Origin of the sequence: Duganella sp. Root1480D1 (assembly GCF_001427305.1) — a bacterium.
In the GTDB taxonomy this organism is placed as follows: domain Bacteria; phylum Pseudomonadota; class Gammaproteobacteria; order Burkholderiales; family Burkholderiaceae_D; genus Rugamonas.
In genome coordinates this window covers 1-57,671 of sequence record NZ_LMFZ01000002.1, presented here as the reverse complement: position 1 = coordinate 57,671, position 57,671 = coordinate 1, and the positions used below count along the sequence as shown (strand labels likewise).

The 57,671-nt window shown below is 62.1% G+C and carries 44 protein-coding genes (1 of these 44 running past the window's edge); 18 read left to right on the top strand and 26 right to left on the bottom strand.

Going from position 1 to position 57,671, the window contains the following annotated elements:
- The 5 genes from ASD58_RS03675 to ASD58_RS03655 all read right to left on the bottom strand — a co-directional run.
- Nucleotides 1-299, bottom strand: the 5' portion of a protein-coding gene (locus ASD58_RS03675; RefSeq protein WP_057259756.1) for a hypothetical protein. It extends 262 nt beyond the left edge of the window; 299 of the gene's 561 nt are visible here — the first part of the coding sequence; it begins with the start codon at nt 297-299; the stop codon falls past the left edge of the window.
- Nucleotides 300-313: 14 nt separating this feature from the next.
- Nucleotides 314-751, bottom strand: coding sequence for a hypothetical protein (locus ASD58_RS03670; protein ID WP_057259755.1), 438 nt, complete (start codon nt 749-751; stop codon nt 314-316).
- Nucleotides 748-1,077: a hypothetical protein gene (locus ASD58_RS03665; protein WP_156401139.1), complete on the bottom strand. Its 330-nt coding sequence runs from the start codon at nt 1,075-1,077 to the stop codon at nt 748-750. The genes ASD58_RS03670 and ASD58_RS03665 overlap by 4 nt, the downstream gene beginning before the upstream one ends.
- Nucleotides 1,078-1,241: 164 nt before the next feature.
- Complete coding sequence (locus ASD58_RS03660) at nt 1,242-2,060, bottom strand: sugar phosphate isomerase/epimerase (RefSeq protein WP_057259753.1); 819 nt, start codon at nt 2,058-2,060, stop codon at nt 1,242-1,244.
- The gene (locus ASD58_RS03655; RefSeq protein ID WP_057259921.1) at nt 2,057-2,896 is read right to left on the bottom strand and encodes a phytanoyl-CoA dioxygenase family protein; all 840 of its coding nucleotides are present in this window, start codon (nt 2,894-2,896) and stop codon (nt 2,057-2,059) included. Before ASD58_RS03655 ends, ASD58_RS03660 begins: the two co-directional genes overlap by 4 nt.
- Nucleotides 2,897-2,982: 86 nt before the next feature.
- On the opposite strand from ASD58_RS03655, the gene ASD58_RS03650 reads away from it, so the two are divergent.
- Both ASD58_RS03650 and ASD58_RS03645 read left to right on the top strand, forming a co-directional pair.
- The gene (locus tag ASD58_RS03650) at nt 2,983-3,936 is read left to right on the top strand and encodes a LysR family transcriptional regulator (protein WP_229209886.1); all 954 of its coding nucleotides are present in this window, start codon (nt 2,983-2,985) and stop codon (nt 3,934-3,936) included.
- A 7-nt stretch (nt 3,937-3,943) separates the two neighbouring features.
- Nucleotides 3,944-5,119: a DUF418 domain-containing protein gene (locus tag ASD58_RS03645; RefSeq protein WP_057259752.1), complete on the top strand. Its 1,176-nt coding sequence runs from the start codon at nt 3,944-3,946 to the stop codon at nt 5,117-5,119.
- Here ASD58_RS03645 and ASD58_RS03640 read toward each other — a convergent pair.
- A complete protein-coding gene (locus ASD58_RS03640) occupies nt 5,086-6,114 on the bottom strand; it encodes a hypothetical protein (protein ID WP_229209885.1) in 1,029 nt (342 codons plus the stop codon). The two genes, ASD58_RS03645 and ASD58_RS03640, sit on opposite strands and share 34 nt — an antisense overlap.
- 109 nt (nt 6,115-6,223) lie before the next feature.
- Between ASD58_RS03640 and ASD58_RS03635 the strand changes: the two genes are divergently transcribed.
- Entirely contained in the window at nt 6,224-6,679 is a 456-nt protein-coding gene (locus tag ASD58_RS03635) for a hypothetical protein (protein WP_057259750.1), read from the top strand.
- Between the two features lie 44 nt (nt 6,680-6,723).
- Nucleotides 6,724-7,005, top strand: a complete 282-nt coding sequence (locus ASD58_RS03630; protein ID WP_057259749.1) for a hypothetical protein — start codon at nt 6,724-6,726, stop codon at nt 7,003-7,005.
- On the opposite strand, the gene ASD58_RS03625 is transcribed toward ASD58_RS03630, so the two are convergent.
- On the bottom strand, nt 6,989-7,627 hold the full coding sequence (locus ASD58_RS03625; protein ID WP_057259748.1) for a hypothetical protein: 639 nt from the start codon (nt 7,625-7,627) through the stop codon (nt 6,989-6,991). The genes ASD58_RS03630 and ASD58_RS03625 overlap by 17 nt on opposite strands.
- A 51-nt stretch (nt 7,628-7,678) precedes the next feature.
- Here ASD58_RS03625 and ASD58_RS03620 point away from each other — a divergent pair, with 51 nt between their 5' ends.
- Entirely contained in the window at nt 7,679-8,002 is a 324-nt protein-coding gene (locus ASD58_RS03620; RefSeq protein WP_057259747.1) for a hypothetical protein, read from the top strand.
- Here ASD58_RS03620 and ASD58_RS03615 read toward each other — a convergent pair.
- A complete protein-coding gene (locus ASD58_RS03615; RefSeq protein WP_229209884.1) occupies nt 7,999-10,071 on the bottom strand; it encodes a GGDEF domain-containing protein in 2,073 nt (690 codons plus the stop codon). The two genes, ASD58_RS03620 and ASD58_RS03615, sit on opposite strands and share 4 nt — an antisense overlap.
- Before the next feature lie 278 nt (nt 10,072-10,349).
- Here ASD58_RS03615 and ASD58_RS03610 point away from each other — a divergent pair, with 278 nt between their 5' ends.
- Both ASD58_RS03610 and ASD58_RS03605 read left to right on the top strand, forming a co-directional pair.
- Nucleotides 10,350-11,225, top strand: coding sequence for an ABC transporter ATP-binding protein (locus ASD58_RS03610; protein ID WP_057259746.1), 876 nt, complete (start codon nt 10,350-10,352; stop codon nt 11,223-11,225).
- On the top strand, nt 11,222-12,769 hold the full coding sequence (locus ASD58_RS03605) for a hypothetical protein (RefSeq protein WP_057259745.1): 1,548 nt from the start codon (nt 11,222-11,224) through the stop codon (nt 12,767-12,769). Before ASD58_RS03610 ends, ASD58_RS03605 begins: the two co-directional genes overlap by 4 nt.
- On the opposite strand, the gene ASD58_RS03600 is transcribed toward ASD58_RS03605, so the two are convergent.
- The 4 genes from ASD58_RS03600 to phaP form a co-directional block, all read right to left on the bottom strand.
- Nucleotides 12,766-14,730, bottom strand: coding sequence for a methyl-accepting chemotaxis protein (locus ASD58_RS03600; RefSeq protein ID WP_082565200.1), 1,965 nt, complete (start codon nt 14,728-14,730; stop codon nt 12,766-12,768). The two genes, ASD58_RS03605 and ASD58_RS03600, sit on opposite strands and share 4 nt — an antisense overlap.
- A 77-nt stretch (nt 14,731-14,807) precedes the next feature.
- Nucleotides 14,808-16,466, bottom strand: a complete 1,659-nt coding sequence (locus ASD58_RS03595) for an ABC transporter transmembrane domain-containing protein (protein ID WP_229209893.1) — start codon at nt 16,464-16,466, stop codon at nt 14,808-14,810.
- 115 nt (nt 16,467-16,581) lie between these two features.
- Entirely contained in the window at nt 16,582-18,333 is a 1,752-nt protein-coding gene (locus ASD58_RS03590; RefSeq protein ID WP_057259743.1) for an ABC transporter ATP-binding protein, read from the bottom strand.
- 172 nt (nt 18,334-18,505) lie between these two features.
- The gene (phaP, locus tag ASD58_RS31770) at nt 18,506-19,120 is read right to left on the bottom strand and encodes a TIGR01841 family phasin (RefSeq protein ID WP_057259742.1); all 615 of its coding nucleotides are present in this window, start codon (nt 19,118-19,120) and stop codon (nt 18,506-18,508) included.
- 174 nt (nt 19,121-19,294) lie between these two features.
- Between phaP and ASD58_RS03580 the strand changes: the two genes are divergently transcribed.
- The 4 genes from ASD58_RS03580 to ASD58_RS03565 all read left to right on the top strand — a co-directional run bounded on the left by ASD58_RS03580 (nt 19,295) and on the right by ASD58_RS03565 (nt 23,394).
- Nucleotides 19,295-20,596, top strand: a complete 1,302-nt coding sequence (locus ASD58_RS03580) for an amidohydrolase family protein (protein WP_057259918.1) — start codon at nt 19,295-19,297, stop codon at nt 20,594-20,596.
- A 34-nt stretch (nt 20,597-20,630) separates the two neighbouring features.
- Nucleotides 20,631-21,152: a GNAT family N-acetyltransferase gene (locus ASD58_RS03575; RefSeq protein WP_057259917.1), complete on the top strand. Its 522-nt coding sequence runs from the start codon at nt 20,631-20,633 to the stop codon at nt 21,150-21,152.
- Complete coding sequence (locus ASD58_RS03570; protein WP_057259741.1) at nt 21,149-21,655, top strand: GNAT family N-acetyltransferase; 507 nt, start codon at nt 21,149-21,151, stop codon at nt 21,653-21,655. The genes ASD58_RS03575 and ASD58_RS03570 overlap by 4 nt, the downstream gene beginning before the upstream one ends.
- A 104-nt stretch (nt 21,656-21,759) precedes the next feature.
- Nucleotides 21,760-23,394: a methyl-accepting chemotaxis protein gene (locus ASD58_RS03565; protein ID WP_057259740.1), complete on the top strand. Its 1,635-nt coding sequence runs from the start codon at nt 21,760-21,762 to the stop codon at nt 23,392-23,394.
- Here ASD58_RS03565 and ASD58_RS03560 read toward each other — a convergent pair.
- The gene (locus ASD58_RS03560) at nt 23,391-26,597 is read right to left on the bottom strand and encodes an alpha/beta hydrolase-fold protein (RefSeq protein ID WP_057259739.1); all 3,207 of its coding nucleotides are present in this window, start codon (nt 26,595-26,597) and stop codon (nt 23,391-23,393) included. The genes ASD58_RS03565 and ASD58_RS03560 overlap by 4 nt on opposite strands.
- Entirely contained in the window at nt 26,597-28,420 is a 1,824-nt protein-coding gene (locus ASD58_RS03555; RefSeq protein WP_057259738.1) for a glycoside hydrolase family 13 protein, read from the bottom strand. The genes ASD58_RS03560 and ASD58_RS03555 overlap by 1 nt, the downstream gene beginning before the upstream one ends.
- A 315-nt stretch (nt 28,421-28,735) precedes the next feature.
- On the opposite strand from ASD58_RS03555, the gene ASD58_RS03550 reads away from it, so the two are divergent.
- Nucleotides 28,736-31,465 (top strand): TonB-dependent receptor, encoded by a 2,730-nt coding sequence (locus ASD58_RS03550; protein WP_082565198.1) that lies wholly within the window; start codon nt 28,736-28,738, stop codon nt 31,463-31,465.
- Nucleotides 31,466-31,514: 49 nt separating this feature from the next.
- On the opposite strand, the gene ASD58_RS03545 is transcribed toward ASD58_RS03550, so the two are convergent.
- A complete protein-coding gene (locus ASD58_RS03545) occupies nt 31,515-33,335 on the bottom strand; it encodes a M2 family metallopeptidase (RefSeq protein WP_229209883.1) in 1,821 nt (606 codons plus the stop codon).
- A 92-nt stretch (nt 33,336-33,427) separates the two neighbouring features.
- Here ASD58_RS03545 and ASD58_RS03540 point away from each other — a divergent pair, with 92 nt between their 5' ends.
- The 4 genes from ASD58_RS03540 to ASD58_RS03525 all read left to right on the top strand — a co-directional run bounded on the left by ASD58_RS03540 (nt 33,428) and on the right by ASD58_RS03525 (nt 40,536).
- On the top strand, nt 33,428-35,761 hold the full coding sequence (locus tag ASD58_RS03540) for a TIM-barrel domain-containing protein (protein ID WP_229209882.1): 2,334 nt from the start codon (nt 33,428-33,430) through the stop codon (nt 35,759-35,761).
- A gap of 104 nt (nt 35,762-35,865) precedes the next feature.
- Nucleotides 35,866-37,197 (top strand): MFS transporter, encoded by a 1,332-nt coding sequence (locus tag ASD58_RS03535; RefSeq protein ID WP_057259735.1) that lies wholly within the window; start codon nt 35,866-35,868, stop codon nt 37,195-37,197.
- Nucleotides 37,198-37,271: 74 nt separating this feature from the next.
- Entirely contained in the window at nt 37,272-38,906 is a 1,635-nt protein-coding gene (locus ASD58_RS03530) for an alpha-D-glucose phosphate-specific phosphoglucomutase (RefSeq protein ID WP_057259734.1), read from the top strand.
- 10 nt (nt 38,907-38,916) lie between these two features.
- Entirely contained in the window at nt 38,917-40,536 is a 1,620-nt protein-coding gene (locus tag ASD58_RS03525) for an alpha-amylase family glycosyl hydrolase (protein WP_057259733.1), read from the top strand.
- Between the two features lie 18 nt (nt 40,537-40,554).
- Here ASD58_RS03525 and ASD58_RS03520 read toward each other — a convergent pair whose 3' ends face one another.
- The 11 genes from ASD58_RS03520 to ASD58_RS03470 all read right to left on the bottom strand — a co-directional run bounded on the left by ASD58_RS03520 (nt 40,555) and on the right by ASD58_RS03470 (nt 53,855).
- The gene (locus tag ASD58_RS03520; RefSeq protein WP_057259732.1) at nt 40,555-41,481 is read right to left on the bottom strand and encodes a tetratricopeptide repeat protein; all 927 of its coding nucleotides are present in this window, start codon (nt 41,479-41,481) and stop codon (nt 40,555-40,557) included.
- Between the two features lie 50 nt (nt 41,482-41,531).
- Complete coding sequence (locus tag ASD58_RS03515; RefSeq protein WP_057259915.1) at nt 41,532-42,074, bottom strand: DUF488 family protein; 543 nt, start codon at nt 42,072-42,074, stop codon at nt 41,532-41,534.
- 59 nt (nt 42,075-42,133) lie between these two features.
- Nucleotides 42,134-42,571 (bottom strand): GNAT family N-acetyltransferase, encoded by a 438-nt coding sequence (locus tag ASD58_RS03510; protein WP_057259731.1) that lies wholly within the window; start codon nt 42,569-42,571, stop codon nt 42,134-42,136.
- A complete protein-coding gene (locus ASD58_RS03505; protein WP_057259730.1) occupies nt 42,568-43,077 on the bottom strand; it encodes an O-acetyl-ADP-ribose deacetylase in 510 nt (169 codons plus the stop codon). The genes ASD58_RS03510 and ASD58_RS03505 overlap by 4 nt, the downstream gene beginning before the upstream one ends.
- Nucleotides 43,078-43,103: 26 nt before the next feature.
- Complete coding sequence (locus ASD58_RS03500) at nt 43,104-45,839, bottom strand: alpha-1,6-glucosidase domain-containing protein (RefSeq protein ID WP_082565197.1); 2,736 nt, start codon at nt 45,837-45,839, stop codon at nt 43,104-43,106.
- Nucleotides 45,840-45,901: 62 nt separating this feature from the next.
- Nucleotides 45,902-47,461, bottom strand: coding sequence for a sigma-54 dependent transcriptional regulator (locus tag ASD58_RS03495; RefSeq protein ID WP_082565196.1), 1,560 nt, complete (start codon nt 47,459-47,461; stop codon nt 45,902-45,904).
- Nucleotides 47,458-49,149 carry an ATP-binding protein gene (locus tag ASD58_RS03490; protein WP_057259729.1) on the bottom strand — a complete coding sequence of 564 codons (1,692 nt, stop codon included), beginning with the start codon at nt 49,147-49,149 and terminating at the stop codon, nt 47,458-47,460. Before ASD58_RS03490 ends, ASD58_RS03495 begins: the two co-directional genes overlap by 4 nt.
- Nucleotides 49,150-49,159: 10 nt before the next feature.
- Complete coding sequence (locus ASD58_RS03485; protein WP_057259728.1) at nt 49,160-49,957, bottom strand: ABC transporter ATP-binding protein; 798 nt, start codon at nt 49,955-49,957, stop codon at nt 49,160-49,162.
- A 1-nt stretch (nt 49,958) separates the two neighbouring features.
- A complete protein-coding gene (locus ASD58_RS03480) occupies nt 49,959-50,780 on the bottom strand; it encodes an ABC transporter permease (protein WP_057259727.1) in 822 nt (273 codons plus the stop codon).
- 13 nt (nt 50,781-50,793) lie between these two features.
- Nucleotides 50,794-51,762: an ABC transporter substrate-binding protein gene (locus ASD58_RS03475; RefSeq protein WP_057259726.1), complete on the bottom strand. Its 969-nt coding sequence runs from the start codon at nt 51,760-51,762 to the stop codon at nt 50,794-50,796.
- A gap of 464 nt (nt 51,763-52,226) precedes the next feature.
- Entirely contained in the window at nt 52,227-53,855 is a 1,629-nt protein-coding gene (locus ASD58_RS03470) for an oligopeptide:H+ symporter (protein WP_057259725.1), read from the bottom strand.
- 195 nt (nt 53,856-54,050) lie between these two features.
- Here ASD58_RS03470 and ASD58_RS03465 point away from each other — a divergent pair, with 195 nt between their 5' ends.
- Together ASD58_RS03465 and ASD58_RS03460 are read left to right on the top strand one after the other, a co-directional pair.
- Nucleotides 54,051-55,658 (top strand): alpha-amylase family glycosyl hydrolase, encoded by a 1,608-nt coding sequence (locus tag ASD58_RS03465; protein WP_229209881.1) that lies wholly within the window; start codon nt 54,051-54,053, stop codon nt 55,656-55,658.
- Nucleotides 55,659-55,742: 84 nt separating this feature from the next.
- Nucleotides 55,743-57,617 carry a glucokinase gene (locus ASD58_RS03460; RefSeq protein ID WP_057259723.1) on the top strand — a complete coding sequence of 625 codons (1,875 nt, stop codon included), beginning with the start codon at nt 55,743-55,745 and terminating at the stop codon, nt 57,615-57,617.
- The last annotated feature ends 54 nt before the right edge of the window (nt 57,618-57,671 follow it).

The window sequence follows — 57,671 nt, the reverse complement described above, 5'->3', positions numbered from 1 at the left end:
GTTGGTGGCAGCGCGCCGAATTGCTTTCCAATTGCGGATGCAGCAGTTTGTCCGCGCTCCGCGTCAACATGGAACAGGCTGACCGCGACATTGCTGGAATGCGGCGTCCCTTCGTCAGCGGGATTCGCGACCTGGAAAGCTGCAACCGATACTGGCGGCTTGGTTTGCATGGACAGCACTGCCCACTGGTCCGGCACGGTGAACCGTACATAGCCTTTTCCGGTAACGATGGTGAATTCAGCGGCGAATGCCAGCGAAGTCATTGCGAGGAAAGCGAAGGTGGCGAGGAGCTTGAACATAAAGTGATGAATGGTCAGAAGCCGAAGCCCGCGCCGAGGCTAAGCCTGGGATGATGGCCGTCGCCTTTAGGGAACATGAGGCCGGCCCTGAAAATGATCACCTGGGCTTCGACGCCATAGTATTCGGTGTGGCCGTCGGCCAGCCATGGGTTCGAGCGCGTTTTCCAGCGTGCCAGGTCGACTCCGCCCCAGAATACGCCATGACCTTTGGCTGCAACGCGGTAGCCGACAAACTGCTTGCTTCCGTAAAGCCCGAATTCATTACCGACCGTGACGGCAGAATCATTGCCGGTCGGGATGGCGAGGCCGACGCGCGCCGAAACGCCGAGCGGGGTGTTGGCCCAGACGCCGAGCGTGGCGTAGTCGAGTGGGGCAAACTCTTTTCCCTCCGCGTGTGCGCAGGCGCTCGAAAACAGGAAAATAAGGACGGCGGAAATCTTACGGACGTTCATGAGGCTTGTTGTTGGGGTGGAAGGGCGTGCGTGAAATATCCTGGTATTTGCCATTGATCGCGTAGTCGCCTGGCGAATAGAGCGGATTCCAGGCGCCATCCAGGAAGGGCGTCGAGCACATCGGCCAACAATTCTTCGGGCGATTCATGGCGCGGGTACGCAAAGTTCAAGGTGCAGTAAATGAACTGCAACCATGCCTCCGGCCGGCCGTCGAGTTCCAGCGTCGCGCACAATTCCAGGTCGGATTCCTCCGGCAACTCCGCGTAGGCAGCCTGCACCTCGTGAATCATTGGCGATATTTCTGCGATCTGGTCAGCCCCCATCACGCGAGCCTCCTCGGCAGGTGGCATTCCATCCCATTTATCGCTTCTCCAGCATTTGCAGTGTCAAAATAAATATTGCGAATTTGCAATTAGCAGTATGACACTGAACCGGGAAAAGAAAAAGGGCATGAATTCATGCCCTTTTTTCTGTGCAGCGGAGATCCGAATTACTTGCAATAGCGCTGGCGCAGCAAGTCCAGCATCGCCACGTTCTGGTCCCACGCATTGCTGACGGGCTGGCCGGTGTAAGGCAAGGTGAAAGTGTAAGGCGCCGGGCCGAATTCCGGGGTAAGCGTCATGCGTTCGGCGCCGTCGTTGCGGCGCAGCTCAATGATGCGGTCCCACCAGGACAGGTGGGCTTTCAGTGCGTCGGCATTTTCCGGCGCGCGGAAGTCGGCGACCTGCGGGCCTTGCTGGTGGCCGATGCGGGCGTGGATATGGCGCACGCGCGGCAGCACTTTGGCCAGCGTCAGTTCCTGGTCTTCCAACAGCGATTCGCAGGCCACGCACCAGTGCGAAAGGTCGGCGTTCAGCTGGAGCTGCGGCAGGCGATCGAGATAAGGCAGCAGCAGCATAGGGTGGCCGCTGAAGCGGCTGCGGTGGATCTCGTGCACCACCGGCACGCCATACTCCTTCGAGATGCCGGCGGCGAGCGCGATCAGTTCTTCGTTCTGCTTTGGCGTGTACCAATCCTTGCCGGTGTGCGAGTTGACCAGCACCGGCTGCACCTCGCAGGCGTTGCGCAGCAGCTCTCCAAGCGCCTGTTTGTGCGCATCGAAATCGGCGTGGAACACTGTCTCCCATTGGGCGACAATCAAATCCAGCCCTGCGTTGGCGATCTTGTAGGCCCAGTTATCGCGCTGGGCGCGGTCCAGCGGCAGCGACATTTCGATGCCGTCGAAGCCCGCTTCTTTTACCTTGGCGATGAAGACGTCCGGCGGCAGCTCATTGCTGCCCCAGTGCGGTGCGAAGATGCTGATTTTCACAGGAAGCCTCGCACAGGGAAGGAAGCGTCACGCTGGATCCAGTTGCGCTTGGAATATTCGGTGCGGCCGTCGGTCACGTGCAGCGTGTAGGCATGGCGCGAAACCGGCGAGCGGTTCGGCGCACTGTAATGCGGCAGAAGGCCGTGGAAGCAGACCAGCGAGCCGGCCTTGCATTCGAGCGGCACGGCGGTGGCGTCGGTTGGCCAAGGCGTGTTGTCCAGCTTTTCCACGCTCACCTGGTCGCCTTCGCGGATGAAGCGTTCGCGCAGCGGTGAGCGATGGCCGCCCGGTTCCGCCCACATGCAGCCATTTTCCAGCGTGGCGTCTTCCAGCGCGAACCAGAATGTGGTGACGCTGATCGGAGTGGTGTCGAAATAGGTGGCGTCCTGGTGCCAGCGCACTTCGCCACCGATGCCAGGCTGCTTGAAGATGTACATCGATTGCCAGACCTGCGGTTCGGCCAGGCCGATATCGCGGGCGATCTGCTCCAGGCGCGCGTCGGCGGTGAAGGCGCGGAAGGCCGGGTCCAGGTCGTGCATGGCGTGGCCGATCTTGTTGATCGACAGTTCCTTGGCCTGTTTCAGTTGGCCGTCCGGACCAAAGGCTTCTTCCTCAAAGAAGCAGCGCATGGTGTTATCCGAGCCCAGGAAGTAGTCGTCGGCCTTCTTTTCCTGCTCCTTGGTGGTGAAGATGCCTTGCGCGACAGCCGGGTCGAAGTCGTTCACGACTTGCGCGGCGCGGGCGCGCAGGGCGGCGATTTCTTCTGCGCTCTTGAAACCTGGGATGACGATGAAGCCGTCCTTGGCGTATTGGGCTTTTTGGGCGTCGGTCAGCATGTGGTGCTCCTTTTCTTGATGCAGGTCATTGTAGGCATGCGATTGGATGCGAACAACGCACAAACGGTTGACACATTGTCTTCAAAATGGAGACAATCGATGCCATGGACCAGCTCAAGGCAATGGAAATCTTCGTCGAGGTAGCGCGCCAGCGCAGCTTCAGCGGCGCCGCGCGCCGGCTGGGCATGACGCGCGCCATGGTGAGCAAGCATGTGATCGCGCTGGAGGAACGCCTGAATGCGCGCCTGCTGCACCGCTCCACGCGCGACGTGAGCCTGACCGACGCGGGACAGGCTTACCTTGAACCCTGCGCCCTGGCGGTGCTGCAGGCGCAGGAAGCGGCGCGGGTGGTGACGCACGCCGGCATCGAACTGGCGGGGCCGCTGCGGATCCAGGCGCCCTCCAGTTTCGGCAGCGAATGGCTGGCCGATGCGGTGGCGCGATTCAGCTTGCCGCATCCGCAGTTGGCGCCGCTGTTGCACGTCGACGATGCGCTGCTGGACCCGATCGAGCATGGCTTTGACCTGACGATCCGCGTAGGCGGGATTCCGGACAGCCGCGCGCTGGCGATACGCCCCCTGGCGCCGTGCCGTGGCGTATTGTGTGCATCGCCAGCCTACCTGGCGCGTGCCGGGCGGCCCGAGGTTCCGGAAGACCTGCATCGCCACCAATGCCTGCATTTCAGCCACCTGACCGGCGGCATCGCATGGCACTTTGCGCGCGGCGAAGAGCGGACTACGGTGCGGGTGACGCCGGCCTTCACCGCCAATAACGGGATGGTGTTGCAGCATGCAGCCTTGCGCGGTCTGGGCATCGTGTACACGACGACCTTCCTGGCCTGGCGCGACATGATCGAGGGGCGGCTGGTGCCGGTGCTGGCGGATTGGGACTTGCCCTTGAACCATTTGAGCGCCCTGTACCCGGCCACGCGCCAGCTATCGCCGAAGGTGAGGGCGTTGATCGATTTCCTGGTGGCGGAGTACCAGCCTGCACCGCCCTGGGACAAGGCCCTGGCAGAGGCGGGGTTGCTAAATATATAATCAAGGGATGGACCAGTCCCGCCTCCTCAATGTCGATGCCCTGCGCGGCTTCGCCCTGCTCGGAATTCTGAGCGTCAATATCTGGCTGTTTGCCGATCCTTATTTTGCATCCGGCGTGAACAACCCGCGCTATGGCGGCGGGCTGGATATCGCAGTGCGCTTTGTGGTGGCGCTGCTGTTCGAGACCAAGTTCTACCTGCTGTTTTCCTTCCTGTTTGGTTACAGCTTTACGCTACAGATGGCGGCGGCCGAACGAGCCGGCGCTGCGTTCCGCCCGCGCATGCTGCGCCGTTCGGCGGGGCTGGCAGTGCTGGGCGTGCTGCATGGCTGCCTGCTGTTTTATGGCGACATCCTGCATTTATATGGCTTGCTGTGCTTCCTGCTCCTGGCCCTGTACGGCCGGCAGCGCCGCGCGATCGAAGTGGCGGCGGCCCTGCTGCTGTTGGCGGCTTTGATGCTGGCGGCGCTTGGAGTTGTGCTCCTGCTCGGGGGAGAGGGAGCGCCGGACCTGAAGCCCGTGTTTGCCAAGCTTGCAGCCTTCCATGGCGAGGCACGCAGCACGCAGGCTTACATCACGGGTGAATTCCCATCGACAGTGGCGCTGCTGCTGTTCGGCCAGGGACCGAGCGCGTTCGCCATGTTCCTGATTGGGATGGCGGCGGGGCGCGAGCAACTGTTTGCCAGGGCAGATGCGCTGCGGGCCTGGCTTCCGCGCGTCCTGCGCCTCGGATTGTTGGGCGCAGGCGGCGCTGTGTTGTACGCACTGGCCTCGGAGCTGGCTCCCGGCGGCGCGATGGTCATCTTCGCCACCGCGCTGAGCGTGCTGACCGCGCCTTTCCTGACGGCGGCTTATGTTGCAGCACTTTTGATGTTGTTCGACAGCCGCCATGGCGCGCACGTGATTGCGGCGCTGGCGCCAATGGGCAAGCTCGCCTTAAGCAATTACCTGATGCAATCGCTGGTCATGGCCGTGCTGTTCACCGGCTACGGCATGCGACTGTGCGACGCACTCCCGCCAATCGCCGTGCTGGCGCTGGTGCCAGCGATCTACCTCGCACAAATGGCCCTCAGCGCTTGGTGGCTCAAGCACCGCACCTACGGCCCCGCTGAATGGCTGCTGCGCGCAATAACGAATTGGCAGTGGCTGCCTCAGGAAGCGGGCGCCCAGCCGCCGTCGCGGTAGACCTGTTCGTCGTCGAGGTAGACCGCGTCGGTCTGGACGAAGACGTCGACGTGGAAGCGGGCGTCTTTGCGCTTGAACTGGGGCTTCTGGTATTGGCCGTGCTTGGCGCCCAGCGAAAGGTGGATGCCGCACATGCGCTCGTAGGTGCCGATGTCGTCCACCGTGCGCTCGCGCGAAAAGGCTCGGTTCATGCCGAAGCCAAGTTCACGCACCCACACTTCGCCTTCATGCGCGCGAATGATCGCCAGCATATTGTCGAACTCGGGAGTGCTGTTTTCGGCGCCGACCACGCGGCCTTTTTCCACGATCATGGTGATCGGGGTGACAGGGCGGTTGACGTGGAAGGTGGTGTCGCCGAACACGAACACCTTGGCGCGGCCGTTGACCGCTTCCAGGTCCTGCGCCTCGGTGAATACTTCGCCGATCGGGAACAGGCCGCCGACATTCTTCATGGCGCTGTAGTCGCCGATATTCAGCTTGGCTTCTTCAAACGCAGAAGCGAACACCAGCCGCTCGCCGCCACTTTCCACCACGCCCGACTGCGCGCGTTCGATGCGCGCCTTCAAGGCATGGCCTACGCCACGGTAGTACGCCGGGTCATAAGCCAGTGCGTCAATATAGACAAGACCTTGTTCACCCGGCATGCGTGACAGATGCATATGCTCGATCACCTTCAGGCCGCGCTTGAACAGTTCCATGCGGATGCGGTATTCATTCAGGCGGAAGCTGGTGGTCTGCACCAGCACCACCAGGTCGCCCGCCTGCAGTTGCTCGAAAGCCGCAAGTACCTCTTCTGGCTGCAACGTGTCAAAGTCGATGAAGCGGCCTGCAGGCAGGGCTGCGCGGTAGGCGTCAGCCAGCACCTGGGACAAGGGGCTGCGGTGGTCGAATACCACTAAAGCCTGCTGTGGCGCGGCGTGTTCGATGGCGTGGGCAAGCAGGTCGCGCACATTGCGCGCTGCCGAATCGCGGGCGGCAGGTGGAAAAGCTGTCATTATCAGGCTATAAAGAAGATGAGGCATGCGCATTATACGGCGCGCCGCCGCTTGAACCGGGAAAGGGCGCGAGGTAGAATCGGATGCATATAGCCGGGGAGAAACATTGATGGGTGTACAGTTTGGCCAGGACCTGCCGCTACAGCGGCCCGATGAAACGGATAGCCGTGCGGCCATCTTCGTCCCGACGTCCAATATCAAGGAAGATATCCTGAGCGCGATCCGCAAGGGGGCGGCAGTAGTCGGTTATGGCAATCACGACCACACACTGACCATCTATTACGAAAGCAACCGCTTTAATGAGCCGACGCTGGCCAAGTGGGAGCAGAAGGCACGCAAGGCTTACGACCGACTGCGCGACAACCTGCCGACCACGTCCAAGATGGTTTGCAAGCTGGATAACTTCGAACAGATCGGTTACATCAGCAACAAGGGCATCACCATCCGCCGCCGCAGCAGCCTGGATCGCTGGCTCGAGGAGTCGGATGCCAAGGATTCCGCGCCGGAAGGCGATAACGTCGCCTTCGCTCCGCCGCCGCCGCCCAAAAAGATCGTCGCCGATTAAGACTCGGTGCTACCATCTGCCCAAAGCCAAATATTGGAGCGCAGATGCAGGTAAGCCTTTTAGCTGCAGGTGGCGTTTTCCTGTTGGTGTTGCTGGCATCCAACGCCGTTCGGCGCGCCTTCATGCGCCATGTTCAGGAGCGCGGAACCGATATCTCGGCCGCGGACACGGCCGGCTGGCTGCTGTTCTTCGGATTGGCCTTCCTGGCCGCTGCCGTGCTGGGGGTGCTGAACCCTTCCAAATTCCTCAACCTGGCTTTCTGCAGCACCTTGCTGGTGTTCGGCGTGGCAGCGCTGGTCGGCGCCTTCGTCATCGGTCGCCGTTAGCATCCTCTTGCCATGCCACCGGGATATTGCGGATCTCGTTGCCATTCCATGCAGTGACCAGTCCTTCCACGCGCTTGCCTTCGACCTTCAGCGCTGCCACGTGGTAGCGGTAATCCGGCCCGAATTGGCGTTCGGCCGCACGCAGCGCGCGCTCCGCCGCATCGCCATGCAGCATGAGCGCCAGCGTGCTGCACACCATCAGCGACAGCGTGGCGCCGCAGGCAGCGGCCAATCCCATGTGGCGCGGTTTATGGCCGGCAGCGCGGCGCGCGGCCAGTACCGCCGGGGCGCCGAGGGTGCGATAGAGCCAGTGCAGCAGCAACATCCAGGTCGCGCTGGTGACAAGGGACGGGAGGATGCGCGGTTGCAGCTTGAGTTGGGTCAGGGTCAGGTCGACCGGCTGCATCAGGGGCCAGGCCAGCATCATCACGCCAAGGGCGCACAGCGCGAAGGCGGCAATCCAACGCACCAGCGAGGCCATGTGCAGACTGCCGAACAGCAAGCCTACTCCGGCTGCTGCGCCGAGCAGGAAAAGGCCGGACCGAATGGCCAGCAAGTCGCAGGTGCCCAGCACCACCAGCACCATGCCCGCCCGCTTAAGGATGGGAATGTGCGCGTCCATTGGAGTATTCTAGCGTAACATTTTCGATATGCCGGTTGGAAAGGAGACACCATGAAAAGCATGATTGCCGTGCTGTTTGCAACGCTCACGCTGGCCCTGGGCGGTTGCCAGAAACCTGAGGACAAGCGTATCGGCCCGGCAGAACAGGCCGGCCGTGAAATCGACAAAGCTGCCAGCGTGGCCGGCGAGAAGCTGGACCGGGCTGCCAACCAGGCTGGCGAAAAACTGGACCAGGCTGGCCAGAAACTGGACCAGGCGGCCCAGCAAGCCGGCGAAAAGTTGAACAAGGCGACTGAAAAGCTGGGCGAGAAAGTCGAGCAGGCCGGCAAGGAAATGCAGGAGTCGGCCCGCGAAGCGCGCAAGGAAAAGAACTAGTTTCCGGACTTGCTTTTGAGCGGTACGACGTTGGATGGCGGCGGCTCGTCGGGCATGCCGCCCAACACCAGTGTCAGGTCGACAAAGCCGGCGCGCCAGGCCTGCTCCAGGTTCTGCTCGATGGCTTCCATCGAGGTCTGCTCGAAGTTGGAGAAGCCGCGCACGCCGTAGGCGCGGTTGCGCCCGTGGGCCTTGGCCAGGTACAGCGCCATGTCCACCAGGTTGACCGCGCGCTCCCAAGGTAGCGGCAAGCCGCCCGGCGCCAGCGGGAACGGTGCAAAGCCGACCGAGACGTTTACATGAATCATATGGGCCTGGAACGGCACCGGCTGCGACGACACGCAGTTCAGGATGCGGCGCGCAATTTCATCCACGCCGTTGCGCGGGATGGCCGGCAGGAAGGCCAGGAATTCTTCGCCGCCCCAGCGCACGATCATGTCGGTCTCGCGCAGTGCAATGCGCAGGCTTTCCGCAATCATCTTCAGCACCGCATCGCCGGCCGCGTGGCCGTAGGTGTCGTTGACGTGCTTGAAGTGGTCGACGTCCAGCAGGAATAGCGCGCCCACGATGTCTTCGCCATTGGCGCCGCGCCGCTCCACCTGGTTATGCGTGCGCATGTAGTCCTGGAAGTGGCGGCGGTTGTACAGTGCCGTGAGCGGATCGAGCGAGCTTTGCGCCTTCAACTCCAGGTTCTTCACCTCAAGCTGGGCATTGGCCTGGCGCACCTTGCGATACAGCAGGCCGACAATCACCGCAGCCAGCGCGAACACGACTGCCAACAGCCACCAGATGCGTTGCTGCAGCCGGCGCGCAGTCAGCTCTGCGCCCTTGGCCTGGTTTTCATGCGATAGCTGTTCGATCTGGCGCTTTTTCTTTTCGGTGTCGTACTTTTCCTGCAGCTCCCACATGGTTTTCTTGCGCTGCGACTCGAACAGTTCGTTCGAAATCTGGCGCTCACGATGGTAGGCTTCCACCGCACCCTGATAGTCGCCCGCGCGCTCCAGCGCTTCGCCGTATTCGGTCAACAGGGCTTGCAGCTCCGGCTTGTCGCCGGTCTTTTCGTAATAGGCCATGCCCAGCGCGAAGGACTTCTTTCCTTCTGCAACCTTGTTGGTGCCCATGTAGGCCTGGCCGGCATTGATGCGCGCCGTGGCTTCGTTGGCATCGTCGCTCGCATCACGCGCGGCAGCCGAGGCTTCATTGGCAAAGCGCAGCGCGGTCGGGAAGTCGTGCAGCTTCAGGTTGATATCGGACAGGTTCACCAGCGTAGTGGCGATCATGCGCTTGGCGCCAATCTTGCGGGTCAGGTCCAGGTTGGCCAGCAGGGCGCGCATGCCGCGCTTGTACTGTTGCGTATCGACGGCCAGGCCGTATTCGGTGTTGTTGGCAATCGCCATGCGGCCCGGTGAATTCAGGGTTTCCGACACTTCGAAGGTTTCGCCCAGTGTTTCCCATGCCTTTTCGTACTCGCGCACCTGGGTATAGAACAGGGTCAGCGCGTTGAGCGCGCTGGCCAGCGGCACCTTGTCGTTCTCGACCTTTTGCGCCAGTTCCACCGCTGATTGCAGGCGGATCAGGGCCACCGGATAGTTGCCTTGTTCGGCGTAGCTCTGGCCGGCGGTGATGGTGGACTGCACACGCAGCACCATATCGGTGGTGGCGCTGGCCACCTTTTCCGCTTCGAAGGCCAGTTCGTGCGAGACCTGGCGTTCGTTCATGGCCGAACGCACATAGGCTTTCGTCAGCAAGCCTTTGGCGATGATGATCTTGTTGTCCTGCGCGCGCCCGAAGTCGTACAGTTCTTCGGCCAGGGCGAGCGCGACGTCATGCTTGCCAAGGCTGCGGTGGGTCAGGCTGAGTTGGGCCAGGAATTCGGCGCGGGTCAGGGGCGGGGCGGAACGGGCCACCGGTTCCATCTGCTGCAACTCGACCAGGGCTTTTTCGGGAACGAAGCGCACCAGTTCGCGGATCTGGGCAATTTCGCTGTCGAGCGGCGACTGGGCGAATGCAAGACAGGGCGCAAGCAGACAGGCGCCGGCCAGCGTTCGGAGGCGCTTGGAAATCGTCAAAACCGGAAAGCCTGGCAACTTGGGTCCTTGGGGTCGCATGAGCAGCGTGTGCGGTTCATTATATGCCTGTTGCAAGCGGGAAATCCGCTAGCGCCTCACTATTTGCATGATAGACGCCTTAACTGTGGGGAAAATACAAGTGGATTTTCCACTTGTGTAACTACTTGCACAATATTTCCACCCGGCCCTTCAATTCAACCGTTCGTCGCATGCCCTGCGCGCACTCGGCCGGGGCCGGATACAGTCCACCTCACTAACATTCTTGAGGCGAAAACAATATGCTCGAACTGCGCAATGTCAGCAAAGCGTTCCGCGACCTGAAAGCGGTGGACGACGTTTCCATGAAACTTGGTACCGGCGTGATTGGCCTTGTCGGTCACAACGGTGCCGGCAAGACCACCTTGATGCAGTTGCTTGCCACATTGTCGCGGCCGACTGCCGGCAGCATCCTGTTCGATGGCATAGACATTGTGCGCAAACCGGATGCGATGCGGCGCCGTCTTGGTTTCCTGCCGCAGGAATTCGGCGTCTATCCGAACCTGACCGCACTGGAATGCTTGCAGTATTTCGCGGCGCTGAAAGGCGTGCGCGATCCGGCCCGCATCCGCCACCTGCTGGAATTGGTGAACCTGTCCGAACATGCGCGGCGGCCGGCGGCGTCGTTCTCGGGCGGCATGCGGCGCCGCTTGGGAATCGCGCAGGCGCTGCTGAACGATCCCGATATCCTGATCGTGGACGAACCGACTGCGGGCCTCGATCCGGAGGAGCGCTTGCGCTTCCGCCGTTTGCTGTCCGAACTGGGCTTTGGCAAGCTGGTGATCGTGTCGACCCATATCGTGCCGGATGTGGAGAGCATTGCCGGCCAGTTGGCCATCATGCGCAAGGGCCGCTTGCTGGCGCTGGAAACGCCGGACGCCATCCTGCAACGGGCGCGTGGCCAGGTGTGGCAGGCCAGTGTCGATGCGGCCGACTACGATGCGCTGCGCAGCCGTTTTCACGTGCTGCAGGCGCAGCGCCAGGGCGCGCAGGTGCAGTTGCGCGTGGCCCATCCCGGTCAGCCGCTGGCGGGCGCGCAGGCAGTTGAACCCAGCCTGGAGGAGGCGTTGATGGCGCAACGTTATGCGCTGTCGGAGCCGGTTGCGGAGGCCGCATGAGTCCAATCGGAATCACGGCGCTCAATGAAGTGCGGTTGCGCCTGCGCCGCATGTCGACGCTGGCAGCGCTGCTGGCAGTGGTCGCGCTGTGCTGGATTGCCATTGCCGATCCTGCCGATGGCGTCACCATGATGGTGATCGACAAGAAGCGCGTGCTGTACACCAGCCAGGCGCTGGCGTTTGGCAGCGCGCATATCGCCGGCATGCTGCTTGGGCTGGCGGGCTTTTACCTGCTGCGCGGACGCGTGGCGGACGACCTGCAAAGCGGCATGGGCGCGGTGATCGGCGCCACAGGCGCCAGCAACGCCTTGCTGGTCTTCGGGCGCTGGCTGGGTGGCGCTGGGTACCTGATGCTGTTTGTATTCGCGTACCTCGGTTCCACGCTGGTGCTGCATGCCTTGCGCGGCGAAGGGGCGATCGAGTTGCCGGTTTATTTGCAGACCTATGCGTTGCTGCTGCTGCCGATTATCAGCTACGCAGCCGCCTGCGCGGTCCTGTTCGACAACATCGGGCCGCTGGTCGGCAAGCGTGGCGACGTGCTGTTCTTCTTCCTGTGGTGTATGCAGTTTGGCGCCCTGGTTGGCGTTACCGAGAGTCCCGGCGCGGTGTGGCCGATGTTGCTGGACTTCTCCGGACTGTCGGTAGCCGTGACGACATTGCGCGAGCATTTTGAGACAACATCCTTTGTCCTTGGCCGCAGTGCTTTCGATCCGGCCGGAGCGACGCTGCTCATTCCGGCCTCCTTGTGGACGTTCAAGGCATGGGCGATCCGCACGGCTACGCTGTTGCTGTCCATGCTGCTGCTGGTGCCAGCCACGCTGTTCTTCCACCGCTATTCGCCGGACCGGGTGCGGCCACGCGCTGCGCGCGGCAACCGCTTGCTGGCGCTGGCTAACCGTATGCTGCATCCGGTGGCGCTGGCGGTGCGCCCCTTGCCAGGCCTGGCGATGCGCGTGCCGGGCTTCGCCGGTGAAGTGCTGGCAGAGGTGGCGCTTGTGCTGTCGATGTCGCCTTCCGCAGCGCTGGCGCTGACGGCGGGCAGCGTGGCTGCGGTGCTGGTGTCACCCGGCGCGCTGCCGGGCGTGATGACTGCCGGCGTTGCCTGCTGGGGCCTGATCGCCTGCGGCATTGCGCCGCGCGACTGGCAGAACGGGGCCGATGCCATGACCGGCGTGTTGCCGGGTGGCGTTATGCGGCGCTACCTACGGCAATGGGCTGCCAGCCTGGTCCTCGCGCTGCCGCTGGCGGTTGTGGCTTTGCGCTGGACAGCGGATGCGCCGGTGCGCGCCGCTGCGGGACTCGCGGGCCTGCTGGCACTGGCGTCGGCTGCCAGCCTGCTGGGCGGCTTGACGCGCGGAGCGCGGCTGTTCCTGGCCCTGTTCCTGTTCACCTGGTATATCGCGCTCAATTCGCCGAAGGAGGCGACGCTGGACCTGGTGGGTTTTAATGGCTCCGCCAATGCGGGCAGCGTCGCTGCATGGGCGCTGGCAGGCTGCCTGGCGTGGGCAGTGGGCCTGGCCTGCAGCCGTTGGCGCGGCGCCTAGAATTCCTCCCAGTCGTCGCCGGCAGGGGCGGTGTTGCGGGCGGCGGCTCGCGTGCGCGCCGCTGGCCGGGCGGGCTCGGCTTGGCGTGGCGCTGGCGGCGACGCCGCGGGGGTGCCGGGTAAGTCACTGGCCGCGGCAGATCCGGAAGCCTGCCGGCGTGCGCCAGCGGCAATGCGGCCCGAGGCCCGGCCACTGGTGCGGGAGGCGGGCTGGCGAGGCGGCGCGGCGGTAGCCACGGCAAGCTCGGAGCGCGGTGGAGCGTTAGCCCTGGTGGCGTGCGCGGTGGCCGCAGCACCGCCCTTCAAGCGGAAGATGCTGACCGCCTGCGCCAGCGCCTGCGCCTGTTCCTGCAGGCTTTCCGCCGCAGCCGCTGCCTGCTCGACCAGGGCCGCATTCTGCTGCGTCATGGTATCCATCTGCCCGATTGCCTGGTTCACTTCACCGATGCCGCTGCCCTGTTGCTGGCTGGCGCTGGTGATTTCCCCCATGATGCCGGCCACCTTGTGGACCGAAGCGACGATGCGCTGCATGGTATCGCCGGCCGCATCGACCAGCCGGCCGCCTTCCTCGACACGCGAGACCGAGGCGCCGATCAGTTCCTTGATTTCCTTGGCCGCTGCGGCGCTGCGCTGCGCCAGGTTGCGTACCTCCGACGCCACCACGGCAAAGCCGCGTCCTTGCTCGCCGGCGCGCGCCGCTTCCACGGCAGCATTCAGCGCCAGGATATTGGTCTGGAACGCTATGCCGTCAATCACGCCGATGATGTCGCTGATGCGCGCCGAACTATCCTTGATGGCACCCATGGTGACGACCACTTGCGACACCACGTCGCCGCCTTGTTCGGCCACATTGGCAGCATCGGCGGCCAGCTGGTTGGCCTGCTGCGCATTGTTGGCGTTCTGCTGCACGGTATCTGTCAGGTTTTCCATCGCGCTGGCGGTTTCCTCCAGCGAGGACGCCTGCGTTTCGGTCCGTGCCGACAGGTCGGCATTGCCGGTGGCGATTTCGCTGGTGGCCACCGTCATCTGGTCGGTACTGTTACGGATATTGCCGATCATGTCGGCCAGGCCTTTGTTGATGTGTTCCATCGCTTGCAGCAACTGGCCGATTTCGTCGCTGCGGCTGGCGTCGATGTCCCGGCTCAGGTCACCGCCTGCAATGCATTCGGCGGTATCGATCGCCTGCTGCAGGCCGGAGCGGATGTAGCGGTAAGCGAACAGCAGGCAGGCCACTGCCGCAATGACCGACATGGCCTGCAATGCCTGCGCCAGGAATTGGGCGCGGTCGAAGGCGGCACTGGCCGCCGCGACTTCTGCGCCGGTGCGTTCATCGAGCAGGGACAGGAACTCGTTCACCGGCTGCATGATCTTGGCCTTGTTCTGGTGGTAGGCCTTGTCGTGCATGATGCGGCGGGCCATCTCCGGATCGGGCGGGCCTTCGCGGGTGAAGCCGCCCTTGCCGTCATCGAACTTGCCCTTGACCGCATTCATGGCGATGACTTCGGTGCGAACCAGTTCGTTGGAATTGGCTTCCGCCTCTTTCAGCTTGGCGAATTCCTGGTCGGTGAAACCGGCGCGCTTCATCAGCTCAGACAAGGCGATCGTCTGGCCGGAGGACGGCGGCACCGGCGCACCCGCAGCCACAAAGTCCCAGTAAATACGCTCGTAGTTCCTGGGACGCGGCTTCTGGCCGTTGCGGATCGCCAGGATGTCCATGTACTGCTGCTCGTAAGCTGCTTCGCCCGACACCACATAGGTGCGTGCCAGACGGGTCAGGTCATCCGAACTTTGCCGCAGCTCGTCGGCCAGCAGGTAGGATTGGTAGCGCGAGTCCGCAGCCTGCTTGGCTTCGGCCTGCTTGCTGGAGACCCGGAGCAGGGCCAGCATTGTCAGTGTCGCCAGCACGACCGTGATGGCGAAAAACGCAATGAAGATACGTTTGATAGATAGGTTTCTTTGCATGGCACTGTCCCCCACTGGAGGACAGCATACCTCGACTACCAAGCGACTAGTAATTCTTTTCGTGCGGCAACTGCAAGTCAGGCGGCGAGCTGTTGCAGCAGATACAGGCGCTGGTACAGGCCATTATCAATCTGCATCAGTTCTTCGTGTGGCCCCTGTTCCACAATGCGCCCGTGATTCAGCACCACGATGCGGTCCGCTTCGCGGATGGTGGACAGGCGGTGTGCGATGGCGATGATGGTGACCTGGCCGCGCAACTCATTCAGCGCCACCTGCACCACCTGTTCGGTATGCGAATCGATGCGCGAGGTAGCTTCGTCGAGCAGCAGGATGCGCGGCTTGCCGGCCAGCGCGCGGGCAATCGCGATAAGCTGCTTCTGGCCGGAAGACAGGCGCGATCCGCCTTCGCCCAGCACGGTGTCGTAGCCGTCTTCCATCGCCATGATGAAGTCGTGGCAGTGGGCTGCCCGTGCGGCAGTCTCGATTTCATGCTGCGGCAGGCCGCGGCCCATGTCGATATTCTCGCGTGCGGAAGCGGCCAGCAGGAAAGGATCTTGCGGCACCAGCCCGACATCGATGCGGAACTGCTCGTTATCGATTTCGTCCAGCAGCATGCCGTTCATGCGGATGCTGCCGTGCGGGGCGGGGTAGTAGCGCAGCAGCAGCGACAGCAGGGTCGACTTGCCGCTGCCGGTGTGGCCGACGATGCCGAAGAAAGCGCCTTGCGGGATCGCCAGCGATAACTGGTGCAGCACGCGCTGGCCCTCGATGTACTCGAAGTCGAGAGCGCGGATATCGATCGCCGGGGCGCCGTCGTCATTGGCGGCGTGTCGGGTATGGGCACCGGCGCCGCTGCGGTGTTCCAGCGCGCTCTGTTCGCCAAGCAGGACCGCCACGCGCGATGTCGCCACCACCGATTGCTGCAACTGGCTGAATTGCATGGTGATCTGGATCAGCGGCTCGATCACGCGCGCGATGTAGTTGATGAAGGCGTACAGCACGCCCACCTCCGCTGCGCTCATGTCGCGCTGGCCGAACATGTAGATGACGGACGCCAGCAGCAGGACGTTCAGCATGTCCAGCGCGGGCCGCAGCAACCAGGCATTGGCGCGGATTTCGGCCAGGCGCTGGGTGTAGTGCTCCGCATTGGTGCTGGCGAAACGCTCGCCGAAGCGCTGCTCCGCGTTATTTGCCTGCAGCACCGTCATGCCGCCGATCGATTCGGCAATCTGCGCGTTGATGTCGCTGCGCAGTTGGCGCGCGCGCGTGACGGCCGGGGCGCTCAGGCGCTGGTAGGCCCAGACGATCACCAGCACGAAGGGCAGCAGCGCGACCACGATGGTCATCAGGCGCCAATCCAGCCAGGCCATGGCGGCGACGGTGCCGACCAGGACGATGGTGCTGTCGAGGATCACGAACAGTACCTGGATGTACAAGCCTTTCACGGCCTCGGTGTCGTTGGTCACGCGCGACACCAGTTGACCGGTGATGGCGCGGTCGAAGAAGGCCATTGGCAGCCGCAATACATGGCTGTAGACGCGTTCACGCAGGCGCTGCACGGAGCGCATGGCCACGCCGGACAGGCGCACCAGTTGCAGGTAGCGCACCCAGCTTGCGATCCAGCCCGTCAGCAGCACGCCGCCCAGCAGCAGGGCCATGCGCGTCCAGTCCAGGTACTTTGGCAGCAGATGTTCATCGATCAGGCGCTTGCCCAGCAAAGGGCCCAGCACTTCCATGCCGGCGGCAATGGCCAGCCACAGCACGGCCCAGCCCAAGTGATGCAGGTCCGGCCCGGAAGCTTCTTTCAAAAGGCCGACGGCCTGGCGCGTCTGTTCGCGAGCGCTTGGTTTATCAGGCTGCGTCAAGGCTGGCCTCCAGTTGTTGGTAGCGCCATTGGCTGGCGTACCAGCCGTTCAGCGCAAGCAGCTCTTCGTGCGTGCCCGACTCGGTGATGCGGCCATGCTGCAGCACCACGATCTGGTCCGCATCCACCACAGCGCTCAGGCGGTGGCTGGCGATGATGGCGCTGCGCGTGGTGTGGGCGCGGCGCAGTTCTTCCAGGTGTTCGAGGATGGCGGTTTCGGTGCCGGTGTCCACTGCCGACAAGGCATCGTCGAGCAGCAGCAAATCGTTATCCGACAGCAGGGCGCGCGCAATGGCCACGCGCTGGCGCTGGCCGCCAGACAGGGTGATGCCTTTCTCGCCGACCTCCGTTTCGTACTGGTGTGGGAACAGCAGGATGTCGTCGTGGATCGCCGCCAGGTCGGCCGCGCGCTCGACTTCCGCACGCGTGGCGCCGGGCTTGGCCAGCGCGATATTGTCGGCAATCGAAGCGGAGAACAGGAAGGACTCCTGCGGCACCCAACTGATTGCCGCACGCAACGCCTGCAGGGTGTACTGGTCCAGCGCGTGGCCGCTCCATTTGGCGCTGCCCTGCGTCGGCGTGAGCTGGCGCAGCAGCACACGCAGCAGCGTCGACTTGCCCGAGCCGGTCGGCCCGACCAGGCCCAGGGTCTGGCCTGGCTCCAGCGTCAGCGAGATATCGGACAACGCGGGTTCGTGCTGGCCGGGATAGGCAAAGCCCACGCCGCGCAATTCCAGGCTGCCGGGAGCGACGTGCGGCAAGCTGCCATGGTCTTCGATGGTCAAGGGCGCATCCAGCATCGGCTGCAGGCGCGCGTAAGCGGCGCGGCCACGCTCGATCAGCGACAACACCCAGCCTGCCGCAAACATCGGCCAGATCAACTGGCCAAGGTACATGCTGAAAGAAGTCAGTTCGCCGATTGTCAACTCGCCGCGCCATACGAGAAAACCGCCCAGTCCCAGCGACAGGCCGGTCGCGGCGGTAAGCGTCAGGCCGACGGCCGGCTCATAAGCCGCTTCCCAGCGCTGCGCGGTCAGGCTGGCGCCGGCCGCGGCGCCGGCCAGTTCCTCGAAGCGATTGCTGCTGCGCTGTTCCAGGCCAAGCGCGCGCAAGGTGCGCACGCCGGACAGGGTTTCCTGCACGTGGTCGTTCAAGGCACTGAAGCGCTTCAGCGAATCGGCGGAGGCAGTATGAATGTGCGAGGAAATGCGCCAGAAAGCCCAGGCCATCAACGGGAATGGAATCAACGCAAACAAAGCCAGGCGCCAGTCGACGCCAATCAGCATCATGCCAAGCACCAGCAGCAGGGTAAGCGAACCGTCGAAGCCAGCCAGCATCGCCTCGCCGGCCGCCATCTCGATGGCATCGATATCGTTGGTGGCCAAAGCCATCAAATCGCCGGTGCGCTGCTTCTGGAAGAATTGGGGACCCTGCAAGGACAGGCGGCGATAGAAGCGCGTGCGCAGTTCGACGCCCAACTGATAGGCAGCCGAGAACAGTTTCATGCGCCACGCGACGCGCAAGCCATAGTTCGCCACGCCCAGCAGGAGAAGCAAGCCGATGGCTTGCCACAAAGCCTCACGGCCAAGCGTGCCCGCAGCCAGGCCATCGACCATATAGCCGATCTGGCGCGGGATGCAGATACCGATGATTGCGACGCCGGCCAGCATGGCGCCGGCGGCTGCGTAAGGACGCCAATGGCTGCGGACAAAGCCACCGATCAGGCGCGATAAATTCATATGCTCAGAAGGAAAATGCTGCCAGGAGGCTGCAAGCATACCTCAGGGCAGAATTTTTCGCCGAACGCGCCCTCCGTGATGAAAGTCGGGGTCAGCTCCGGCTTCTCGAGGAGTTTTGCGCTTCGCGCAGGCGCGAAATGTCCGATTGCCGGAGCTGACCCCGACTTTCAAATTACTTGTGGGCCTTGGCGCCGTTGGCGTTGGCGGTTTTTGGGTCGGGGAAGCTGGCGGCCGCTTTGGCTGGCTTGGCTTCGACTTTCGCTTCGGCTTTTACTTCTGGCTTGCTTTCGACGGGCTCTGGCTTGGCTTCGACTTTGACTTCTGCTTTTGGCGCTGGCTTGGCTTCGGCTTTGGCGGCCTTCGGTGCAGGCGCCGGGGCTGGGGCGGGTGCCGGGGCTGGTACCGGCGCTGCAATCGGGGCGGACAGCTTCGGCACTTTCTCCGCTTGCTTGCCGGCTTCTTTCAATTGCTCTTGCGCTGCCTGGAACAGTTCCGCCTGGGTCTTGCTGGCAATGCTGAACAGCTCGCGATTGTAGGCGAACAGGCCGTCGAGGTTCGGCACGCGCGCGGTGCTCTTGGCGAAGAATTCTTGCGGATCTTTCGCCTCCAGCAGTTCACGCGCAGCGGCGGAACTTTTCTCGACGGAGGCCTTGGTGGTGCTCAGGTTGAGCGCAATCACCTTTTGCGCGCCTTCGAAGGCCTTGGTGGCGAAGTTGTTGAGGATTTTCAGCTGCGCTTCCAGCTGCGACTTGGTGGCTGCGGAAAATTGCTCGGGAATCGAAAACATATTTTCTCCTGGATCGATGGGAAATGGTGCGCTGCAATAAACCCATTCTAGCGACGAAATATGGTAATGGAAAGACATTTTTGCCGACTATTGAAGCAAAAGTTATGCGGTGCAACATTGCATGCCCTGCGCAGCCTGCCTACAATCGGCCATCCTTACTTGTGGAGCTATGCGATGGATCTTGTAATCCGCAATGCCAGCTTGCCCGATGGCCGCCAAGGCATCGATATCGCCATTGACCGGGGCCGTATCGCCGATGTCGCTCCTGCTTTGCAAGCCAAGGGGGCGCGCGAGATCGATGCCGAAGGCGACCTGGTCGCGCCGCCTTTCGTCGACGCCCATTTCCATATGGATGCCACGCTCAGTTACGGCCTGCCGCGCGTGAACCAGTCGGGCACGCTGTTGGAGGGCATCGCCATGTGGGGCGAACTGAAGCCGCAGCTGACGCAGGATGCCCTGGTGGAACGCGCGCTGCAATATTGCGACTGGGCCGTGGCACGCGGCCTGCTCGCCATCCGCAGCCACGTCGACGTGTGCGACGATCGTCTGCTGGCAGTGGAGGCGCTGCTTGATGTGAAGCGCCGTGTCGCACCTTACCTCGATTTGCAACTGGTGGCATTCCCGCAGGATGGCGTGTTGCGCAGCCCAAGCGCGCTGGCGAACCTGAAGCGAGCGATTGCGATGGGCGTCGACGTGGTCGGCGGCATTCCGCATTTCGAACGCACCATGGCCGATGGCGCCGAGTCGGTACGCGTGCTGTGCGAGTTCGCGGCGGAGAAGGGCTTGCGCGTTGATATGCATTGCGATGAATCGGACGATCCCCTGTCGCGCCATATCGAAACGCTGGCTTATCACACGCAGCGCCTTGGCCTGCAAGGCCGCGTGGCCGGTTCGCACCTGACTTCGATGCATTCGATGGATAACTACTACGTCAGCAAGCTGCTGCCCCTGATCCGGGAAGCCGGCGTTGCCGCCATCGCCAACCCGCTGATCAACATCACGCTGCAAGGCCGCCACGATACATATCCCAAGCGGCGCGGCATGACGCGCGTGCCGGAAATGCTGGCGCATGGCATCGACGTCGCCTTTGGCCATGATTGCGTGATGGACCCGTGGTACAGCCTTGGCTCCGGGGATATGCTGGAAGTAGCCCATATGGGCCTGCACGTCGCGCAGATGACCGGGCAGGATGCGATGCACGCCTGCTTCCAGGCGGTGACCGAAACGCCGGCCAAGATCCTGGGCCTGGAGGGCTACGGCCTGCAACCCGGTTGCCATGCCGACCTGGTGCTGCTCGATGCCGGCGATCCGGTGGAAGCCATCCGCCTGCGCGCAGCACGCAAGCTGGTACTGCGGCGCGGGCAGGTGCTGGCTGAAGCTCCGCCTGCCCTGGCGCGACTGGCCTTGCCGGGGCGGCCGCAGGAAGTCGATTTCCGCCTTGCCCGGCGTGCTGGACTTGCAAGGGAAAATGCATGAAAATTCAGCATCATTCCTGCTGTCGGGAGCAGCTTTGAAAGACATTGTCATCCGCCCGGCCACCGAGGCCGATTTCGACTCCATGTGGACGATTTTCCAGGAGTTGATCGCCAGCGGTGATACCTATTACTTCGCGGCGGAGACCAGCCGCGACGACTGCCATGCGTACTGGTTCGGGCGCGGCATCAAGACCTGGGTGGCGGTGCTGAACACCGGCCGCCTGCTTGGCATGTACCGCTTGCTGCCCAACCAGCTCGACCGCGGTTCGCATGTCGCCAATGCCTCGTTCATGGTCAGCCCTGCCGCACAAGGCGTGGGCATCGGCAAGATGCTGGGGCGGCATTGCCTGGAACAGGCGCGGCGCGACGGCTTTCTCGCCATGCAGTTCAATTACGTTGTAAGCACCAATGTTTCTGCCGTGCTGCTGTGGAAGCGGCTCGGCTTTTCCGTGATAGGCACGCTGCCGCGCGCCTATCGCCACAAGCAGCTCGGTTTTGTCGACGTGTATGTGATGTACAAGTTCCTGGCCGACCCTAACGATTGGCCGGAGCAATGATCGATACCAAACGACTGACCCTGCGTCCCGCAACTGTTGATGATGCTTCGTTCTATTTGCGCCTGGTGAACGAGCCTTCCTTCCTTGAGAACATTGGCGATAAAGGAGTGCGCGATCTGGAAGGCGCGCGCACTGCCTTGCTCGCCGGTCCGATCGCCATGCAATCCCAGTTGGGTTATTCCTTGTGGATGGTGATCCGCAAGGAGGATGGCGCCGCCATCGGCATGTGCGGCTTGATCAAGCGCGACACCTTGCCCGATACCGATATAGGCTATGCCTACCTGCCAGCATTTTGGGGCCAGGGATATGCGTGGGAAGCCGCGTCGGCGGCCATGGCATATGGCCGTGATGTCGTCGGTTTGCCTCGCTTGCTGGGTATCGTTTCGCCCGGCAATGCCGCTTCTTCAGCGCTGCTGCAAAAGCTGGGCATGCACTTCGTCGAGCGCTTCCCTTCGGGAGAAACCGACCTATATCGCATGGAGTTTCCCCTGCGCCACAGCTAGGTTGTAAGGAAAACAGGTTTCTTGGCTTTTAGTACTTTAGGGCGCATCATGAAGATTGCAGTCCTGAAGGCATAATGCCGCCTTTTTACCTAGGGGAAACTAATATGAACTTCGGCAATTTAAAGATCGGAGTGCGCCTCGCCTTGCTGGGCGCTTTCTTTATGCTGGCCTTATTGACGGTCGGCTACCAGGGCTGGAGCGCAATCAGTTTTATCAAATCCAGCAATGCGCAAAGCATGCAACGCTCAGTCGACCTGACGCAGGCTGTCGATACCGCCCGCAGTGCCCAGGTGGAATTCAAGATCCAGGTTCAGGAATGGAAGAACATCCTGGTACGCGGCCATGATCCTGCCCAGTTTGAAAAATATTCCGCGGCTTTTGTGAAGAGTGGCCAGGCCACCAATGCCGAGTTGCAGAAACTGTCGGCCATGCTGAAAAAGCTGAACCTGCAAACCACGCTGGATGATGAGGCGATCAAGATGCATGAGGAGCTGGGCAAGAATTATATGGCCGCGCTCAAGCAGTTCGACCCGGCCAACCCGGAAAGCTATCGGATCGTCGACAAGGCTGTTGCCGGCATGGACCGCCCACCGACCAAGAAGATCGATGAAATCGTAGAGTTCATCGATGCTCAATCGAAAAAGAATGCGGCAGCGGCAGTAGCGACGGCGGAAGCAGCCAACCGCTCGGCCACCATCACGCTGTTGGTGGTGCTGGTCGCCACCACCTTGATCGGTGCGGCCATCGTGTCGTGGATCATAAAAGGCATTACGCGTCCGCTGGACCAGGCGATCGATATCGCCAAGACGGTTGCGGCGGGAGACCTGAGCGTCGACGTGGATGTGCGAACCAAGGATGAAGTGGGTCAACTGCTGGCAGCGCTGAAGCAAATGAGCGGCAACCTGTCCGATATCGTGAGCCGCGTGCGCACCGGCACCCAGACCATTGCCAGTGCGTCGAATGAAGTGGCAACCGGCAGCATGGACCTGTCCACCCGCACCGAGCAGCAAGCCAGCTCGCTGGAGGAAACCGCGTCGTCGATGACGGAGTTGACCAGCACCGTGCGCCAAAACAATGAGAACGCCACCCAGGCGCGCAAGCTGGCCGACGAGGCGTCGAATGTCGCGGTGCGCGGCGGCGCCACTGTTTCCGAAGTGGTGCAGACCATGGGCGCAATCAACGAGTCTTCACGCAAGATTGTCGACATCATCGGCGTGATCGATGGGATCGCATTCCAGACCAATATCCTGGCCCTGAACGCTGCGGTGGAAGCTGCGCGTGCTGGCGAACAGGGGCGCGGCTTTGCCGTGGTGGCGGGCGAGGTGCGCAACCTGGCCCATCGCTCCGCCGCGGCGGCGAAGGAGATCAAGGAACTGATCGGCAATTCCGTCGAACGCGTGGAAGAGGGCAGCCGCCTGGTGGGCGAGGCTGGCGTGACCATGGAGGAAGTGGTTAGCAGCGTGCGCCGCGTCACCTCGATCATCGGCGAGATTGCGATTGCTACCGGCGAGCAGCGCGATGGCATCGAGCAGATCAGCGATGCCATCACCCAGATGGACAACGTGACGCAGCAGAATGCCGCACTGGTGGAGGAGGCTGCCGCAGCCGCCGAGGCCTTGCAGCAGCAGGCTGCAAGCCTCGAGGAGGCGGTGTCGGTGTTCAAAGTGCGCGAAGCGGCAGGCAGCGGCTCGCGCATGCAACTGTCGGCAAGCCGCAGCTTGCGGGTCTTGCCGGCTTAAGGGGCTTTTTGTTGCACGGCGCGGCCTGATTTGCCGAAGAACCAGGCCAGCGCAACGTGCACGCGGCCGGCCCACGATTGCTCGTTATGGCGCCCCCCGTCGTCGAGCTGGAATAACAAGTCGCGTCCTTCACTGTAGCCTTTCTTCAGCAAAGCCTGGCGGAATGCCTGGCTGTCTTCCTGGCCGTCATACACGGTTCCCACGTCGATGTAGAACCTGACCGGCATTTTCTTGGGCGGATGCTTCACTTCTTCCTGGTTGTTCCACCAGAAGGAACTGGAGACGCCGCCCGCCATCGAGAACGTTTGCGGGTAGCGTTGGGCAATGCCGATCGACGCCAGTCCGCCTAGCGATGAACCCATCACCGCAGTGTGCTGGCGGCCAGGCTTGGTGCGGTATTGCTTGTCCACCCACGGCTTGACCGTCTTCGCCACGAAGTCGGCGTAGGCATTGAGCTTTCCTCCACCGTGTTTCGGGTCGCAGCAGGGCGTGTATTCGGCGATGCGGTCGGCGGTGTTGTCGATGCCGACCACGATCACTTCTTCCATGTCGCCCTGGCGCACCAGGCGGTCTGCTACCTCGTCGATGTTCCATTCGGTGCCGTAGCTGGCGGTCGCTGCGTCGAACAGGTTCTGGCCGTCGTGCATGTAGAGCACGGGGTAGCGGCGCCTGGTGTCGCTGCCGTAGCTTGGCGGCAGGTAGATGCGGAGCGTGCGTTCGTTGCCCAGTTGCGGGGATTTGAATTTTTCCACCAGTTGCAAGGTGCCATGCCGGGGTGGCTTGATTGGCGCGGGTGCCGGCAGCAGGCGTGCCGCCTGCACGTCGGCATGGTTGCGCTGGCCGCTGCTGCCGCCGGCATCCGCGTAATTGGCGTTGGCTTGCAGGTTGCTCATGTTGTAGAAGGGCTGCAGCTCAAGACGGTAGCTGCCTTGCTGCAGCGTGGCGGTCAGGGGAGTTGACCATGCCGGGCCGTTGGTTGGCGCGTTGTGCGGCATCTGGATGATGCCTTCCGCAGCGACCGCGCCATGCTGGTCGCGCAGTCGCAGGAGTTGCACAGCGTTGGTGATGCCGAGGTTGATCTGGTGCGCGTGGTTGTTGTAGCGCAGTTGGACGTTGTAGCGGCCGTCTTTTGCGACGCTTACGCTGCCTGGTGTGCCGCCGCCCGCATCCACGCTTGCACCGGCGCTGCTGCTTGCGGCGGCGAGGCAGAGCGGCTGCGAGTGATGGCTTCGCAAGCCGCTGGCTGGGTAGACCGCCTCCACGGCGTAGCAGGATGCCAGGGCTGCCGCTGGACCTCCCGCCGCGGCTGTCCAGTTGCCGGCGAGGATATTTGCGGCGGCCGGTTGCCCGTCGCGGTACACATTGAAGCGGGCGCTATCCAGCGTCCCTGGCCCCGCTGCGATGCGGAGGACGGCGGCGCCGGTGGATGGCGTTTGCTGGATGACGGGTTCTGGTGGTGCAGTGGATGCGGCTTCGTCGCCAGCGGAGGTGATCTGCTGCCGGCCAGGCACCAGCGTTCCCATCTCAACCTCGACCAGGTTATCGTCCGCCAGCTCGCTCCACGCTACCGGGCCGCGCGTGTCCTTGCCATTCAGCTTGCCGCCAACCGGCATGTAATAACCTTCCAGCGCGACCGCAGGGGGAAGCTTGATCCTGACATGCAGGCGTTTGCCATGCAAGATCAGTCCGGACAGCTCGATCACATCGCTGCCCGCAAACCATTCGCGCCGCAGCCGGGAAGTAATAAACGGGTTAAGCTGCAGCCGGTCGGCATCCACCCCGATGCCAAACACCTGCTGCACCACCATCCCCAGGAAGCCGCCCACCGACCAAAGCTGACGGCGTGAATTGATGGCGGGAGCGGAAGGATCTCCGCTTTGCCACTCCATATTCTCCATGTTCGACAGGTTCAGCGCCGCGCCCCGCAACAGGCTGGCGTAGGCAGCATCTGCCACCGCCACGTTTCCGTACTGTGCCGCCGCGCGCAAGCCATACGCGGTAACGAAAGGCCACAAGGCGCGGTTGTGATACACCGGTACGCCTGGCTGCTGCGGCCAGGTCACCGGCGCGCCCAACGGGCCATGCGGGTAGTGCGCCAGGATCGATTGCGCCTGCTCGGCGTCGGCGACGCCGGCGATGATGGCGAGCGACTGCCCGAGCCAGTCAAACTTTTGCATAGCGGCGCCGTCGAAATGGCCGGCGGTCAGGCTGCTGTACATGCCGGCGTCCTTGAGCCACAAGCGGTCGTTGATCGCAATTTTCAGTTCGGACGCCCAGCGCGCGTAACGCAGTGCACCGTCAATGTCGCCGGATTGCTGCGCCAGTTCGGCTGCCAGCGTCAACGCCTTGTACTGTGCGACGTTGGTGGACAGCGATTTGGACGTGGCCATGCTGGACAGGTCGTCCGGAATCCACGCTGCATATGACTGCTCACGCCAATCGAGGAAGGATTGCTCTCCGTTGTACAAGCCGCTGGCGGGATCATAAGCGGCGATGCGGTCGTTCTCGACCGTGTTGCGCAGCGCTTGCAGGGCGGTCGCGGCAAACTGCGTGCGATCTTCCGCCGGCAGCGCCTTGAGCGTCTGCTCGGCGCCGAAGGCCCAGCTCACGCGATCGGTGCTGACCGGCCAGCTTCCACCGCTGCCGGTATCCTGCACGATTTGCAAGCCGTCGGCGCTGCCCGCTGCCAGCGCAGGCTTGCTACTGCGGTAGCCCGAGAGCTTGAACAGCAGGGAGTGTCGCGTGCGCTGCGGATCGAGCATCGCCAGCCCGAGGTTGGCTGCATAGGACAAGTCGCGCGTCCAGACGTAGTGCCATTTCTCGCCGGTTTCGAAGCATTCGCAAGCGATTGGCTGGCCGCCGTTGTAGCTGCCATCGCGGATGGCTTGCACCGAATCCTGCTTCATCTCCGTCATTGCCAGCGCGAACAAGGCGTCGAACGCCAGGTTGCCACTGCGGACCTTGGGCAGGCTGGCCTGCTCGCTGAAGGTGATCGACGGTGGCGCGTTGTCGCGCAAGGGCATGCTGCTGGATTGCGTGTAGCTGCGCAGCGCCGCCTGCGCGTCCGGTGTAGCAAAGGTGGCTTTGTATGCGCCGAACGGCAGTTCGATGCTGGTATTCGCCAACGCCGGGCCACCCGCTAGTGCCCCTGCACTTGCGAGGGCGGCCGCCATGGCCATGGCGGGCAGCAGGCGGCGGGGCATTACTTGACCTCCATCACAAGCACCGAGCGGGCAGGGAGGGTGAACTTGCCCGCCAGCGGAATATCGCGGCCTGTGATCACGTCCGTGCCGCTGCGCATGCCTGCCAGCATTTCACGGAAGCGGTCCGCGCCAAGCGTGATGTCCTTGTTATTCCTGTTCAGCGCGACCATGACTTTCTGCTTGCCGTCATAACGGAAATATACGTAGGTATCCTGCTCTGGCCCATACTGCATCATCTTTCCATGCTGGACCGCACTGGAAGTCTTGCGCCAATTGGCCAGCTTCCTCACGAAAGCCTGCATCTCGCGCTGCTCGGCGCTCAGGCCTTCGCCAGTGAAGGCATTGACCTTGTCGCCCGGCCAGCCGCCCGGCATATCGTGGCGGTAGGATGGATCGTCGCGCCCCTTCACGGTGCTTGGCATCAGGATCTCCGTCCCATAATAGAACTGCGGGATGCGCGGCACGGTCAAGGTGAAGGCCAAAGCCATGCGCAGCAGGGCAGGGTCGTTGTTCACCATGCTGAAGCTGCGCGCCAGGTCGTGATTGCCTTCGAACAGCACCAGATTCGATGGATTGGGGTAGAGGTAGTCCTGTGCCAGCGTTTCGTACACATCGTAGAGACGGTAAGTGCCGTCCGTGTCGCCCAGCGCCTTGCGCAGCACGTCGTTGAGCGGGAAGTCCATCATGCTCGGCGCGTTCAGTGCCTGCCAGCGGGCCACGATAGGGATCCGCGTGCTCCATTCCTCGCCTACCATATTCAGGTTCGGGTATTCGGCCAGCACGCGCTTCGACCACTCGCTCAGGAAGGCAGTATCGGAATAGCCATAGGTGTCCACGCGCAAGCCGGACAAGCCGGCATATTCGATCCACCAGATATTGTTCTGGATAAGATAGTTCGCTACATAGGGGTTGGTCTGGTTCATGTCCGGCATATGCGGCCCGAACCAGCCCTGGGTGAAGTTGCGTGCATCCTCCTTGCTGCCATATGGATCGATGTTGGCGACGCGGTGGTGAGCGGTCGGTGTGTACTTGCCGTCATAGCTAAGCCAGTCCTGCATCGGCATGTCTTTCATCCACCAGTGATGGCTGCCGATGTGGCTCAGTACCACGTCCTGGATTACCCCAATGCCGCGCGAGCGTGCCTGCGCCACGAAGGCACGATATTCCTCGTTGCTGCCATAGCGCGCATCGACCTTGTAATGATCGGTCGCAGCGTAGCCATGGTAGGAGTGGATATCCTGGTTGTTCTCCACCAGTGGCGTTGGCCAGACCTGCGTGAATCCCATGTCCTTTATATAGTCCAGGCGTGCCGCCATGCCGGCCAGGTCGCCGCCGTGGCGGCTGTTGCCATCGGCGCGGTTGGCCTTGTCCGGCATTCCCGCGACATTGTCGTTGGCTGGATTGCCGTTGGCGAAACGGTCCGGCATGACCTGGTAGATCGCATCGGCGCTATTGAAACCCTGGCGCTGCGCCGAGCCGGGCGCCCGTGCCAGCAGCTGGTAACTATAAGTAATGCTCTGCCTGCCCGGCGCGCTAAAGCGGATATCGAAGCGTCCTGGCGCCACGTCCGGCGCCAGCACCAGGTCAATGAACAGGTAATTGCGGTTGGCGACGCGGCTCACGCTCCCGATCCGCACGCCCGGATAGTCGATGGAAGGTTCCAGCTCCGCCACCTTCGGTGCATTCACCATGAGCTGCAGCTGGGGGCTCTGCATGCCGGCCCACCAGAAAGGCGGTTCCATATGCTGGACGGTTGGCGGGGCTGCATGGGCTGCGTGCAGCAGGGCGATGCCAAGCAAGGCGGCAAAGGCGGTCTTCTTCATCAAATCTCCGGTTGGAACGTCTTATGGGCCCGACAATACACCTAATTGACATGTAGTTCTACTACACATCAATTTGTCTAACTTTGTAGCCTAAATACAACGTGACCATCCGGAGTCCCAGAGAGATGCCGTTAGTGAGGGCAGAAATACATGGCAATGATGATGGTCATTCATTGACACCAAATCTAGTTTTAGTACAGAATCCGCCTCAGAGCGTCCGTAAGAGCGTTCGCTTTCCAAGGATTCCCGTGTAGTTGAAATAAACCGGTCTGTGTAGGTTGCGGGAAAGAATGTTTAATGAGTGAGGGGACTTTGATGACTATCTTCGCCAACAAGCGAGGCAATACCGCTTTCCGACTGAGTCCGGTTGCGGCTGGGTGTGCTGTATTTGTATCCGCCTTCGCGGGCTCTGCCTATGCGCAGACTACGACCACCGGCCAGGCAGCCGACGCGCCGATGCAAACCGTGACCGTGTCGGGCATCCGCCGCGGTATTGAGGACGCGATTTCCGTCAAGAAAAACGCGACCTCCATCGTCGAGGCCATCTCCGCGGAAGATATCGGCAAGCTGCCAGATACCTCCATTGCTGAATCCATCGCCCGCCTGCCAGGCCTGGCCGCCCAGCGCGTTGCCGGCCGTGCGCAAAACATTTCCGTGCGCGGCCTGTCGCCAGACTTCGCCACCACCCTGCTGAACGGCCGTGAGCAAGTCTCCACCGGCGACAACCGCAGCGTGGAATTCGACCAGTACCCGTCTGAACTGATCAGCGGCGTGACCATTTACAAGACCCCTGACGCCGGCATGGTCGGCCAGGGCCTGTCCGGCACCCTGGACCTGCAGACCGTGCGTCCGCTGGCCTTTGGTGGCCGTACCGTGTCCATGAACGCCCGCATGGAAAAGAATTCGCTGGGCAGCATTGCCGACACCGACTCGCGCGGCGGCCGCTTCAGCGCAAGCTACATCGACCAGTTTGCCAACCGCACCATCGGTGTGGCAATCGGCTTCGCCCACCTGGATTCCCCGGTGCTGGACCGCGAAACCGGCCTGTATGAGCCATGGAAGAACGAAGCCCGTGCAGGCGTGCCTGCCGGTACCAACGTCACCGACGGCATCAAATCCCTGGCGCGCAGCGGCTACAACAAGCGCGACGGCCTGATGGGTGTTCTGCAATACCGTCCAAACAAGAACTTCACCTCGATGATCGACGTGTACGCTTCGCGCTTCAAGCATGAAGACACCGCCAACCAGTTCGAAGTGCACGTAGGCGGCTACAACGGCAACAACAAACCTGACCTGCTGTTCACCGACGTCACCACCACCAACGGCTCGTTCGCCACCGGTACTGCAAACAACGTCTACCCGTTGGTGCGCGGCATGTACGACAAGCGCAAGGACGATATCCGCGCCATCGGCTGGAACAACGAATGGAAGATGGATGGCTGGTCGCTGGTGGCTGACCTGAGCCGTTCCACCGCCAAGCGCGATGAAGTGAACCTGGAAAACAACCTGCAGATCAGCGACGCTGCCGGCAATCCATACCTGGACTCCGTGGCCCTGGCGCTGCGCACCGGCGCATTCCCGACCATGGATCCGGGCCGCGATTACAGCAACCCAGCCAACCTGTACGTGCGCAACACCATCTACGGTTCCGGCTACGGCAAGACCCCGCACGTGGAAGACAAGCTGAATGGCTTCAAGCTGGCTGCCAACATCCAGTCCTCCGGCGCCCTGGAGAAATGGTTCTCGAGCTTCGACGTCGGCGTCCACTATTCCGACCGCAGCAAGGAAAAGCACCAGCCAGAAGGCGACATCAAGCTGGCCGGCGCACCTTCCACCATTTCTTCGGACCTGATGTACGCACCGGTCGACCTGGGCTTCGCGGGCGTGGGTACCATCCCGGCGTGGAACGTGCCCGGCGTCGTTGCCAAGTACATGACCTTCGCTCCGACCGAAGACAAGAGCTACCTGATTGCCAAAGCCTGGACCGTGAACGAGAAGATCACCACGACCTTCGCCAAGGCCAACATCGAACACGAACTGGGCGACGTCAGCCTGCGTGGTAACTTCGGCGTGCAAGTACAGCGCACCGACCAGTCTTCCGATTCCAAGTACTGGGACGGCACCGCGCCAGCCGGCCAGGAAGTCAAGCCAGTCCATGACGGCAAGACCTACACCGACGTGCTGCCAAGCCTGAACCTGGCGTTCCAGCTGCCGAACGATCACACCGTGCGCATGGCCGTGGCCAAGCAGATCGCTCGTCCGCGCGTTGACCAACTGCGTTCGGCACTGGACTTCAACGTCGGCACCAACGACTTCAAACCAGGCGGCAGCGGCGGTAACGCCCAGCTGGATCCATGGCGCGCCAAGGCATTCGACCTGTCGTATGAAAAATACTTCGGCAAGAAGGCTTACGTAGCACTGGCATACTTCTACAAGAAGCTGGATACCTATATCTTCACCGAGACCCGTACCCACGACTTCTCGGAGCAGATCCCTGGCACCAAGGCGATTACCCAGTTCGGCAACTACACCGCGCCTTACAACGGCAAGGGCGGCAACATGAAGGGCCTGGAGCTGACCGCATCGTTGCCACTGAACATGGTAACCCCTGTGCTGGACGGCTTCGGCGTGAGCGGCAGCTACTCGTACAACGACAGCGCCATCACCATCAAGGAGCCGAGCGCCAACCTGGGACAGACCATCATGCTGCCAGGCCTGTCGAAGCACACCAGCAACCTGACCGTGTACTACGAGAAGGCCGGCTTCGAAACCCGCCTGAGCCAGCGCAAGCGTTCGGACTTCGTGGGTGAGATCGGCAACTTCGCCGGCGAGCGTTCGCTGCGCTACGTGGTTGGCGAGAACATCCTGGACTTCCAGGTTGGCTACACCTTCAACGAAGGCATGTTCAAGGGCGTAGGCGTGGTACTGCAGGTGAACAACCTGCGTGACGCGGCTTACGAGACCTACAACGGCAACCGCAACCAGCAACTGGAATACCAGAAGTATGGCCGCACCTTCCTGCTGGGCGCGAACTACAAGTTCTAAGCTGACAGGTGCAAAAAAAATCGGGGGCCGCGGCCCCCGATTTTTGTATTTACTTGGCCTTCGCGGCCAGTTGCCTGTTTTGTTCGTCCAGCCAGACTTTCAGCGGGGCGAAGTAGTCGAGCAGGGCCTGGCCGTCGATGCGCTCTTCGCCGGTGGCAGCTTTCATCGCTTCAGGCCATGGCTTGGAGGTGCCCATTTCCAGCATGCTCCACAGCTTCTTGCCGGCTTTTTCGCTGCCGTAGATCGAGCACTGGTGCAGCGGGCCGGTGTAGCCGGCTTCCTTGCACAGGGCACGATGGAACTGGAACTGCAGCAGGTGGGCCAGGAAATAGCGGGCGTAAGGCACGTCGGCAGCAACGTGGTACTTGGCGCCGGCGTCGAAGCCGTCAGGCAGCATAGGCAGCGGACGCTTCACGCCCATGTACTGCTCGCGCAGCTGCCACCAGCTCTTGTCGTAGTCGGCCGGCTTGGTCTTGCCGCTGTAGACGTCCCAGCGCCATTTGTCGACCGAGTAGCCGAACGGCAGGAAGGCAACCTTGGCCAGGGCGCGCTTCAGCAGCACGCCGATATCGGCGTTCGGGTCCGGGTTCTCGTTCATCAGGCCGACCTTCTTCAGGTAGCTCGGGGTGATGGACAGCGCAATGGTGTCGCCGATCGCTTCGTGGAAGCCGTCGTTGGCGCCGGTGCGGAACAGGTTGGACTGGTTCTTGTATGCCAGGTCGTAATAGATATGTCCCAGCTCATGGTGGATGACGGCGAATTCTTCTTCGGTCGGGCGGATGCACATCTTGATGCGCACGTCGTCCTTGCCATCCAGTTGCCATGCGGACGCGTGGCACACCACGTCGCGGTCGCGCGGTTTTTCCAGCAGCGAGCGCTGGTAGAAGGTTTCCGGCAGCTTAGGCATGCCCAGCGAGGTGTAGAAACGCTCGCCGTATTGCACCATCTCCTTGGCGCTGGTCTTGCGCTCTTCCAGCACATTGCTCAGGTCGAACTTGGAGGCACCGGTGGCAGGCATCAGCAGCGGGTAGATGTTCTCCCAGCTCTGGCTCCACATATTGCCGAACAGGTGGGCCGGGATCGGGCCGGTCAGCGGCACCACGTCCGGACCGTAGGTTTCGCGCAGCTTGTAGCGGGCGTAGGTGTGCAGCGCATCGTACAGCGGCTTCACTTGCTGCCAGGTGCGTTCCATCTCGGCCGAGAATTGGTCCGGCGTCATGTCGTAGCCCGAGCGCCACAGGGCGCCTGTATCGGCATAACCCATTTCGCGCGCGCCCTTGTTGGACAGCTCAACGTAGTCGGTGTACAGCTTCTTGTAGGAAGGCGACTGCATGTGCCAGCCGTTCCAGGCGTCCAGCAGGACTTTAGGATCGCGGCTGGTGGCCAGGGTCTTTTCCAGTTCGCCCAGGGCCATGCACTGGCGGCCATCGGTCGGGCAGTACTTGGCCTTGCCATAGGCGCCATTCAGCTTGGCGTTGGCATCGGCGTAAGCCTGGCGTTCCTTCGGATCCGGCAGCATCAGCGTCAGTTGCAGCAGCTTGATCTTGCGCGCTTCGTCGTCGGCCAGCTTCACGCCGTTAAAGCGGCGCGATTCCAGGGCCGCCTGGCCGGCCGCGTCCAGTTGCTGTTCGCCGAAGTAGGCGGTCAGCGCCTCGGTGTCGTCGGTAATGAAGTTCTGCGCAACCCAGGCCGCCTTGTTGGCGTCGTTGCCCAGCTTGTCGAATTTCTCCTCGGTCTGCGCGATGAATTTCTTCGCTTCGGCAGGTGTGCCTTTGCCTTTTTTTACGGCTGGCGCGGCGTGGGCGAAGCCCGCTGCCAACGCCAGGCCCAGGGCCAGGACCATCGGTTTTTTCAATATCGTTTTATTCAATTCGCTCTCCTCTCAGATAAAACTGCCCGCTAATATATCACCCTATGAAACTAATTAAATTTGCAATATTGGCCCTTATTAGCCAAGCCGCCATGGCGCAAAACGCGGATCGCCATTTCTTATCTGCCGCGAAAAACGGCAATGCGCTGGAAATCGGCACAAACGACGGCCGCTACATCATCAGGCCGTACTCCGCGGCGGTCGTGGAAACCACCTTCATTCCGAAGGGCGAAGTGGCTGATGCGGTGTCGCACGCCGTGGTACTGCCGCCTGCCGTGGTGGCCAGTACACTGCGCGAGGAGAGGGGAGTGCTTGAATTCGCCACGTCGGGCATCACCGTGCGCATCGAGAAGCAGCCTTTCCGTATCAGCTACCTGTATAAAGGCCAGCCCTTGGTCGCCGAGAAGCGCGGATATCGCCATGAAGGCAGCATGGAAGCAATCGAATTCGCGCTGGATGGCGACGAAGCCCTGTACGGCGCCGGCGCCCGCGCGACAGGCATGAACCGCCGCGGCAACCGCTTCCAGCTGTACAATCGCGCCCATTACGGCTACGAAGCGCATTCGCAGCTCCTGAATTTCACCATCCCGATGGCGCTGTCGTCGAAGAAATACGCTATTCACTTCGATAACCCGCAGATCGGCTACCTTGATTTCGACAGCAGGAAAGACGGCACGCTGTCGTATGAAACCATTGGCGGCCGCAAGACTTACCAGGTGATCGCCGGCGAGCAATGGGAAGATGTGGTAGCCAGCTACACCAGCCTGACCGGCCGCCAGCCGCTGCCGCCGCGCTGGACTTTCGGTAATTTCGCCAGCCGCTTCGGCTACCACACGGAAGCTGAAACCCGCGCCGTGGTCGACAAGTTCATCGCCGAAAAGATCCCGCTCGATGCCGTGGTGCTGGACCTGTACTGGTTCGGCAAGACCGTCAAAGCCACCATGGGCAACCTGGCGTGGGACAAGGATAGTTTCCCTGATCCGAAGGGCATGATGGCCGACCTGGCCGCGAAGGGCGTGAAGACCGTCGTCATCACCGAGCCTTTCGTGCTCACCACTTCCAGCCGCTGGCAGGAAGCGGTGGAAAGGAAGGTGCTGGCCACCGATACCGCCGGCGAGCCGTTCAAGTATGACTTCTACTTCGGTAACACCGGCCTGGTCGACTTGTACCGCCCCGAAGGGCGCGACTGGTTCTGGAATATTTACAAGGAGTTGAAAGAAGGCGGCGTGGCCGGCTGGTGGGGCGATCTCGGTGAGCCGGAAGTGCATCCATCCGCCCTGCGTCACGGCAGCAGCGGCCAGCTTGGCGCCGACCAGGTCCACAATATCTATGGCCACGATTGGGCGCGCCTGATCGCAGAAGGCTACAAGAAGGACTTCCCGAACGAGCGCCCTTTCATCCTGATGCGTGCCGGTTACTCGGGTTCGCAGCGCTTTGGCATGATCCCGTGGTCGGGCGATGTGCAACGCAGCTGGGGCGGCCTGCAGTCGCAGATGGAAATTGCCCTGCAAATGGGCATGCAGGGCCTGGCCTATATGCACTCCGACCTGGGCGGCTTTGCCTCCCCGATGCTGGACGATGAACTGTATGTGCGCTGGCTGCAGTACGGCGTGTTCCAGCCGGTATTCCGTCCGCATGCACAGGAGGAGGTGCCGGCCGAACCGGTGTTCCGCGCCGAACGCACCAAAGCGCTGGCGCGCGAAGCGATCCGCCTGCGCTACGCCATGCTGCCTTATAACTACAGCGCAGCGTTCGACAACAGCCAAACCGGCCTGCCTCTGATGCGCCCAATCATGTTCGAGGGCGGCGACAACGGTGTGGCATCGACCTACCTGTGGGGCAGGGACCTCCTGGTAGCACCGGTCACCGAACCGGGTGCCCAGCGCAAGGAAGTCAACTTCCCGGCATCGGCCAAGGTATGGTTCGACTTCTACACTGGTGCCGCGCACAAAGGAGGAATCAACGAAGTGGTGCCGGTGGTCGCCGAACATATTCCGGTGTTCGTGCGCGCTGGCGCTTTTGTGCCGATGGCGAAGGTGGTGCAGACCACGCGCGATTACAACACCAGGCAGGTCGAGCTGAATTACTACTACGACGCCAGCGCGGGTGTGACCAGCGGCAAGCTGTATGACGACGATGGCGCAACCGCCAGCGCCTATGAGCAGGGCAAGTACGAGATCGCCCATTTCGCGGGAGCTGCATCGGCATCCGGCTTTGAAATCGGCATCGAAACCGAAGTTGGCAAGGCCTGGCAGCCGGTGAGTCGTGCCTACGCGCTCAAGGTGCGCAATGTGGCGAGCCGTCCGCGCAGCGTAAAACTGGATGGCAAGCCGATTGATTCGCATTGGGACGCGCGCAGCCACACCCTGCAAGTGGCTTTGCCAACGCGTAGTGCAATGAAGGCTAAATTGGTGGTTATCTTGTAGCCTGACTACAAAAATGCCGTAAAACTGTGAATTTACGGGCTGTTCATGCATTGACAGCCCGTATTTGCCATGTTATTTTGCTACAAAATTACTCGGGGACAGTGATGCAAATGCATTCCATCATCAGCAAGCCGCGGCTGACCTTCTGGCAGTTGTGGAACATGAGCTTCGGCTTCTTCGGCATCCAGTTTGGTTTCGCGCTGCAGAACACCAACACCAGCCGCATTTTCTCGACCCTGGGCGCAACCCCGGACGAACTGCCGCTGTTCTGGCTTGCCGCGCCGGTTACCGGCTTGCTGGTGCAGCCGATCATCGGCTACCTGAGCGACAATACCTGGCATGCGAAGTGGGGCCGCCGCCGCCCGTTCTTCTTCGTTGGCGCGCTGCTCGCGAGCATTGCCTTGTTCCTGATGCCGAATTCGAGCGCGTTGTGGATGGCCATCCTCGTACTGTGGCTGATGGATGCGTCGATTAATATCTCGATGGAGCCGTTCCGTGCCTTCGTCGGCGACAAGCTGGACGAGTCGCAGCAGACCGCCGGTTTCGCGATGCAAACCTTCTTCATTGGCCTGGGCGGCGTGATTGCCTCGCTGCTGCCGATGATCTTTACCAATTTCCTTCACGTCAGCAATGAAGTGGTCAACGGTGCGATCCCCGACTCCGTGCGCTATTCCTTCTACGCTGGCGGCGCCGCTTACTTCCTGTCCGTGCTGTGGACCGTGTTGAGCGCCGACGAACTGCCGCCGGAAGACGTTGAAAAATTCCGCATGGAGAAAGCGCAGCGCCGCGGCCTGCTGTTCTCCCTGAAAGAAGTATTCGGCGGCTTTGTGCACATGCCGAAGACCATGGTGCAACTGGCCCTGGTGCAGTTCTTCACCTGGTTCGCGCTGATGGGCATGTGGGTGTTTACCACGCCGGCAGTCGCGGAAAACGTGTTCGGCACCACCGACGGCAAGTCGGCCATCTTCCAGGAGGCGGGCAATTGGGTCGGCAACCTGTTTGCGATCTACGGCGGCGTATCGGCCCTGGTTGCCTTCATTCTGCCAAAGCTGGCGCACGTCACCAGCCGGAAGATGGTGCATATGCTTTGCCTGGTGATTGGTGGCCTGAGCCTGATCAGCATCGCCTTCATCCACGACAAGAACATGCTGATGCTGCCAATGATCGGCGTCGGCATTGCATGGGCCAGCATCCTCACCATGCCATACGCAATCCTGGCCGGCGCGCTGCCAGCCAAGCGCATGGGTTACTTCATGGGCGTCTTCAACTACTTCGTGGTGCTGCCGCAGATCGTCGCCAACCTGGTGCTCGGTCCTGTCATCAAACACCTGTTTGACGGCCACTCGGTCAACGTGCTCGTGATGGGCGGAGTCTCGATGGCGATTGGCGGCATCGTTACCCTCATCGTCAGCGATTCGGCCAAAAAAGAAGCTTAAGCCATCCAGCGGCGCGCACCGATCGCGCCATTCGCAGGAAAATAAAGGGGACGCCCCCCTTTTATGGAGCGAATATGGCAATTCAAACGGTAGCAACTACCCCTATCCCCGGGCAACGTCCGGGGACATCGGGGCTGCGCAAGAAAGTCGCAGTTTTCCAGCAGCCTCACTATCTCGAAAATTTCGTGCAGGGCGTGTTCGACACGCTCGGCGCGGCCGCCGGCAATACGCTGGTGCTGGGTGGTGACGGCCGCTTTCACAATCGCGCAGCAATCCAGGTCATCCTGAAGATGGCCGCCGCGCACGGCTTTGCACGCGTGTTGCTGGGGCGGGGCGGGATCTTGTCCACGCCCGCCGCAAGCTGCGTGATCCGCAAACATGGCGCGCTGGGCGGGATCATTCTCTCGGCCAGCCATAATCCCGGCGGCCCGGACGGCGATTTCGGCATCAAATACAACGCCTCGAATGGCGGCCCTGCGCCGGAAGCGCTGACCGAAGCAATTTACGAACGCACGCTGGCGCTGGCGCAATACCGCATCAGCGACGCACCCGACATTGCCATCGACACCCCCGGGGCGCGCGCAAGCATAGAAGGCATGGCGGTCGAAATCATCGACCCCGTTGCCGATTACGCGGAACTGATGGCGAAGCTGTTCGACTTTAACGCCATCCGCCGCTTGTTTGCCGGCGGCTTCAGGATGCGCTTCGACGCAATGAATGCGGTTTCGGGTCCTTACGCGCATGCCATCCTGGAAGGCATGCTGGGCGCGCCTGAGGGCACCGTGATCAACGGCGAACCGTTGGAGGATTTTGGCGGCCTGCATCCCGACCCCAATCCGGTCAACGCTGAAGAACTGATCGACATCATGTGCGCCAACGCCGCCCCCGATTTCGGCGCCGCATCCGACGGCGATGCGGACCGCAATATGATTGTCGGCCGCGATTTTGTGGTGACGCCCTCCGACAGCCTCGCTGTGCTGGCAGCGAATGCGAGCGTGGCGCCGGGTTACGCAGATGGTATAGCCGGCATTGCGCGCTCGATGCCAACCTCGCGCGCCGCCGACAAGGTGGCAGCGGAACTCGGCGTGCCTTGCTACGAAACGCCGACCGGCTGGAAGTACTTCGGCACGCTGCTCGATGCCGGCAAGGCGACCCTGTGCGGCGAAGAAAGCTACGGCACAGGATCGCGCCACATCCGCGAAAAGGATGGCCTGTGGGCCGTGCTGTTCTGGCTCAACCTGCTGGCCGTGCGCGGCGCTTCGGTGCAGGACATCGTTAGCGCGCACTGGCAGCGCTTCGGCCGCCACTACTATTCGCGCCACGATTACGAGGCCATTGCGGCCGATGCAGCGCAACTCCTGATGCAGGACTTGCGCATCAAGTTGCCCAACCTGCCGGGCCAGAAGTTGAATCATTACGAGGTGCAGGCCGCGGACGATTTCGAGTACACCGATCCGGTCGACGGCTCGCACGCCAGCCAGCAAGGCATCCGCATCATGATGACGGATGGTTCCCGCATCGTGTACCGCCTGTCCGGCACCGGCACCGAAGGCGCCACCTTGCGCGTCTACCTCGAGCGCTACGAGGCCGACCCGGCGCAACACCATATCCCGACGCAGCAAGCCCTGGCAGGGCTGATTGCCATTGCAGACAGCGTGGCGAGCATCGCCATGCACACAGGCCGCACGAATCCAACAGTCATTACATAGGAAAAGCCGCATGAAACTTTCATCCATCGCATTGTCCCTATTGCTTGCCACCGGCGCGCACAGCGCACTCGCGGCGCCGCCCAAGCCGTTCCTTTGGGAGAATGCGACCGTCTACTTCCTCGTCACCGACCGTTTCGCCAATGGCGACAAGAGCAACGACCTGGCCTACGGGCGCAAGGCCGATGCTGCGCCGCTGCGCGGCTTCATGGGCGGTGATTTCAAAGGGTTGACGGCAAAGATCAAGGCCGGCTATTTCGACGACCTGGGCGTGGACGTGATCTGGACCACGCCGCCGGTCGAGCAAATCCACGCCGGCACGGATGAAGGTACCGGCAAGTCCTACGGCTTCCACGGCTACTGGGCGCGCGACTTCACTGCGATGGATGCCAACCTTGGCACGGAAAAGGACTTCGGCGATTTCGTTGAAGCGGCCCACGCACGCGGCATCCGTGTGTTGCTGGATGTGGTGATGAACCATACCGGCCCTGTCACCGAGGCCGATCCTGTCTGGCCGGAAGGCTGGGTGCGCACCGAGCCTCAATGCCAGTACAAGGACGCGCCATCGACCGTGAGCTGCACGCTGGTGAAGAACCTGCCCGACTTCCGCACCGAGAGCGATGCGCCGGTGGAACTGCCGCCAGCGCTGGTGGCCAAGTGGAAATCCGAAGGCCGCTATCAACGCGAAGTGAAAGAGCTGGACGATTTCTTCGCCCGCACCGGCTATCCCCGTGCGCCGCGCTACTACCTGATGAAGTGGCATGCCGACTGGGTGCGCAAGTACGGCGTCGACGGCTTCCGCGCAGATACGGCCAAGCATGTCGAGCCTGCGGTGTGGGCCGAGCTGCGCAAGGTCGCCCTGGCGGCGCACGACGAATGGAAAAGCCTGAACCCGAAAAAGGTGCAGGGCGACGGCCGCTTCTACATGCTGGCCGAGGTGTACAACTACAACATCGCGCACGGCCAGGATTTCGACATGGGTGCTGGCGAGAAAGCCAACTACTTCACCAATGGCTTCGATGGCCTGATCAACTTCGGCATGGTGCATGACGCAAAGGGTGATTACGAATCCTTGTTCAGCAAATACGCCACCCAGCTTGCGGGTCCGCTGAAAGGGCACTCGGTCATGAATTACATGGACTCGCACGACGACGGCAATCCCTTCGATCCTGCGCGCCAGAAGCCTTTCGAGACCGCCAACAAGCTGCTGCTCGCCCCGGGCGCTGCGCAGATCTACTACGGCGATGAGATTTCACGCCGCCTCGACGTGGCCGAAGCGAAGGGGGATGCCAAGCTGCGCTCCTTCATGAACTGGGGCGACTTGAAGGCAAACGCGAAGATCCGCACGCATTGGGCGAAGCTGGGTAAATTCCGCCAGGCGCATCCGGCGATCGGCGCTGGCGAGCATAAGAAGCTGGCGGACCTGCCATACACCTTCAGCCGCGCGCGTGGCGACGATAAAGTTGTGGTGGCGCTGGACGTACAGACCGGCCAGCCGGTCGACATCAGCGTCGGCGGGGTGTTCGCCGATGGTACGAAGCTGAAGGACGCATACTCCGGCGCCGCCTACACCGTGAAAGACGGCGTCGTCCGCACCAACGGGAAAAGCGCCACCATCCTGTTGGCGAAATAATCCTGCGCGAGCCGCCTGTCAGCGGGCGGCTTGCTTCTCCGCGGCGTAACCCTCCGGTGTTGACCAGGGCGGATTGCATAGCTCGCATTCCCCTCGTTTATCGCTTGGATGTTCCTTCGCTTGCGAAAGGATTTTTTCAACCTCCTTCCTGCGCAGGGAGATTGTCCGGTCTTCTTTAATTCCGTAACGGATTGCGGCTTCGTAAAGCACGTCCGCGGATTCGACCGCACCTGCAAGCAGCTCAAGGTTCGCCCAGTCGAGCAGCAAGCCGGCAACCATTTTGTCTGGAGCAGGCACGAACCAGATCCGTTCCCGCACCTGGTAGCGCAGCGCACTGCCCATTTCGTACAAAGTTATTGGTTTTCCCGCGTTCCCGTTGGGGAGCGGTGCCGGACGTCGAGGCATCACTTCATTGCCGAAGTCGAGATTCAGGATTGACCTGCCAGGAGCCGCGGGCGGGACCTTCCCCAACTTTACATTCAGGATGTAAACATGGAGCCATTCCGTTCCGTAATGGTCGTGAGCATTTCGCTTCACTCCTTCAAGAATCCATTTCAGCGCATCTTCGTTCTGCCCCATTAATTCATAGGCAGTACCAAGGTTGGATGCCGTCTGATATTTGCCGGGGTACTTATTCTCCACAAATTGAAGCAGTTTTACCGCCTCGGGAAATTTTCCGAAACGGATCAAGACTGCGGAAAGGTCGATTAAATTCCCGAATGATTGCGTTTTGCGCACTGCTGTTACGGCGTCCTTTGCCCAAGGGACCAATGCTGCTTTGCTGGTTGGCGTGGCCAGGTCGGGCTTGAGGTCCTTGCCCGTGTACGTTCCTGGACTGATGAATTCGCCGCGGTAGTTGGTACCGACGGTATTGATGCAGGCATGGGCCTGCAAGGCGACGCTCAAGATGGTCGCGATGACCAGGCTGCACGATGTTCTTTTCATGGTGAGGGCCAAAATTGAAGCAGGATACCATCGCGCCTGGCCGCAAAAGTTCACCGATTCCCACTCGGGCCTTCGTCCGGATAAGTAATCCGTAACCCTTCTACGCAAGCAAATGGCGTCATCTTGTGTGGACGCCGTTGCCTCGCATCGATGATATCGTCCACGTGCACGCCGCGCACCAGCAGGGCATCGGCTACCAGCGAGCGATGGCAGCGCCACGGCACCGCTTCCGCGCACATCAGCGCGCAGCACTTGCTGCGGCCCAGCTCCGCGACAGAATCGACATTTTCCGCAAACTCCTCGGTCTGCATGTAGTCGGCATAACCGCGGAAGGAGAGGTTGCGCCAGCCGGTATTTTCGGAATCCTTGCGCGGACGCCGCAGTCCGCCAAGGCCGCGCAAGTAAAGGTATTCGATCCCCGCCTCTGCGAGCGACGCTGCAAGCTGGTCCTGGCCGAACTGTGGGTTATGGCGCGATTTCGGCACCGTCCTGATGTCGAGCAGGCATTCGACGCCGTTCTGGCGCAGCAATCCGATGAACTCCTCGATTGTGCGGTTTGAATGGCCGATGGTGCAGACGAGTTCCTGAGGCATGTGCATCCCTCGCGATGGCGGTGCCTGTATTTTGGCACGGAGACGCGGCATGCAGCGCACTACCCGAGTCGCATCTGGACGTAGGCAATGTCAAATCCTGAGTACTGCCTCACTGTCTGGCCGACGGTTGAAAATCCATTGCGTGTATAGAAGCGCTGGGCGGCCACGTTTGATTTGGCGACATTCAACGACACGCCTTCCGCCTGTCTCGACACTACGGCATCCAGCAGTGCCTGCCCGATTCCTTTGCCGCGCGACTCTCCTTGCACGAACAAGGCCCTCAATTGGCCGGCGAAAGTTGCTGCGAACCCGCATACTGTGCCATCGTCGAACACTGTGACATCGGATTCATTAAAAGCCGCCAGGATGCTCGCATCCTGGTCGAGCGGCGTCACTTCGAAAGGGCGGGGCTCGAACTTGAGCTCTTCCCGTTTGGCTTCAAGGTAGATACGGCAAACGGCGGGGAAGTCTGCGGCATCGAATTCACGTACCGTCATTGCTTTAGAATTCCTTCATAGACCGCAAGATCTGCTTGAGAGAAGCAGCAGAAGATGACTTCGTCGACGCCCGGAAATTCCTCGACTGCGGCACGGACCGTCGACACAGCGAGCTTGGCGGCCAAGTCGATCGGGTAGCCGTAAATGCCGGTGCTGATGCTGGGGAATGCCAGTGTTGCGATGCCATGCTTGGCCGCCAATTCCACGCTGCCACGATAACAAGCAGCCAAAAGTTCCGGCTCGCTGTTCGTGCCACCACGCCACACTGGCCCGACTGTGTGGACGATGTACCTGGCCTGCAGCCGATAACCCTTGGTCAGCTTCGCCTCGCCCGTCTTGCAGCCACCGAGGAGGCGGCACTCGTGGACCAGTTCCGGCCCGGCGGCGCGATGGATTGCGCCGTCAACGCCGCCACCGCCGAGAAGGGAGGAATTTGCAGCGTTGACGATTGCGTCCACCGCAAGCTTGGTGATATCGCCTTGCAGCGCGCGAAGGTTGGTTGACATGGCTAGGCGGCCACCGGCCTTAAAGTTTATTCAACGAATACTATAGCCGTCCTTGCCGGAATGGTGAAGCTGCCTGTCGCGGCATCGTAACGCGCCGCCGCCCCGGCCTGTACCGGATGCAGGCGATAAGACTTGCCGGTTTCGCCTGCGGCGACGATCGTCTGCTCCACCTTGTCCACATTGATAAAGTAAGCCACCGTCTTGAATCCGGCGCCTTCATAGCCAATGCCATCGAGGCGCGCAGCGACGACCGTAGCCACTTGGCCGGGGCCCGTATTCAGGAAGTGCAGGCGCTTCCTGATATCGTCCGCAGTACGCATGCGGAACAGCGTGCTGCTGGCGCGAATGCGCAGCAGGTCGCGGAAGGTGTCGCGCGCAAAGGCAATATCAACCGGAGTTGGCTGCAGCGCGGGATTTGCCAGCAGGGGCTGGAGCAGCGCGTAGTCTTTGCCGTTGTCCGCGGCCGGCGGCAGGCCGGAGCCGAAGTAGTTGGTCTGGTAGGTCCAGTCAAGGCGATTGAACCAGTCCCCTGATTCGAAGCTGTTGCGGTCCATCGACTTCGAGCGCAGGATTTCAAATCCGGCGTGATAGTAAGCCACGCCCTGCGAGAAAGCGTTGATTGCCGCCGCCAGCATCTGTACGCGTGCCCGGTCCGCACTCGTGGTGGAAACCGGCAGCTTGAGGGCATTGACGTCGTACAGCGTCTGGTTATCGTGGTTCTCCACGTAGTTGACTACCTCGCCAGGCTGGCTGGCATAGCCGGCCGGCTGGTTGCCGCCATAGACGATCGCCTGCAGTTCCCTGGTCTCGCCGGTAAAGGTCTGCATGCGATAGTTTCGGACCGAGCCGGCCAGGCCGACCTTCACGAGATCGGCGGCTTTCATCAGGTCCGTCACCGGCCGCAGGCCCGCAGCGGCATTCGGGTCATATACCAGGCCATTGACATAACCCTGCTGCGAAATCACCTGCTGCCCCGAATCGCCTGCACCGCCGCCACGCACGGCATCGCGGGCGCGGTCGCTGAAGGTGCCGATGCCGCTGCCATTCAGTGACAATTGCGAGGCCTGCACAAAGCGCGCACCGTCCGCCACTTCGCCAAAGTTCCAGCCTTCGCCGATCAGGTTCACATGCCGTCCGGCGGCCTTGTTGACACGCGCCTGCAGCGCTTCCATTGCGGCGCGTGGCTGGTGCCCCATCAGGTCGAAACGGAACGAGTCGATGTGGTAGTGCCTGGTCCACAGCTCGGCCGAATCGATCATCAGCTTGGCCATCATGCGGTTCTCGGTGGCGGTGTTGAAGCAGCAGGTCGAACTTTCGATTTCACCTTTCAGGTTCAGGCGCTGGTAGTAGCCGGGGACGATGCGGTCCAGTACCGAGCGTTCCTGCTGGCCGCCGCGGTAGGTGTGGTTGTAGACCACGTCGGTGCCGACGCGCAGGCCGGTCTTGTGCAGCGCCATGACCATTTCACGCAACTCGATGATGCGTCGCGCACCGTCGGCGGCGTCGGTGCTGTAGCTGCCTTCCGGTGCGTTGTAGTGCCACGGGTCGTAGCCCCAGTTGTAGCAGTCTTTCAATGCATTGTCGCTGACGATTCTCTGCTGCTGGTCGCTGTCCGGCGCACCGTGCACGACGGGGGCGATGCAGCCTTTTTCCGGCACGCTGCCCAGGTCATATACCGGCAGCAGGTGCACGTCCGTCAGGCCTGCCCTGGCCAGCATGGCAAGGTGTTTCATGCCGTTGGAACCAGTCTCGCGGAAGGCAGTGTATTTGCCGCGGTTGATGGCGCTGACCGACAGGTCGTTGATCGAAAAGTCGCGTACATGCAGTTCGTAGATCGACATGTCCGGCTGCGCTTTGACTTTGGGCGGCGCTTGGTCCTTGCTCCAGCCGGCGGGGGCCAGGCGCGGGTCGTCCAGGTCGGCGATGTAGCTGCGGGCGGAATCGGCGGTCAGGCTGACTGAATAAGGGTCGGTGACGACGTTGCGCACCAGGCCAGTCTTTGGCGCGACGACGTCCACCACGTATTTGTAATAGCGGCCGGACAGGTTGCCGCGGGGGCTGGCAGACCAGATGCCGGTTTTCGCGTCCGGGTGCATGGTGGCGATGGATTTCGGCTTGCTGCTGCCGGTGTCGAACACGCAGACCGATACGCGTTGGGCAGTCGGCGCCCACAGCTTGAAGGTGGTGCCGCCCTTGCCGATGCTGGCGCCCAGGTCGCTTGTTTGTTCCGCAGAGGCGTAGAGCTCATCCAGCGCGCCGGGGACCTGCAGCGCAGTGGCGTCGCGCACGGTTCCATCAGCGTTTTCCTGCACCAGGACGAGCTGTTTTGCCAGTAGTGCCGGCAAGCGGGCGCGGTCGGCGGCAGAGAGCGCGAGCAGCACGCCGTCGCCGGTGTATTTGAAGCGTTGGGCCAGCGCGGCGGGGAGCGCTTCGGTCGTTGCCGTCAGCGGCAATGCACCATCGGCCCCGCTGACAGTGGCGCCTTGCGGCGCGCTGATGCCGGCGGCTGTTGCGTAATAGAGTTTGAAGCTGCCCTCGGCCTGTGCGCCAGCCCATTTGGCCAGGCGGCCGTCCAGCCACAGCGCGCGGGCGTCGAAGCCCTGGGTGCGCGCCAGCACGGTTTCATATGGGCCGTCGCAGGAGGTCAGGCTGTGCGGCGTCGCGGCGGTGGGGGAGGCGGTGAGGGCGGTGGTGGGCGCCGCGGCGGCGGAAAACGCCGCGACGGCCGGCAGGAGGGCCGCCGCGAGGGTGCGCTGCTTCATTTGGTCTCCGTAGTAGTGATGCTACAGAAATCTTACCGCAAAATATGTAGCTTTACTACATTTTACTCGCGCTGGATCTGGTGCTTTTTCAGTTTGTCATAGAGCGTTTTACGGGGCAGCAGCAGCCGGTCTGCCGCCAACGCCACATTGTTGTCGGCAGCGGCAAGGGCGCGCAGGATCAGATCGCGCTCGAAGGCGTCGACCTGCTGCGGAAGGGAAGGCTGCTCGGCATCCCCGGCTACCAACCCTGCGGCCGGGACGCCGGCCGCCATCGCAACGCCGGCAGCTGAGGCGGGACCTGCAGTCATGGCGGCGCTGCCCGTGCCGCCGGCGCCGGCGGCCCAATCCATGCCCGCGCCGGTTGCCACGCCCGCCGGCGATGAAATGCCTGCGCCAGTCGCGAAGGCTGCACCGGGGACTGCCGGGGCGGCAAGTCCGGCCGCGAGCCCTTCGCCATGGGGGGCGCCAGCCGCCGCGCCAGGTGATGGCGTGATGGATGCAGCAGGCACCAGGCCTAGCGTCAAGCGCTCTGCGAAGTTGCGTAGTTCCCGCACATTGCCCGGCCAGTCTGCCGCCTGCCACGCCGCCATCTGTTCCGGTGTCCACATGGGCATCGCCCGCTGGTAGCGCTGCGCCGCCTCGGCAACGAAGTGCGCCAGCAGCAGCGGGATATCCTCGCGCCGGTCGCGCAAGCGCGGCAAATCGATGCTGATCACGCCGATCCGGTAATACAAGTCCTCGCGGAACAATCCCTGCGCCGACAAGGCAAGCAGGTCGGCCTTGCTGGCCGCGACCACCCGGCAATCCAGCGCGACCGACTCATTCCCGCCCAGCCGCTCAAGGCGGCGTTCCTGCAGCACGCGCAGCAGCTTGACCTGCAAGGCCATCGGCATGCTCTCGATCTCATCGAGGAATACCGTACCGCCGTTGGCGAATTCCAGTTTGCCGATGCGCCGCTTTTGCGCGCCGGTGAAGGCGCCTGCCTCGTGGCCGAAGATCTCGCTCTCGAACACCGACTCCGGCAACGCCCCGCAATTGATGGCGACGAAATTCCCCTTGCGCCCACTGGCGGCATGAATCAGGCGTGCCATCACTTCCTTGCCGGTGCCGGTCTGGCCATTGACCAGGATGTCCACGCCGGTCGGCGCGACGTTGCGCACCACGACCTTCAAATGCTCGATGGCTTCGGAACGGCCGATAAGGTCGGGCATGTCGGGGTGCTGGGCGCGCTCGCTGCGCAAGCGGCGGTTTTCCAGCACCAGGTTGCGGCGCTCCTGCGCGCGCTTGACTGCATCCATCAAGCGTTCGGAGGCGAAGGGCTTTTCGATGAAGTCGTATGCGCCGGCCCGCATCGCCTCCACGGCCATGCTGACGTCTCCATGGCCGGTGACCACGATAACGGGCAGTTCGGTATCCAGCGCTGCGACGCGCGCCAGCAAGTCCAGGCCGGAAAGCCCTGGCAGCCGCACGTCGGTCACCACCACGCCCGCGAAATTCGCCAGCAGCAGCGGTAGCGCTTCCTCAGCGCTCGCGCAGGCTTGCACAGCAAAGCCGCCCAACTCCAGGGTTTGCGTGGTGGCCAGCCGCAGCGCGGCCTCGTCTTCAACCAATAGCGCCTTCATCGGGCAGCTCCTTCCTTAATAAGCGGTAAGCGTAACTCAAACTGCGCACCGCCGCCGTCCAGGTTGCGTGCCGTCAGGCGGCCATTCATCGCCTGCACGATCGACGAGGAAATCGCCAGCCCCAGGCCCAGCCCTTTTCCGGCCGGCTTGGTGGTGAAGAAAGGCTCAAACAGGTGCGCGGCCACCTCCTGCGGGATGCCAGGCCCGCTATCGCTGATGCGCGCTACGCCGTCGCTGCCTTCGTGCGTCAGCACGACAGCGACACGGGGCTGCGGCCGTCCCTCGACCGCATCGAGCGCGTTGCGCAGCAGGTTAATCAGCACTTGTTCGATGCGCACCGTATCGCCCGCCACCATGAGCGGCCCGGCTCCGGTATCGATTTCCAGTACAACGTTGCGGCGCTTGCTCTCGCTCTCCAGCAGGAAGGCCGAGCTGCGCACCGCGCGCCCAAAATCGACCGGGCCGACGGTTTCATCCTTCCGCGCGAAGCCTTTCAGTTGGCTGATGATGGCGCCCATGCGCGCGCTGGCATCGCCGATATGGCCAAGGTTGCTGGCCGCCTGCTCCGGTTGGCCGCGTTCGAGGAAGGTACGGGCATTGTCGGCAAAGGCGCGGATCGCCGCCAGCGGCTGGTTCAATTCGTGCGTCATGCCGGCTGCCATCTGGCCCAGCATGGCCAGTTTGCCGGCTTGCACCAGCTCATTCTGGGTGGTGCGCAGGATGCGGTTGGTTTCGCTCAGTTGCTGCGTGCGCTGGGCGATGCGCGATTCCAGTTCGCGGTCGAAGGCCAGGCGTTCTTCGCGCCGCCGGCGGCGCTGGTGCATGGCCCAATACGATATGGCGCCGCAGCCCAGCAGCAGCGCCGTTGCCAGCGCCCAGTTGATGCCGCTGCGGACCACGCGCAACTGGCTTGGGAAAATCATCAATTGCCAGCCAAGGCGGCCCACCTCTTGCGTGACGCGGGGGCCGGGATTGCGCGCCAGCGGCGTGACTTCGCGGCCGATGTATTGCTGCGTGTTGACCAGTTCGGCCAGGGCGTCGGCAGGCAAACGCTCCAGGCTGTGATAGCGCCAGTTTGGACGGTTGCTGAGGAAAATCACGCCATGGCGGTCAGCCAGAACGATCGGGTCTTCGCTGCTGCTCCAGTTGCGTTCCAGTTCGGCGAGGCTGATCTTTACCGCGATAACGCCCGCGATTTCGCCATTCCGGTTTACCGGCTGTGCGATGAAGTAGCCCGCTTCGCTGGTGCTGGTGCCGATGCCATAGAAGCGGCCCGCCTGGCCATGCAGCGCCGCCTGGAAATAGGGACGGTAAGAGAAATTCTTGCCGGCGAAGCCAAGCGGCTGGTCCCAGTTGCTGGCGCCCAGCGTCAGGCCGCTGCGGTCCATCAGGTAGAGTGCCCCGACCTTGGCTTGCTGCTGGATGGTCTGCAGCGTCTCGTTCAGCCGGGCGATGGCGTCGGGATCCTTGGGGCGGGCCAGGGCGTTGGTCAGGTCCGGCTGCTGCGCCAGGACGAAGGGGAGGGTTTCAAAGCGTTCCAGCACCGATTGCAGTTCTGGTGCCATGAGTTGCAACTGGCGTTGGCCCTGGGCCAACTGTTCGTTGCCGGCGCGGTAAGCGCCAAGCATATAGGCGGCCACGATGATCGCGGCCGCCGGTAACAGCAACAGGATGAAAGGTTTGCGCATAAGCGCAATTTTAGTCCACGGCGGCCATGCGCAGTTCGTCGCTGTGGTGGCGCTGCTGTTCTTCCATGACCAGCGCACCCAGTTCGCGTTTGAGCGCATTGAAATCGGCCGAGGCCGGATCGCGCATGCGCGGCAGGTCCACGATCATGTCGCGCTTGACGGTACCGGGGCGGTAGGTCATGACGACGATGCGGTCGGCCAGGTAGATTGCCTCCTCGATGCTGTGGGTCACGAAGATGATGGTCTTTTTCTGCTCGTTCCAGATGCGCAGCAGCTCGTCCTGCAGGTCGCGCCGGGTCAGCGCATCGAGTGCGCCGAACGGCTCGTCCATCAGCATGATCGGGGAGTCCAGGGCCAGCACGCGTGCAATGGCGACGCGCTGACGCATGCCGCCCGACAGGTCTTTCGGGAAGCGGTTGCGGAAGTCGGACAGCGACAACATGCCCAGCAACTGGTCCACGCGCTGCTTGATTTCCGCTTGCGACATGCCTTTCACTTCCAGGCCGAAGGCGATGTTCTTTTCCACTGTCATCCATGGAAACAGGGCGTACTCCTGGAACACCATGCCGCGCTCGGGGCCCGGGCCGGTGATCAACTGGCCATCGGCCGTGATCTCGCCGCTGGAAGGCAGTGAGAAGCCGGCGATGGCGTTCAGCAGGGTCGACTTGCCGCAGCCCGATGGGCCCAGCAGGCAGACGAACTGGCCCTGCGGGATCTGCAGGTTGATGTCGCGCAGCGCCACCACTTCGCGGTTGTCGGTCTTGAATACCTTGTTGACGTGCTTGACGTCGATATGGGTTGCGCTCATCTTAGTTCTCCAGGCCGCGGTGCCAGCGCAGCAGATGGTTATTCAGCTTGTTCATGCCAATGTCGATCGCCAGTCCAAGCAGGCCAATGCTGATCATGCCGGCGATGATCTTGTCCGACCAGAAGTACTCGCGCGCTTCCAGGATGCGGAAACCAAGGCCGTTGTTCACGGCGATCATCTCGGAAACGATCACCACGATGAAGGCGGTACCGATGCCGATGCGCACCCCCGACAGGATGTAAGGCACGGCGGCCGGCAGCATCACGCGCACGAACATGGTGCTCTGGCTGACACCCAGGTTGCGGGCGGCGCGGATATAAATGCCGTCCACGTGGCGCACGCCGGCGATGGTGTTCATCAGTACCGGGAAGAAGGCGCCCAGCGCAATCAGGAACACGGCAGGCGCGTTACCCAGGCCGAACCACAGGATTGCCAGCGGGATGTAGGCGATAGGCGGAATCGGGCGCAGTACCTGCAGCAGGGGATTGAGCCAGTCGTACATACGCTTGCTCGAACCCATTACCAGGCCGAAAGGCAGGGCCAGGCCGGCACCGACTGCGAAGCCGACCAGCACGCGGTACATGCTGCTGACGGTGTCGCCAATCAGCTCGCCGGACAGGGCCCAGGCCAGCCACGAGCTGGCGGCCGGGTCGTAAGCCTGCAGCGGCAGCAGGTATTCCACCCACTTGGTTACTACTGCCCAAGGAGAGGGCAGGACCTGCGGGTTGATCCATTCCAGCGAAGCGCTGGCCTGCCACAATGCGATCACCAGTACGGGCACCACGGAGCCCGCTGCAATCTGGCGCAAATTCAGTTTTGCCATGATATGCCTCGCCTTACTTGATGTTCAGGCTTTTCTTGGCCTCGTCCAGCAGGTCGGTCTTGACCCACTCGGTAGCCACTGGTGCCTTGCGCATCTTGCCTACGCCGGTCTTGTTCATCACGTCGGTGGTGACCTGGATGTGCTGCGGGGAGATGTCGTAGGTGTATGGAGAGTTGGCGATCGCGTCCTGGAAATCGTCGGCGCTGATCTGGCCCTTGAAGATTACGTTGCGCACGTATTTTTCAGCGGTTGGCTTGTCGTCGATGAAGGTCTTGGTAGCCTGCACGAAGCAGTTCATGAACTTTGCGGCGGTGGCGCGGCGGGTCGCGTAGAATTTCTCGCTCATCACCATGGTACGGACTGGCTCGCCGATCGGGGTGTCATATGGCTTCATGACTTCCACGCCGAAGCCTTTGTTGATGGCTTGCGAGGATTGCGGTTCCGATTGCATGATCGCGTCCAGGTTCTTGCCGAGCAGGGCCTGGTTCAGGTCGGCGAAGGCCAGGAACACCAGTTGCACGTCCTTGCCCGGTGCGTCAGAGAAGGTCAGGCCGGCCTGGGTCAGTTCCGCTGCCAGCAGCACCTCGTGGATGCCGCCGCGGGTCACGCCGACTTTCTTGCCTTTCAAATCCTTGATTGCCTTGATGCCGCTGTCGGGGCGCGCGACCAGGCGCGCGCCACCTTTGGCGAAACCGGCGACGACATAAATCGGGGCGCCATTGGCGCGGCCCTGGATGGCGGCTTCCGACGCGGTGGCGCCGACATCGAGCTCGCCTGCCAGGATGGCCTGCATCACGTCGGGGCCTTTGGCGAAGACGTGTTCTTCGACCTTGATGCCGCACTTCGGTGCGATTTCCTTGATATACGAGACGGCGCCGTAGTGCGCGAACTTCAGGTTGCCGAGGCGGACAACTTCCTGGGCGTTGGCGGCGGAAGCGAATGCTGCGGCGATGAAGAGGGATGCGAGTTTAAGCTTGGTCATGCTGGTCTCCTGGATAAGGGGTGTTTTGACCAGCTATTAGCAGCTTCCATGCCAGAAAATTGGAATGCGGCAAGTGCTTGATTTTATTGGAGCGCGCCGCCCGGCGGCAGCGGCGACCGGGCGGCGCCATGGCGGAATTCCGGAATTCCATCCTTGCCTTGTGCGGATTTTCGCCGCGCTTGCGCTTCCTCAACGCGGTGGCCTGAGTCGCGGCAGTAGACTGTCCTGATGCCGACCAAATCGCCGCCAGCGCGTTACGACTCTCCGTGGAAAGCCGCGTTGGGTCATGCATTCCACGAGCAGTTGGTCCAGCGATTCGGGACTGTCCCCGTCGCGGTACGCAAGAAATTGGCAAAGGCGAGTGAAGAGCAACTTGCCGCCTGGGGCGCAGCGGTGCTTGAAGCGCCTTCGCTTAAGCAAGTGTTTTCCTGAAGGAGCCCGCGAGGGCAGGCCCCTGCGGAACATTAAGCTTTCTGCGGTTCGGGAGTCGTGCCGTAGCAGGCTTGCGGCTCCGGGTCCTTGCGGTAGAAGTCCACCATCCTGTAGCGCATCGCGTACAGCGCGAAGCAGCCCGCCACCAGGGCGGCGAAGGCGGCGAAGAAGTACATCTGGAACGCCATGACCGAGAAGCCGGTAGTCTTGATATAGGCCGACACCGCGTCGTTCTTCACGCCGGCGTTCAGTATCAGCACCCACAGGTTGCCGACCGTGACCGCCAGGTACCACAGCGCCATGATCACGCCCTTCATCGAAGCCGGCGCCTGCGAGTACGCGAATTCCAGGCCGGTGGCGGAGACCAGCACCTCGCCAAATGTCAGCAGTGCATACGGCAGGATCTGCCAGGCCATCGACACCGGCGTGCCGCCATCCATCACTACCTGCAGCGTGCCGATCACCACCCAGGCCAGCGCGGACACGAAGATGCCGGTGCCCATGCGGCGCAGCGGCGTCGGTTCGATGCCCAGCTTGCGCAGCAGCGGGAACAGGGCGATGTTATTGAACGGGATCAACAGCATCACCAGCAGCGGGTTCAGCGCCTGCATTTGTGCCGGCACGAAGGAGAACGACCAGCCCAGGATTTCATAGGTCGGGTGCACCATGTCGTTGGCCTGCACGATCCAGGTTGATGCCTTCTGGTCGAACAGGGACCAGAACGGCGTCACCATCGCAAACACGATGAAGATACGCAGCACGGCGCGCACGCCGTCCACCGCCTCGTCGCTATGCTTGCCGCGTGCGCGCTCAAGCTGCATCGAGGTGCCGATGCCGCCAAAGGCCATCACCAGCACCAGGGCGGTACAGGCCGCGATCACGAAGCCCCACGACGGCGTCATGGCCAGCGATACCAGTGCGGCAGCCACGCCAACCAGGGCCACGTTCAGGCCCGGACGGGACTGGCCAGGCGCCGCCGACATCAGGGCAGTCCTGGCAACGCGGGTGAACGATTCTTCGCTCGGCGCCGCTGGCGGCACGTGAATGTACTTCCTGCGCCCCAGCCAGAACACGATGGTGGCGATGAACATCAGGATGCCCGGAATGCCGAAAGCAACCGCCGCGCCGAAGTCCTTCAGGAAGATCGGCATCAGCAGCGAAGCAAAGAAGGAACCGAAATTGATGCTCCAGTAGAAGGCGTCGAATACCACCTTAGCCTTCTTCTTGTTGGTCTGGTCGAACTGGTCGCCAACGAAGGACACCACCAATGGCTTGATGCCGCCTGAACCGAAGGCAATCAGGAACAGGCCAAAGTAAAAGCCTTCCAGGTGGTTTTCGAACAAGGCCAGGCAGGCATGTCCTGCGCAGTAAATGAGCGAGAACCAGAATACGGTGTTGTATTTGCCGAAGAAGCGGTCCGACAGCCAGCCGCCCAGCAGCGGGAAGAAATACACGCCGATCACGAAAGTATGGAACACGTGCTTCGCTTCGTTGGCGCGATGCTCGGAAGGGATGAACAGCAGCAGGGTGCTGATGAGGAATGGCACCAGGATGTTGCGCATGCCATAAAAACTGAAACGCTCGCAAGCCTCGTTGGTGATGATGTACGGGATTTGCCGGGGCATCGGCCCGTTACCCTGTTCCAGTTCTTGCGTCGACATGAGGTCTCCCGATTCGAATAATGGCCGCGATGCTATGCGAACCCATCTGCCTTGGCAACTACTGGATTCACTTACATGTAGTTTAACTACGCGAAAAATCGTAAGTTATTGATTTTTAAGGAATCATACTATTTGAACTTCCCGCATTCATCATGTATATTATCTACATAATTGTTTTTGATCGGGATGAGGAATATGAGCACACCTTGGTGGAAAGAAGCAATCATTTATCAGGTTTATCCGCGCAGTTACCTGGACACCAATGGTGACGGCATCGGCGACCTGAATGGCATTACCGATCGCCTCGACTACATCGCCAAGCTGGGCGTGGACATCATCTGGATTTCCCCATTCTTCAAGTCCCCCATGCGCGATTTCGGCTACGACGTGGCCGATTACTGCGACGTCGACCCGATGTTCGGCACCCTGGCCGACTTCGACCGCATGATCGCCAAGGCCCACAGCCTGGGCCTGAAAATCATGATCGACCAGGTCATGTCCCATACCTCCGAAGACCATCCCTGGTTCAAGGAGAGCCGTTCTTCGCGCGGCAATCCGAAATCGGACTGGTATATCTGGGCCGACCCGCTGCCGGACGGGAACCCGCCGAACAACTGGCTGTCGGTGTTCGGCGGCTCGTCCTGGCAATGGGATTCGCGCCGCAAGCAGTACTACATGCACAATTTCCTGGTCAGCCAGCCGGACCTGAACTTCCACAACCCGGACGTGCAGCAGGCCCACCTGGACGCGCTGCGCTTCTGGCTGAAGCGGGGCGTCGACGGCGTGCGCATGGACGCCTGCAACTTCCACTTCCACGACCGCCAGCTGCGCAGCAACCCGCCGGCCCTGGTGCGCGACACCGCCACCGTGAGCGACGCCAATCCATACGGCATGCAGGCGCACATCCACGACAAGAGCCAGCCTGAAAACGTGGCCTTCCTCGAAAAACTGCGCGTGCTGCTGGACGAATATGGCGCAGTGGCGATCGGCGAGGTGGGCGCGGACGATTCGCTGGCCGTGATGGCCGAATACACCGCCGGCGGCAACAAGCTGCACATGGCGTACAGCTTCAACCTGCTGACTGCCGACAGCAGTGCGGGGCATATCCGCAAGCAGGTGGAAGACTTCAAGGCCCGCGTCAAGGACGGCCAGCCTTCCTGGTCGGTTGGCAACCACGATGCGGTGCGCGTGGTGACGCGCTGGAATGGCATGAGCAACCAGGCGGCCTTTGCCAAGCTGGTGCTGGCCATGCAGTTGTCGCTGAAAGGCACCCCTTGCCTGTACCAGGGCGACGAGCTGGCCTTCAGCGAGGCTGACGTGCCTTATGAGCTGATCCAGGACCCGTATGGCAAGACCTTCTGGCCTGAATTCAAGGGCCGCGATGGCTGCCGCACCCCGGTCGCCTGGACCACTGGCGTGCATGGCGGTTTCACTTCGGGCACGCCCTGGCTGCCGGTGGCGGAGGAGCACAAGGCTATCGCCGCGTCCGTGCAGGAAGAAGACCCGAATTCGCCGCTGAACTTTGCGCGCCGCATGATCGCCTGGCGCAAGACGATGCCGCAGCTGACGCGCGGCGATATCGTGTTCCATGACGCGCCGGAGCCGGTTTTGGCGCTGCGGCGCGACCTGGAAGGGGAGCGCAGCGTGATTGCGCTGTTCAACCTGGGGGCGGCGCCGGTCAATTTCCCGCTGGCGGCAGCCAAGGGGGCGCAGAAGCTTGAGCAGCCCGGCTTGCCCGGCGAAGTGGTGGACGGCGAGGTCCAACTTCCAGGCTATGGCGCCTGGTTTGGCTACGCAGGATAAATATAAGAGGCCCCGTCTACGCACGGGGCCTTGTTTTTCGGGTATCCTCCCGCCTTTAAGGCGTTATCTAATACTTAAAAGACAATGAAACAGATTGAGGCAGACCCAAAAGCTAACCGATCCGCTTTTGCGGACGGCCCGCGCCTGCTGGCTGACATCGGCGCTACCCACGCGCGCCTGGCGCTGCAAACGGCTCCTGGCGAGTTCCAGGCGGTGCGCGTATTGCAATGCGACGACTTCACCGGCATTGTCCCGCTGTTGCGCAGCTACCTGGCGGACCACGGAGACGTCAGCCTCAATCACGGCGCGCTGGCGCTGGCCAACCCGGTGCATGGCGACTACATTCGCATGACTAACCGCGATTGGCAGTTCTCCACCGACGAAGTGCGGCGCGAACTGGGCCTGCATACGCTGCTGGTGGTGAACGACTTCACTGCGCTGGCCATGGCCATCCCTGGCTTCAAGGCGGACGACCTGATGCAGGTCGGCGGCGGTTCCGCGGCGCAGAACTCGGTGATCGGCGTTCTCGGCCCCGGCACTGGCCTGGGCTGCTCCGGCGTGATCCCGACCACGGACGGTTTCGTGACCCTCGGTTCCGAAGGCGGCCACACCAACTTTGCCCCTGCCGATGAACGCGAATACGCGATCCTGCAATATGCCTGGCAAACCTGGCCGCACGTTTCGAACGAACGCCTGATTTCCGGTCCCGGCATGGAAATCATCTACCGCGCGCTGGCTCGCCGCAATGGCTTGAGCGTGCGCGACCTGACCTCGCAGCAAATCATTGCCGGCGCACTGAAAGACAGGAATGAGCTGTGCATCGAAGTGCTGGAATGCTTCTGCGCCATGCTGGGCGGGGCCGCGGCCAACCTGGCGGTGACGCTGGGTTCTTTCGGCGGCATCTTCATCGGCGGCGGCATCGTGCCGCGCATGGGCGACTGGTTCAAGGAATCGCCATTCCGCAGCCGCTTTGAAGCCAAGGGCCGTTTCTCGTCCTACCTGGCCGAGATCCCCACTTATGTGATCACCACGCCGAACCCGGCCTTCTATGGCGTTGCGTCGATCCTGTCCGAACACTTGCGCGGCCGCACCGGCGCCAACACGCTGATGGAACGCGTGCAGTCGCTGAAGTCCGAGCTGACTCCGGCCGAACAGCGCGTGGCGCAACTGGTGATCGAGCAACCGCGCCTGGTGCTGAACGAGCCGATTGCCGACATCGCGCGCCTGGCGGAAGTATCACAGCCGACCGTGATCCGTTTCTGCCGCTCGCTCGGGTTCCAGGGCCTGGCCGACTTCAAGCTGAAGTTTGCTTCCAGCCTGACCGGCGCGATTCCGGTGCGCCACAGCCAGGTGCGGGTATCCGACAGCACGCACGACCTGAGCGCGAAGGTGATCGACAACACCGTCTCCGCGATCCTGAAGTTCCGCGACCAGATGGACGTGCATTCGCTGGATCGCGCCATCGAACTGCTGTCCAAGGCCAAGAAGGTCGAGTTCTACGCCATGGGCAATTCGCGCGTGGTGGCACTGGACGGGCAGCACAAGTTCTTCCGCTTCCGCATCCCGACCGCCGCTTACGGCGACTCGCATTTGTTCAAGCTGGCTTCCGAGCTGCTGAAGCCAGGCGACGTGGTGATTGCGATCTCCAATTCCGGCAAGCTGCCGGAACTGGTCGAAGCGGTGGAATCGGCGCGCAATGCCGGTGCCGACGTGATCGCCATCACCAGCAGCCAGTCGCCGCTGGCCAAGAAGGCCACGGTTTGCCTGGCAGTCGACCATACGGAAGACAGCAGCGCCTTCCTGTCGATGATCTCGCGCATCCTGCAACTGCTGCTGATCGACATCCTGTCGGTCGGCATCTCGCTGGACGCGCAGAATGCCGAACTGGTGCTCGAGCACAAGGCGAATGGCGTAGTCCAGGAAAGCCGCCGCCTGCAGATCTCCCACCTGGATAACTGATTAAAAGTCGGGGTCAGCTCCGGCAATCGGACAAACGCGCAGCGTTTGTCCGAT

What these genes read in the sequence shown, in the direction of transcription:
- ASD58_RS03670 (WP_057259755.1), bottom strand. Translation starts at nt 751, where the DNA reads ATGAACGTCCGTAAGATTTCCGCCGTCCTTATTTTCCTGTTTTCGAGC.
- ASD58_RS03655 (WP_057259921.1), bottom strand. Translation starts at nt 2,896, where the DNA reads ATGCTGACCGACGCCCAAAAAGCCCAATACGCCAAGGACGGCTTCATC.
- ASD58_RS03650 (WP_229209886.1), top strand. Translation starts at nt 2,983, where the DNA reads ATGGAGACAATCGATGCCATGGACCAGCTCAAGGCAATGGAAATCTTC.
- ASD58_RS03645 (WP_057259752.1), top strand. Translation starts at nt 3,944, where the DNA reads ATGGACCAGTCCCGCCTCCTCAATGTCGATGCCCTGCGCGGCTTCGCC.
- ASD58_RS03640 (WP_229209885.1), bottom strand. Translation starts at nt 6,114, where the DNA reads ATGACAGCTTTTCCACCTGCCGCCCGCGATTCGGCAGCGCGCAATGTG.
- ASD58_RS03635 (WP_057259750.1), top strand. Translation starts at nt 6,224, where the DNA reads ATGGGTGTACAGTTTGGCCAGGACCTGCCGCTACAGCGGCCCGATGAA.
- ASD58_RS03630 (WP_057259749.1), top strand. Translation starts at nt 6,724, where the DNA reads ATGCAGGTAAGCCTTTTAGCTGCAGGTGGCGTTTTCCTGTTGGTGTTG.
- ASD58_RS03625 (WP_057259748.1), bottom strand. Translation starts at nt 7,627, where the DNA reads ATGGACGCGCACATTCCCATCCTTAAGCGGGCGGGCATGGTGCTGGTG.
- ASD58_RS03620 (WP_057259747.1), top strand. Translation starts at nt 7,679, where the DNA reads ATGAAAAGCATGATTGCCGTGCTGTTTGCAACGCTCACGCTGGCCCTG.
- ASD58_RS03610 (WP_057259746.1), top strand. Translation starts at nt 10,350, where the DNA reads ATGCTCGAACTGCGCAATGTCAGCAAAGCGTTCCGCGACCTGAAAGCG.
- ASD58_RS03605 (WP_057259745.1), top strand. Translation starts at nt 11,222, where the DNA reads ATGAGTCCAATCGGAATCACGGCGCTCAATGAAGTGCGGTTGCGCCTG.
- ASD58_RS03600 (WP_082565200.1), bottom strand. Translation starts at nt 14,730, where the DNA reads ATGCAAAGAAACCTATCTATCAAACGTATCTTCATTGCGTTTTTCGCC.
- ASD58_RS03595 (WP_229209893.1), bottom strand. Translation starts at nt 16,466, where the DNA reads ATGGAAGTGCTGGGCCCTTTGCTGGGCAAGCGCCTGATCGATGAACAT.
- ASD58_RS03590 (WP_057259743.1), bottom strand. Translation starts at nt 18,333, where the DNA reads ATGAATTTATCGCGCCTGATCGGTGGCTTTGTCCGCAGCCATTGGCGT.
- phaP (WP_057259742.1), bottom strand. Translation starts at nt 19,120, where the DNA reads ATGTTTTCGATTCCCGAGCAATTTTCCGCAGCCACCAAGTCGCAGCTG.
- ASD58_RS03580 (WP_057259918.1), top strand. Translation starts at nt 19,295, where the DNA reads ATGGATCTTGTAATCCGCAATGCCAGCTTGCCCGATGGCCGCCAAGGC.
- ASD58_RS03570 (WP_057259741.1), top strand. Translation starts at nt 21,149, where the DNA reads ATGATCGATACCAAACGACTGACCCTGCGTCCCGCAACTGTTGATGAT.
- ASD58_RS03565 (WP_057259740.1), top strand. Translation starts at nt 21,760, where the DNA reads ATGAACTTCGGCAATTTAAAGATCGGAGTGCGCCTCGCCTTGCTGGGC.
- ASD58_RS03560 (WP_057259739.1), bottom strand. Translation starts at nt 26,597, where the DNA reads ATGCCCCGCCGCCTGCTGCCCGCCATGGCCATGGCGGCCGCCCTCGCA.
- ASD58_RS03555 (WP_057259738.1), bottom strand. Translation starts at nt 28,420, where the DNA reads ATGAAGAAGACCGCCTTTGCCGCCTTGCTTGGCATCGCCCTGCTGCAC.
- ASD58_RS03550 (WP_082565198.1), top strand. Translation starts at nt 28,736, where the DNA reads ATGACTATCTTCGCCAACAAGCGAGGCAATACCGCTTTCCGACTGAGT.
- ASD58_RS03540 (WP_229209882.1), top strand. Translation starts at nt 33,428, where the DNA reads ATGGCGCAAAACGCGGATCGCCATTTCTTATCTGCCGCGAAAAACGGC.
- ASD58_RS03535 (WP_057259735.1), top strand. Translation starts at nt 35,866, where the DNA reads ATGCAAATGCATTCCATCATCAGCAAGCCGCGGCTGACCTTCTGGCAG.
- ASD58_RS03530 (WP_057259734.1), top strand. Translation starts at nt 37,272, where the DNA reads ATGGCAATTCAAACGGTAGCAACTACCCCTATCCCCGGGCAACGTCCG.
- ASD58_RS03525 (WP_057259733.1), top strand. Translation starts at nt 38,917, where the DNA reads ATGAAACTTTCATCCATCGCATTGTCCCTATTGCTTGCCACCGGCGCG.
- ASD58_RS03520 (WP_057259732.1), bottom strand. Translation starts at nt 41,481, where the DNA reads ATGAAAAGAACATCGTGCAGCCTGGTCATCGCGACCATCTTGAGCGTC.
- ASD58_RS03515 (WP_057259915.1), bottom strand. Translation starts at nt 42,074, where the DNA reads ATGCCTCAGGAACTCGTCTGCACCATCGGCCATTCAAACCGCACAATC.
- ASD58_RS03510 (WP_057259731.1), bottom strand. Translation starts at nt 42,571, where the DNA reads ATGACGGTACGTGAATTCGATGCCGCAGACTTCCCCGCCGTTTGCCGT.
- ASD58_RS03505 (WP_057259730.1), bottom strand. Translation starts at nt 43,077, where the DNA reads ATGTCAACCAACCTTCGCGCGCTGCAAGGCGATATCACCAAGCTTGCG.
- ASD58_RS03500 (WP_082565197.1), bottom strand. Translation starts at nt 45,839, where the DNA reads ATGAAGCAGCGCACCCTCGCGGCGGCCCTCCTGCCGGCCGTCGCGGCG.
- ASD58_RS03495 (WP_082565196.1), bottom strand. Translation starts at nt 47,461, where the DNA reads ATGAAGGCGCTATTGGTTGAAGACGAGGCCGCGCTGCGGCTGGCCACC.
- ASD58_RS03490 (WP_057259729.1), bottom strand. Translation starts at nt 49,149, where the DNA reads ATGCGCAAACCTTTCATCCTGTTGCTGTTACCGGCGGCCGCGATCATC.
- ASD58_RS03485 (WP_057259728.1), bottom strand. Translation starts at nt 49,957, where the DNA reads ATGAGCGCAACCCATATCGACGTCAAGCACGTCAACAAGGTATTCAAG.
- ASD58_RS03480 (WP_057259727.1), bottom strand. Translation starts at nt 50,780, where the DNA reads ATGGCAAAACTGAATTTGCGCCAGATTGCAGCGGGCTCCGTGGTGCCC.
- ASD58_RS03475 (WP_057259726.1), bottom strand. Translation starts at nt 51,762, where the DNA reads ATGACCAAGCTTAAACTCGCATCCCTCTTCATCGCCGCAGCATTCGCT.
- ASD58_RS03470 (WP_057259725.1), bottom strand. Translation starts at nt 53,855, where the DNA reads ATGTCGACGCAAGAACTGGAACAGGGTAACGGGCCGATGCCCCGGCAA.
- ASD58_RS03465 (WP_229209881.1), top strand. Translation starts at nt 54,051, where the DNA reads ATGAGCACACCTTGGTGGAAAGAAGCAATCATTTATCAGGTTTATCCG.
- ASD58_RS03460 (WP_057259723.1), top strand. Translation starts at nt 55,743, where the DNA reads ATGAAACAGATTGAGGCAGACCCAAAAGCTAACCGATCCGCTTTTGCG.